This is a genomic window from Mycobacterium sp. NGS51 (assembly GCF_059812525.1).
This window is the reverse complement of sequence record NZ_JCALCV010000001.1, coordinates 279,539-334,776: the sequence shown is the minus strand read 5'-3', so window position 1 is coordinate 334,776 and position 55,238 is coordinate 279,539. Positions and strand designations below refer to the sequence as shown.

Sequence of the window (55,238 nt, the reverse complement as noted above, 5' to 3'; positions counted from 1 at the left end):
CACAAGGCGGCGCGAGCGCTGCCGGCGGGCGTGGAGACCCGGTGGGCAGACCTGACCGACCCTGCCGCGGTGGACCGACTGGTCGCTGAGACCGCGCCCGCGGCAATCGTGCATCTGGCCGCCGTCATCCCGCCGCAGATCTACTCCAACGCCAAGCTGGCCCGCAAGGTCAACGTCGACGCCACTGAGACGTTGGTGCGTGCCGCCGAAGCACAACGGATCCCGCCGCGTTTCGTGGAGGCCTCCAGCAATGCGGTGTATGGCGCGCGTAACCCACACCGGGTGACGGCTCCCGTTCGGGCGGACACCCCACCCAAGCCATCCGATGTGTATGGGCAACACAAGCTCGAGGCCGAAGAACTCGTGCGCTCGTCGAAGCTCGACTGGGTGGTGCTGCGGCTCGGCGGTGTGTTCAGCGCCGACCCCACCGCGATGCCGTTCAGTTCCGACGCGCTGTACTTTGAAAGCTTGCTGCCGACCGACGGACGGCTGCACGGCGTCGATGTCCGCGACGTCGCGGCCGCGTTCGCGGCGGCAACCACCGCAGACGTCGTGGGTGAGATCCTGCTGATCGCCGGCGACGACTCCCACCGGTTACGGCAAGGCGAGGTCGGGCCGACCCTGGCCGCCGCCCGCGGCATGGCCGGAGTGCTACCCGCCGGCAGGCCCGGCGATCCGGACAGCGACACCGACTGGTTCGTCACCGACTGGATGGACAGCACCCGGGCGCAGCAGGCCTTGAATTTCCAACATCATTCGTGGCCCGACATGGTCGCCGAGATGCGGGCACAGGCCGGCTGGACGCGCTACCCGATGCGACTCTTGACGCCGGTGGCGCGGCAGATTTTGACCCGGCGCGCGGCCTACCGGCGTGCCCCCGGTCGCTACGCCGATCCCTGGGGAGCGATCCGCGCCAGGCTCGGAGACCCGCGGCCCGACACGCCGTTCACTCGGCGGACGTCTCCATGAATCGGCGGGTCAGCCGAAGCAGCTGCGAGCGCAGGGCCTCGTCGTCGACGTCCGCCACGAGTGGATGCATGACGCCGACGGCGATGGCGCCGGACAGCATCGCCGCCGTCACTCGTGCGTCGTCGCCGGCATCGCCGACAAGGACGCCGTAGAGCCGCTGGATGAATTGCTGGAACGGCTGATGTTGGGCGAGCAGCCGGACGATGACGGGATCGAATTGCAGCGTGCTCGCCACGCCGCGGCGCTTGACGGCAAGTTCGATCACGCCATCGAGCAGCAACTCGCGCGCCCGCAGCTGGGACTGCTCGGCTTCGGCGGCCTCCAGAGCTTCCTCCAGCCCGCCCAGCTCACGTTCGGTGAGCGCGATGACGATCTCGTCCTTGGTTTTGAACTGGTGGTAGACAGCGGCTTTCGTCACGCCGATGGCGTCGGCGATCATCTGCAACGACGTTCCGCCGACCCCGTTTTCGGCGATCAGGCCCAGCGCGGCATCCAGAATGCGGGTCTGGGCGGCGCTGCGCCGGATGGATCGCAGTCGCGTGTCGGCCTCGGTGGACACCACCCGGCCAGCGTAGCCGATCGGCTATTGACCGTGGCCTAGCCGATCGGCTAGGTTCGGCGAGCAGACCCAAACTCCCTTCGGATACCGGAAGGTGTGATGTCGACTCTCGCCGAGGAGCAGGATGTCCGACCGACGGTGAGCGTGCGCGGACAGTTGATCTGTTTGTGGATGACGCCGGTCGTCGCCGTGGTTTTGTTGATCGCGTTTCTCGCGTTCCCGGGCTTCTTTCCGCCGATGTCGCCTCGAATGACCGCCGACCAGGTGGCCGACTTCTACGCGCACAACACCACGATGATCCGCTTCAGCATGATCACCTACAACTTGTTCGGCATCATGTTGATCCCGATGTTCGCGCTGATCGTCGTGCAGATGAAACGGATGGCGACACCCAACCAAGTGCTCGCCTACTGCTACTTGACCGCGGCCGTCAGCGGCGCAACGTTATTCGCGCTCGCCGACATCTTCTGGCTGGTGGCCGCCTACCGGCCCGAGCGGAATCCGCAGTTGATCCAACTACTCAACGATTTGGCCTGGATCACGTTCATTGCACCGGTCGGCATGCTGGTGGTCCAGAATCTCTGCCTTGCGGTGGCCGTCTACCTCGACGCGCGGCCCCGGCCGATTTTCCCGCGCTGGGTCGGCGCATTCAGCCTGGCGACGGCAGCGGCGATGACACCGGCCGCGTGTGCAGCCGTAGTTCGAAGCGGACCGTTGGCCTGGGACGGGGTGGTGTCGTTCTGGCTGCGCATCGGTGCCTTCGCGTTGAATGTCGCGGTGATGTTCGTCGTGCTGCGTACGGCGATCAAGCAACAAGCTGCCGACGGAGTCGCAGCGGAATGACCCGCAGCGCAACGGCTTCAGCGGGGGCGATTGCCGCCGGAGATGGCGAGCGCCACCGGCCGAGGACCAAAACCGATCTGCTGATCTGCTATTGGGTTGTCCCGGCCTTTTACAGCATGTTCGGCCTGATCTTCGTCGTGCTAACCCGAGTGATGCCGCCGCCGCGTCCCGACGTCAACGCCGACCAGATGGTCGCGTTCGTGCATCAGCATGCGTTGACCATCCAGATCGGCTTTGCGCTGTTGATGGTCATCATCGGCTTCGCCGGCGTGACCAATGGCATTGTCGTGTACGAGATCAAGCGGATGTCGGTCAGCCCGGTATTCGCTTATGCGTATCTGGGCGCACTGGCAGTCGGCGCGATACCGGGATGCCTGATGGCCGCAATATCGTTCCTCACGGCTGCGTTTCGACCCGACCGCGACCCGGAGATCGTCGCGCTGATGTATGACCTGACATTCTTGTCCTTCGTCGGATCGCTGGGGTGTTTTTCCACCGGATATCTGGTGTTCGCGATCGCCATCCTGTTGGACAAGAACCAGGTCTTTCCCAAATGGCTGGGTTACATATCGATTTGGCAGATCGTCACCGAGTTGCTTGCGGCCCCGGTATTCATCTTCAGATCCGGACCACTGGCCTGGAACGGTTCGATCAGTTTCTGGATGGGCACCGCGATCTTCGGGTTCTGGCAGGTATGCGTGATCGTACTGTTGAAGGTGGCGGTCGACCGCCAGCCGCTCGGTCAGCGGGTGCAGGATTAGGGGGGCTGGGCCGATGACAGACACCCGCTCAGATGTCGGCTGCAAGCCGCAGGCACATGTACCCGGCGATGGCAGCATGTGGGTGTTCGTGCTGGGCGACCTCATCATCTTCGGCGCCTACTTCGTCATCTTCATGGTCTACCGCGCGCAGCAGCGTGCTCTTTTTCTGGAATCCCAAGAGCATCTGAGTCTCAACATCGGGGTCGTCAACACGTTGGTGCTCATCGCCAGCTCGTGGTTCGTCGCGCGTGGCGTGCAGGCGGCCCGTTCGGCGGATCACACCGGCGCGGTGCGGCTGCTGTACTGCGGCGGTGGTTGCGGTGTCCTGTTCATGGTGATCAAGGCCTACGAGTGGTACTCGAAAATCAGTCAGGGACTGACCTTTCCACGCAACGACTTCTTCATGTTCTACTACCTGCTCACCGGCGTGCACCTGTTCCACGTGCTGCTCGGGCTGGTGATACTGGGGGTCGTCGTCGTCGATCAGCGCAATCCCACACTGCGGCGGGTGAGCATGGCCGAAGCGGGCGCCACCTATTGGCACATGGTGGACCTGCTGTGGATTGTCATCTTCGCGCTGCTGTACGTGATGCGATGACCACGACTGCGCGGCTCACCGGCGTGTGGCTAGTTCTGTCGGCGATTACCGTCGTCACCTGGTGGCTCGGGCCGGCGCACGCCCAGGGGACGCCGACGGCCAGCGTCCCGATCACGATCGCGGTCTTGGCCCTGGCATTGGTCAAGGCGCATCTGATCATTGCGAACTTCATGGAAGTGCGCACCGCCCCGCGGTGGTTGCGGCTAGGCAGCGATGCGTGGCTCGTGGCGCTCTGGGGCGCCATCGTGGCGATCTACCTCTGGTGAACAGCTGCCCCCTCGCCGCGAGGCGGCGCGACGTCAGAGCACACCACGTTCAGGACAGCAGTCCTTCCGCCGCGGAGTAGGGATCGCTGCGGCCGTCGGCAACCGACTCCGCGAGCCGGTCGAGATCCGGATGCATGCGCAATCGGGTTTGCGCCAGCGACAGGATCTGCGCCCGGGCGCGGGCCAACCGGCGAGCGTGGCTGTCGCTGCGGTGATGGGCGTCGATCGCCTCCATCAGTTCCGTCAGGCCTTCACCCTTCGCGGCGACGAAACTGAGGATCGGCGCCTTGGTCTCGGCGCGCAGATCGCGAATCGTCTGCTCGGCGCCCTCCCGATCGGCCTTGTTGACGACCACGATGTCGGCGACTTCCAACAGGCCGGCCTTGGCGGCCTGCACCGCGTCGCCGGCTCCCGGGTTGAGGATGACGATCGTGGGGTCGGCGACCGCAGCGATTTCGATCTCGGACTGCCCCACGCCGACGGTTTCCAGCAGCACCACGTCGTACGCCAGTGCGCCGAGCAACCGGATGGCCGCGGGAACAGCGGCGGCCAGTCCGCCCAGATGGCCGCGGGTGGCCAGCGAACGAATCAACACCTCGGAGTCGTTGATATGGCGGGTCATTCGAATGCGGTCACCGAGCAATGCACCACCGCTGAATGGAGAGGACGGGTCGACGGCCAGCACTGCCACCCGCAACCCCCGCTCGCGATAGCCCCCGACGAGAACCGCGATCGTCGTCGACTTGCCCGCCCCCGGCGGCCCGGTAATCCCGACGACGTGCACCGCCGAAGGGTCGAGGCTATCCAGCACCTCGGAACGGCGCTCACCCTCGACCAAGCTGAGTAGTCGCCCGGCCGCGCGGGGCGACCCGTTGCGCGCGGCGGCGATCAACTCGGCAATGTTCATCTCCAGGATTTTATGGCGCCGGCACCTCGATGACCGTGGCGGAACCCATCCCACCGCCCGCGCACATCGCGGCGACTCCGAAACCGCCGCCGCGCCGGCGCAATTCGTGCACCAGCGTTACGAGCATCCGGGCCCCGGTGGCCGCGACCGGATGCCCTAACGAGCAGCCGCTGCCGCTGACGTTGACCCGGTCGGGGTCCAGATCGAGCAGTTTGATGGTGGCCACGCACATCGACGCGAATGCCTCGTTGATTTCGAACAGGTCCACGTCGGATAACGAAAGATGTGCGCGGGCAAGAGCCTTGGGGATGGCCTCGACCGGCGCCAGGCCGGTGGCAGCGGGATCGACACCGACCGATGCCCAGGCGCGGACGGTCGCGAGCGCAGGTAGACCCAGCCGGTCGCTTGCGATGGTCAGCACAGCCGCGCCGTCGTTGGCACCGCAGGCATTGCCGGCCGTGATCGAGAAGCCCTCGATCTCGGGGTGCAGCGGCTTGAGCGCGGCCAGCTTCTCCATCGTCGTGTCCCGGCGGGGATGCTCGTCGACGTCGAACAGCCCGTGCGGTGTCTCGATCGGGACGATTTCGTCTTTGAACCGTCCCTCGTCGATCGCGGCGATCGCATTGCGGTGCGACCGCAGCGCCCAGGCGTCCATCTCCTCGCGGCTCACGCCCGCCGTCACCGCGGCATTCCAGCCGACGGTGATCGACATGTCCATGTTCGGCGCGTCCGGCCGGTTCGGGTGCGTCGGTGGGAACCAGTCGACCCATTCCCCGTCAACCTGCAGGCGCGATCGCGGCGACGTCGAGGCGGAGTTCACCCCGCCGGCGATGATCAGCTGGTCCATTCCGGCTCGCACGCTGGCCGCCGCGCTTTGCACCGCGGCCTGGCCGGCCGCGCAATGGCGGTTCTGGGCCAGCCCGGGCACGGACGGCAACCCCGCGGTCACCGCGGCGTGGCGGGCCAATACCCCTCCGCCGTAGAGACCTTCGCCCAGGATCACGTCGTCGAGCTGGGCCGTATCCACGTCCGCCGCGGCTTCGGCAACCACGTGGTGTGCCAGCTCGTATGCGGTGGTGTCGCGCAGGGTGCCCTTGCGGGCGGTACCGATGGGTGTCCGCAGCGCGGACACGATGACAGCTTCAGGCACAGCTTTTCTCCAATTCGACAAGCGGGGTCAGTTTTTGCCGGCGGTCAGTTTGGTGACGATCGAGCGGAAATCCTCGGTTTGGAAGGACTCCTTTTCGGCGGACAGCGCGAAGTCCAGGGTGGCCAGCACCGCACGTTCGAGGTGCACGTTGAGCACCCGTTTGGTGCTCTCGACCGCTTGCTGCGGCAGCTCCATGATCTTCTTGGCGGCTGCCATCGCCTCGGCGACCGGATCGTCGGCAATGTGGTTGGCCAGCCCGAGTTCGACGGCACGCGCCGCGGAGATGCGCGCACCGGTCAGCGCGTACTCCTTGGCCAACAGCAGGCTGATATGCAGTGGCCAGGTCAGCGGTCCCCCGTCGGCGGCCACCAGCCCGACCTGTACGTGTGGGTCGGCCAGGTAGGCGTCTTCGGCGATGTAGACGATGTCACTCAGTGCGACCAAGCTGCAGCCGAGGCCGACGGCCGGTCCATTGACGGCCGCTACCACCGGAATTCGGCAGCGCGCCATCCCCAAGACGATGTCACGTCCGTCGGCGATGGTTTTGGCGCGCAAGTCGGCGTCGCCGGCCAATTCAGCTAGGTAGTGGAAGTCCCCGCCGGCCGAAAACGCCCTTCCGGCGCCGGTTATCACCGCGGCCCGCGCCGTCACATCTTCGCTCATCCGCTGCCACAACTTAGCCAGCCCGTGGTGCAGGTCGTCGTTGACCGAGTTGAGCGAATCGGGCCGATTCAGCGTGATGATCCGCAGCGGGCCCTCGGCGCGGACGTCGATTTCGGTTGGCATGTCGTACACGTCAAACTCCTTCGATGGTCGTGACCCGCTTCACCCGGGCTTCGCCCGCGTTCGCGATCACTCCTACTTCGATGGTCGTGACCCGCTTCACCCGGGCTTCGCCCGCGTTCGCGATCACTCCTACAATCCCAAGATTCGTGAGGCGATGATGTTCTTCTGTATCTGTGAGGTGCCGCCCATCACGCTTTGTGCCCGGCTGTACAGATAGGCGCTGAGCAGGTCGGCGTCCTCGGTCCCGCCGGCCGCCAGCGCGGCGTGGCCGACCGACTGCTCCACCCAGGTCATCAGCAGCTTGTCCAGCGACCCGTCCGAACCGTGCGACACTCCGTCGAGCTGCTCAGACAGCCGCCGTCGAACGTGATGGGTCAGCATCTCGGTTTGCACTGCCGCCCAAGCGAGTTCGTCGCTGGGTGGACCGCCGCTGCGCGCGGCCAGCTGGCGCACCAGCTTGCCGTAGCGGGCCGCATAGCCCAGCGTGGACGGTTCACGTTCGTGTCCGACCACTGTCATGGCGATTGCCCATCCGTCGCCAGGGGCGCCGACCATCTGGTCGGCGGACACCGTCGCACCGTCGAAGAACACTTGGCCGAACTCGGTGGTGACGCCGTTCATCATCTGTAGCGGACGTTGTTGCACGCCGGGCTGTTTCATCGAGATCACGAACGCCGACAAGCCGCGGTGGCGTTTGGCGCCGGGGTCGGTGCGGGCCAGCAGCAGGCACCAGTCGGCGACGTCGGAGTAGCTGGTCCAAATCTTGTGTCCGTGTATCACGTAGTTGTCGCCGTCGCGGGTCGCGGTGGTGCTCAGCGATGCGAGGTCCGAGCCGGCGCCGGGTTCGCTGAATCCCTGGCACCAGCGCTCGGTGCCGTTGATCATGCCGGGCAGGAAGCGCCGCTGTAGTTCTTCGCTGCCGTGATGTCCAAGTCCGACCACCAGGTAGCCCAGGCTGGGCCGTGGCGGAGCCCCGGCGCGGGCCAGCTCCTCGTCGACGATGACGTCGTACACCGGCGGCAGCTCCTGACCGCCGTGTTGCCGCGGCCACGACAACCCGAAAAAGCCGCCTTCGTAGAGCGCACGATGCCATTCACCCTGCCGGCTCCAATACTCGTCGCCGGAGCTCGCAAATTGCTTGGCATGTACCGCAAGCCACGCTCGCAGCCGATCCCGGAAGACGGCTTCGTCCGGCGAATCACGAAAGTCCAATGTCGACCTCCTCGAGCTTCACGGGCCACAGCCCGGCAGATGTCAGTGCGCGCCGCAAGTAGACGTGCGCCAGGCATTCCCAGGTATTGCCGATGCCGCCGTGCACTTGTACCGAAGTCTCACATACCGTTCGCGCGGCGCGCGCGCAGTAGATCTTCGCCACCCGGGCGGCCCGAATCGCCTCGGCAGGCGGAAGTTCGTCGACCGCCCACGCAGCGTGGCGCAGCACGCTCACCGAACCTTCGATCAGCGCCAGGCTTTCGGCTAACAGATGAGCGACCGCCTGATAGGAGCCGATCGGTTTGCCGTACTGCTCACGGATTTTCGCGTAGTCACAGGCCAGCGTGTGCGCGCCGCGCGCTGTTCCGACCAGATCCGCCGACGTGGCGGCCAGCGCCAGCGCGAACCAGCGCGCCGCAACGTCGTCGGGCACCTCGCCGACGACGGCCAATGTTCCGGAGAATTCGGCGTTGGCTCTGGTCAGGTCCGCGCCCGCCCGGGCGCCACCCAGGTCGACGGCCGACACCGTCGTATCACGCAGACTCAACGCGTGCCGGTACCCGCGTGCGTCGATTGCGTAATCTCCGAAGGCAATTGTCGAGCCACGGCTGTCTGCATCAACATGCCGCGCAAGCTCGTCGGCCAGCACCGGCCCCAGAAACGGCGCATCGACCAGCCCGCGGCCGAATTCCTCTGCGACGATGGCGACTTCGACCCCGGCGGCCCCGTCCGACCGCAGCGCACGCCAACCCGTCGCCTCGATCTGTTTGTCCAGCCGCGCGATCCGGTCTTGGTCGGCCAGGCTCTGAACCGATCCGGAACCCAGGTCATCGGCCAGTTTGGCGGCGGCGTCACGCAGTTGTTGTTGTTCAGCTGTCAGACGTACATCCATACCGCTCCTTCAGCGTTCGACGCAGCACCTTGCCCGACGGCAGCCGCGGGATATCGTTCACGAACACCACTTTGCTCAGCCGTTTGTAGGATGCCAGCCGCTCATCGACTCGCGCGCTGAGCTCCGTTGCATCAACGGGGATGTGCGTTGCCACGGCTGCGATCACCGCTTCCCCGCCGCGCCCGTCGGGAACGCCGAAGACCGCACAGTCTTTGACCGCGGGATGACCGTGTAGCACGGCTTCGATTTCGGCGGGTGCGACCTGGAAGCCACGCACCTTGATCATCTCCTTGGATCGGTCGGTGATCCGCAGCCAGCCCGCGCTGTCGAGACATCCGACGTCTCCGGTGCGATACCAGCCGTCGCAGCACGCCTCTGAGGTAGCGGCGTGCGGCAAGTAGCCGGCCATCAGCGACGCTGAGCGCGCCTGGATCTCCCCGACCTCGCCCGGGCCGAGTGGTTCCCCGGTCTGCATCGAAACCACCCGAACGTCGACGCCTGGCACCGGCTTGCCGACCGAATCGAGTCGCGCACCCTCAACCGGATTGCAGGCGATGACCGGCAATTCGGTGGTGCCATAGGCAGGAACCCAACCGATGCCGGTGCGCCGCGTGAGGGTTTCGGCGACACTCTCGCTGACTGGCGTGGCGCCCCACATGATGAACCGCAGCGACGAGAGGTCATAGGTCTCCAAGCGCGGATGCGTGGCCAGCGACAGCGCGATGGGCGCGACCGCCATCTCGATAGTGATGCGGTCGGCCTCGATGTGGGCCAGCATCGCGTCGATGTCAAACCGGCGATGCAACCGCAGCCAGACGCCGGTCTGCAACGCGGTAACGATGTTGAGCAGACCCAGAATGTGCGACGGCGGTGTGGTGACCTGGACTCGATCACGCGCGGTCATCCCGAGCGCATCGCGCCAGTGCCCGACTGCGGCGCGCAGGGACCCGTGGGTATGTCGCACAGCTTTGGGCAAACCGGTGGTGCCCGAGCTGAACACCAGTAATGCATCGCTCTCGACGCGCGGTGACGCCCGCACCGGCGAGCCCGGGGTGATCGGTTCGTCGAGGTGCAACATCGGCATCAGTTCCGACAGCACCGGCTGATCACCCACAGCGTGCCCAGGGTTCGTCAGGGCTAACGCGTGCTCGACCTCGTCGCGCTTCCAGGCCGGGCTGATCAGCACCGGCGTCGCAGCCAGCCGCCAGATGGCATGCACCGCGCCGACGAATTCGGGTCGGTTGGACGACATCAGCGCGACCCGGCCGCCGGCGGTGACCCCTTGCTTGCTCAGCGTCGCCGCCAGGCCGTCGGCCAGCGCATCCAGTTGCGGCAAGGTGTACTGCCGCTCCTCGAACGCGAGCGCGGTCGGTCCGGTCACCCTTGCCCCTCGACGGATTGAGAAGAAGCTATCGCTTTGAGAGAATAGTATTCTCTATACTGAAGAACGCAAGTACGGAAGGGGGTGGCTATGGCGGAGATGCACGCGTTTCATCGGGCGACGGTGACCCGGATCGTGAAGGAGACCGCCGATGCCCGCACCTTCGTGCTGGCGCCGCATGACCAGCCCTTTCGTTACCGCGCGGGGCAATTCTGCACGTTTCGGGTGGCTGTCGACGGCCAGGAGCTGTATCGGTCCTACTCGATGTCCAGCGCCCCCGAGACCGACGCGGAATTGATGACCACGGTCAAACGGGTGCCGGGCGGCAAGGTGTCCAACTGGCTGGTGGACAACGTCTCCGAGGGCGACGAGCTCACCATGACCCGAGCCGCCGGAATCTTCTGTCTGGGCAACAGCGCCGTGCCATTGCTGGCTTTCGCCGGCGGTAGCGGCGTCACTCCAATCCTGTCGCTGGCTAAGAGCGCGCTGGCGACCACGGACCGCCCGGTGCGGGTGCTGTGCGCGGACCGGGACCGGGCGTCGGTGATTTTCGACGCGGTGATGGACGAGCTTGTCGAGCGTTACCCAGGTCGGCTGTCGGTGGTGCGGCATCTCGATAACGAGCAAGGGCTGCTCGACGCGACCGCGGTCCGGGATTTTGTTGCCGACGACGTCGACGCCGACAACTACGTCTGCGGTCCCGAGGGCTTCATGACCGTGGTGCGCTCCGCCCTGCCCGGGTCGGGACAGCTATTCGTCGAGGACTTTGACGCGGCACCGACGGTAAAGCCGCCTGCTGCAGAACCAGTCGACGGCGCGGCGGCGGACGGCACGATCACGATTCACCTCGAACGCAAGAAAGTGACGGTGCCGCGAGTCGCCGGCGAAACCCTGCTGGAAAGCGCCCGCCGGGCCGGCCTGGCACCGCCATTCAGCTGCGAAGCCGGCAACTGCGGCACCTGCATGGCGCGACTCAGCGAAGGCAGGGCGACCATGCTGGTCAACGATGCGCTCGAGCCGGACGAGGTGGCCGACGGCTACGTTCTGACCTGCCAGGGCATACCCGACACCCCGTCAGTGACGGTGCACTACGAGTAGCGTCGCAAGCTCATGGCCGAGCTTTCGAATTTTGCGAATCACCTGTCACGTGATCACGGGCTGTGCGTGTTCAGCACCTTGCGCCGGGACGGCAGTATCCAGTCCTCGGTGGTGAATGCCGGTGTGTTGCAACACCCGCTGACCGATGTGCCGGTCGTCGGGCTGGTGGCCATCGGCGGCTCCCGCAAGCTCGCCAACCTCCGCGCCGATCCGCGCGCTACGGTCGTGGCCAAGTCCGGCTGGCAGTGGGCCGCCGTCGAAGGGTCGGCAGAGCTGATCGGCCCGGACGACCCCCACTCGGACCTCGACGAGGAACGGCTGCGACTATTGCTCCGCGAAATATTCACCGCGGCTGGCGGAACCCACGACGACTGGGACACCTACGACCGGGTGATGCGCGAGGAGCGTCGCACCGCTGTTCTCATCGCACCGACCCGGGCCTACTCGAACCCTTAGCCGTCCAACTTGGGCGGCGGCCGATAGTCCGGCTGATAGCCGCCGATGTGAATCGGGTTGCCGACGAGACGGAAATCGCCTGCGGTGACGATGATCTCGGGTGTCGCCTTCAGCGCATCGGGCAACGTCCGCACGGCTGCAGCCGGCACCCCGAGTGGTCGCAGCCGCGTTTCCCAACTGGCGGCGGTGTCGGTCGCCAAAGCTTCAGTGACGACGGCGCGCACCTCGTCGGCGCGCGCCACCCGCTCGGCCATCGCCTCGAAGCCCTCGATCTTCGCCTCACCGGCGAACGCCTTCCAAAAGCCGTCGTGGGTGACGAACAGTGCAAGATAGCCGTCGGCGGTCGGAAACATCTGGGCCGGAACGTAATAGGAGTGCGCGCCGAAGGCTCGCCGCTGCGGCTCGACACCGTCATTCAGATAGGCGGACGCGTGGTAGTTGAGCTGAGAGAGCATCACGTCGCGCAATGACACGTCGACCTGGCCGCCGCGGCCGGAGATGATGTGCGCGAGCAGCCCCAGCGCAGCGCTCATTCCCGTGGAGTTGTCCGCCGAAGAGTAGCCGGGCAGCGTGGGCGGGCCATCCGGGTCGCCGGTCAGCGCCGCGATTCCGGTGGCTGCTTGGACGACGTAGTCGAACGCCGGGTCGTCCCCGCCGTGCAGCCCGAAGCCGGTGATCGCCACGCAGACGATCTGTTCGTTGAAGCGCTGCAACGACTCATAGGTCAGGCCCAGTCGGCGGATCGCGGATGGCTTCAGATTGACCAGCAGCGCGTGGGATTCGGCCGCGAGCTCGCCCAGCTTGGCTTGGCCTTCTTGCGAGTTCAGGTCCAGACAGATGCTGGCCTTGTTGCGGTTGAGGCTGGCGAAATAGCTGTCACTGACCTGCCGTGAGATCTCTCCGCCCGGCGGCTCGACCTTGGTGACCTGCGCACCGAGATCGGCCAGCAGCATGGTGGCGTACGGGCCGGCCAGCATGGTGCCGACCTCGAGGATTCGGATACCGGCCAGTGGTCCCGTCATCGCAGTTCGGCACCCAGTGCCGCGATGACTTCGCGGGTCCGCCGTTTGGACGCGACGAGCTCGTCACGGTTGTCACCGATTGGCAGCAACCGCACCGAAAGATCCGTCACGCCGGCGTCGGCGAACCGACGGAATCGCGCAAGGATGGCCTCCTCGTCGCCGGCGGCGCAGATGTCACCGACGTCTTTGGCATCGCCGTAATCCAGCAGCCGCTGATAGTTCGGCGAAACTTCGGCCTCTCCGAGGATCCGATTGGCGCGCTCCCGTGCTGCGTCGACTTCGTTTGGCGCACACAGGCACACCGGTATACCCGCAACGATCCGCGGCGCGGGCCGCCCGGCGTTGTCGGCAGCCTTGGTGATACGCGGCACGACATGCTCGGCGACGGCTCGCTCGTCGGCCATCCACAGCACGGTGCCATCGGTCCGCTCCCCGGCAAGGGTCAACATCACCGGGCCGAGGGCGGCGACCAGCACCGGCAGCGGCGACACCGCGGCCAGATCCAGCGGATTGTGCACAGAGAAACTCTGGTTGTCGACATCGACCGGGCCGGGTCCTCCGAATGCGGCCGCAAGCACCTCCAAGTAGTCGCGGGTGAAGCCGGCCGGCCGCTCGTAGGGCAGGCCGAGCATGTCGCGGATGATCCAGTGATGCGAGGGCCCGACGCCGAGGGCCAACCTGCCGCCGGTGGCGGCATGCACCGATAACGCTTGGCGCGCCAAGGCGATCGGATGCTGAGCCTGCAGCGGCACGACGGCGGTGCCGAGTTCGATGCGGGTGGTGCGGGTGGCCATCAGCGCCACCGCGGTAAGCGCGTCGAAATCGTTGGGCACCTGGGGGATCCACGCGGTATCCATGCCGACGTTCTCGGCCCACTCGATATCGGCGAGCAACTTGGTGACCTTACGGGCCGAGTCGCCACGCTCGGCGCCGATCATTACTCCGAGACGCACGGTTCCTCCACGGTCGGTTCGGGGGCGCCGGTGAGCTGGCGGACCTCTCGCACCAGCACGTCCAGCGCTGTTCCGGTCGGAAAGACCGCCGCGGCACCGGCGGCCAGCAATTTGGGCACGTCGGCCTCCGGGATCGTCCCGCCGACAACGACGGCAATGTCGGCGGCGTCGGAGGCACGCAACGCTTCGATAGTTCGGGTGGTCAGCGCGACATGCGCACCGGACAGGATGCTCAGCCCAACCACGGCCACGTCTTCCTGCACGGCGATCGACGCGATGTCCTCGATGCGCTGCCGGATCCCGGTATAGATCACCTCGAACCCGGCATCGCGCAGGGTGCGGGCGACGATCTTGGCGCCGCGATCGTGTCCATCCAGGCCGGGTTTGGCCACCAGGATTCGTGCTGTCATTCAGAACACCACCGGTTGCTCGAATTCGCCCCATACCGCTTTGAGTGCAGAAACCATCTCGCCGACCGTGCAGTAGGCGTTGGCGCAGTCAATCAGATTGTGCATGAGATTATCGGTTCCTTCGGCGGCACGAGACAATGCGGCGAGACTGGATTCTACTGTGGCCGAATCTCTTTCGGCTCGGACCTTGGACAGCCGCTTGAGCTGAAGATCGCGTCCCTCGGCGTCGAGCTCGTACGTGACGATCTCGGGCGCCGGCTCTTCGGAGACGAACCGGTTGACGCCGACAACCGGGCGAGTGCCCGCCTCGATGTCCTGGTGCATCTGGTAGGCCTCGTCGGCGATCAGGCCTTGCAGATAGCCGTCTTCGATGGCGCGCACCATTCCGCCGTGCTGTTCGAGGTCGTGCATGATTTCGATGATGCGGGCCTCGGTGGCGTCGGTGAGCGCTTCGACGAAGTAGGAGCCGCCCAGCGGATCAGCGACCCGGGCGACACCGGTTTCGTGGGCCAGGATCTGCTGGGTGCGCAGCGCCAGCGTGGTGGATTCCTCGCTGGGTAGCGCAAACGGCTCGTCCCAGGCCGCAGTGAACATCGACTGCACGCCGCCGAGCACGGCGGCCATCGCCTCGTAGGCCACCCGCACCAGGTTGTTCTGCGCCTGCGGTGCATACAGCGACGCGCCACCACACACGCAGCCGAACCGGAACATCGACGCCTTGTCGGTGGTGGCGCCGTAGCGTTCTCGCACGAGGGTCGCCCAACGACGCCGTCCGGCACGGTATTTGGCGATCTCTTCGAAGAAGTCGCCATGGGTGTAGAAGAAGAATGAGATCTGCGGGGCGAACTGGTCGATGGTCATCCGGCCGCGTTCCACCACCGTGTCGCAATAGGTGACGCCGTCAGCCAGCGTGAACGCCATCTCCTGCACCGCGTTGGCCCCGGCGTCGCGGAAATGCGCGCCGGCCACCGAGATCGCGTTGAACTTCGGTACCTCGGACGCGCAGAACTCGATGGTGTCGGCGATCAGTCGCAGCGACGGCTCCGGCGGCCAGATCCACGTCCCGCGCGATGCGTATTCCTTGAGGATGTCGTTCTGGATGGTCCCGGTGAGTTTGGCCCGCGGCACACCCTTGCGTTCGGCGGCCGCCACGTAAAACGCCAGCAGGATCGCGGCGGTGCCGTTGATGGTGAAGCTGGTACTGATCTTGTCCAGCGGAATGCCGTCGAACAGGATCTCGGCGTCGGCGAGGGTGTCGATCGCCACGCCGACCCGGCCGACCTCCTCGCCCACTTCGGGGTCATCGGAGTCGAAGCCGCATTGAGTGGGCAGATCAAGCGCTACCGACAGGCCGGTCCCACCTTGGTCCAGCAGGTAGCGGTAGCGGCGGTTGGACGCCTCGACGGTGCCGAACCCGGAGTACTGACGGAAAGTCCACAGCTTGCCGCGGTAACCGCTCGCGAAATTGCCCCGGGTGAATGGATAGGTGCCCGGTGGCGGCGGCTCGACAGGACGGTCCCCCGGCCCGTACACGGGTTCCAGCGGGATGCCGGACGAGGTCTCAGTGTGGTTATCCATCGACTGATAACGTACTTGCCAAAAAAGAGAATGCCAATACCGCATGGCTGACCAGGCCAAAGGAGAGTGATGGGTACTTTTGACGACCGCACGGTGGTGATCTCCGGCGCCAGCCGTGGGATCGGTCTGGCGATCGGTATCGCCGCGGCCAAGCATGGGGCCAATGTGGTGCTGTTGGCCAAGACCGACCAACCGCATCCCCGTCTGCCCGGCACCGTGCACACCGCGGCCGCCGAAATCGAGGCGGCCGGCGGCAAGGCTTTGGCCGTGGTCGGCGACGTGCGCCGGGAAGAAGACGTGCAGCGCGCGGTCGACGCCGCGGTCGCTCGGTTCGGCGGGCTGGACGTCTGCGTGAACAACGCCAGCGCCATCGCTACCGAACCGACCGAGAATCTGTCGGCCAAGAAGTTCGACCTGATGCAGGAGGTCAATACTCGCGGCACCTTCCTGCTGACCCGCGCCTGCCTGCCACATCTGCGTACCGCCACCAACCCGCATGTGCTGACGATCTCGCCGCCGGTGAACATGAACCCCCGCTGGCTGGGCGCACACCCCGCCTACACGCTGTCGAAGTACGGGATGACGTTGTTGTCGCTGGGCTGGGCGGCCGAGTTCGCCGAGGCCGGGATTGCGGTCAATTGCCTGTGGCCGCAGACCTACATCGCGACCGCGGCAGTGGCGAACATGGCTGACGGCGAGCGGCTTGCGGCCTCGTCGCGCAGTCCGGAGATCATGGCCGACGCGGCCGTCGAGATCCTCTCCCGCCCCGCTCGGCAGACCACCGGCAACTGCTACATCGACGCCGAAGTCTTGCGCGGGCAGGACTTGTCGCGCTATGGCGGCGGCGACCAGCCGATTCCCGACCTGTTCCTGGACTGAATGTGGACGGACCATCGCTATGCACGACAAAGGATCTCGCCGTGCGGAATCGCCAACCAACCATCAGGCGCGGCTGCCCAGGCCCGCCACGCGGAGGCGATCTCGGCGAGCTCGTCGCTCGTGGCCAGCGCCGAGTCCACCAGCTGGTCGGCCAGCGCCGACTGCACAATCCGGTCCGCCCACATGCCGCCCCACCACTCGCGGTCTTCGGGCGTGGCAAAGCACCAGATCCCGCCGCCGGGTGTGATGTCGTCGAAACCGGCTTGCCTGGCCCAGGACAGCAGCCGGCGCCCGGCGTCGGGCTCGCCGCCGTTGGCGCGGGCAGCCCGGTCGTAGAGATCCAGCCACCGATCCAGCGCCGGAAGCTGTGGATACCAGATGAAGCCGGCGTAGTCGGCGTCGCGCGCGGCGACATAGCCGCCCGGCACGCACACCCTGCGCATCTCTCGCAGTGCCTGAACCGGATCGGCGACGTGCTGCAGTACCTGGTGTGCGTGCACGACGTCGAAGGTGGCATTAGCGAATTCGAGTGCGTGCACGTCGGCGGTGGTGAATCCGACGTTGGACAGGTTGCGGGCCCGCGCCACTGCCCGGGCGGCATCCAACGCGTCATCAGTGATGTCGACGGCGGTGACCTGGCCCGGTGCGACACATGCGGCCAGGTCGACGGTGATCGTTCCCGGTCCGCAGCCAATGTCCAGCAGCGCCATCCCCTGTTGCAGATGCGGTAAGAGGTACCCCGCGGAATTCTCGGCGGTGCGCTGTCGATGCGAACGCAGCACCGACTCATGGTGGCCGTGGGTGTAGCGAGTCACCGTGCAGCTCCTAGCTTTCAGTTGACGGGGACATCAAGGATCGGGTGGTCAACGGTCGACCCGGGACCGTCGAAATGCCACCACTCGCCCGAATACACCGTCAGCCCACCGATGTTCATGGCATCACGAAGATGGGCCCGGTTTGTCTGCGCGGTGGTGCTGACACCGTCGGTGGCGAATGCGTGGGCACGGGGAGTGAAGTCGTCGAAATCGGTTCCCATGTCGACCAGGCAGGCTTGTCGGCATTGCGCGCCGGCAAGCGTCACATCGACCGAGCGCCCCGCCTCATGGCTGTGTGCGTACTGGCCGGGTCGCGCCACCCATGCTGGATTGGGCACCACCTGAAACATCCTGACCTGTACCTGGTGCGGCCGGTAGCAGTCCCAAAAAGCCAGAACTGCTCCTTTCGGGCGCAGCGCGTTGGCCGCGGCCGCAAGACCCGGCGCCATGGATTCATGCACGAGGCAGCGCGCGTTGGCCGGATACAACGGTATCCGCGTGAAATTGTTGGGCGTCGCATACCGCAGGTCGATGACCGCGTCGGGAACGAAACTTCGAACGTCGACCAATCCCGCCGCTTGCGCCTTCGCGCTCACAGGCGGCACGTCGGCGTGGGCCGATGCCGGCCAGCAGATGCTGCATGCCGTGACGAGCAGTCCCACCAGGAACCGTCGAATGACCCACATGGTCGGAATTGTCCTCGATCGTCGAGAAATCAGCGATCTCGGTGTTACCTGCTGCCTGCACGAACGTGCGCTCGGTGGAAGCTCTCTCATTTGAGTTTTTGGCGCATCGGGACGTGTTCGGGCGGCGGTAAACTTTTCCCAAACCGGTCGGATGTGGCTGTGTGAAAGATCGGGTGAGCGTGGTGGCCGAGAATTTGCGGGTAGACCCGGTAGATGTGCGTTTCGCGGGTGAGCAGGTTGATGCAAATGCCGGGGATTTCTTGACGGGACATGCGGCGGCGCATGAGCGCATCGCGGCTGCCCAGGCCGGGTTTATCGGAGACAGCGCGGCGGCACTGGCAGAGTTGGCCGCGCACTGGCAAGAGGAAAGCACCGGCCAGCACCGTGAACTGTGCGAGCACGCCGAGAATTTGCGGATGGCAGGCGCCGAATATGAAACCACCGACACCGACGGGGCCGCAAACATTGACGCTGCCGCCTGGAGGGTAGCCAAACGAATGGGTATCTGACGGGTGGGTTTGACGCTCGCCGATCTGCAGGAGTGGGACCCCGAACAGATCCACGAGTTGGGCGACGCTGCGGCGGCACGGGCACGGCACAGCCGGGAAGCCGCGCAAAACGTCGCTAATCTGCCGGTCTTTGCTACCTGGCATGGTGACGCCGGCGCGACCGCCCAGGATGCGATAACCAAGAGCAGCACCAAAATGGAGCTGTCAGCGCAAAACGCGTTTCGGGTGTGGGCTGGCGCCGGGCAGGCCTATCAGGAAGCCACAGGGGTCAAAAAAGAACTCGCCGACATCTTCGCCGAGGCGGCGGCCGCGCCGGCGGTGCACATCGACACCACAAGCAACGCGGTGATCCCACCGGATACCAGCGGGTGGGCCGACGCCGATATCCAGAAGGTCAAAGCCAAAGTCGACGAGCTGCAACGCAAGATCACGGCGCTGCTGGCCACCGCTGAGAAAACCAATTCCGATTTGGCGGCTGTATTGAGGGCAGCCACCGGTGCCCAGGCAGCGGATGGCCAAGCGAGCGACCCGCGTTCAGATCCCAATGCACCTGATGCCAAATCCACGCTGGACGGCCTCGCTCAAGCGAACAACCAAGCGGTCGTCGACGCCATGGCCCGCGTCAAGGCGGCCCAGAAAGCCGTCGACGATGCCGCGAAGGACGCCTACACGCATGGGGCGGGCAGCCCGGAAGCCCAAGCCGCCCTGGCCAAGCTGCCTCAGCTGAAAAAGAACCTCGCCAACGCGCTGGATGAGCTGGGCAAGATTCCCGACTATTCGGGTATTGATCCGAAGTCGGTAAGTATCGGCCCGGACGGGAAGCTGCTGTTCAGCTACACCATCGACGGGCAGACGATGCAGGTGACGGGGTCTTTGAAGAACGGCACCGGCGAGATCTTCGATCAAGGCACCCATGCCTACTACACCTACAAAGACGGCAAACTGGTCGGCACCCGCATCTTGGATGAAGGCCGCGCCATCCCGAATGACGAGTTGCTGCAGAACGCCGTCTTTACCGCCGTGGGCGCCGGCCCCACCTTCACGGCCGGCAAAGTCGGGGTTGAAGCCGCCTGGCAGGGCATGAAAACGCTATTCACTCGCGAAGCTCTCGAAACCGGCGCAGGCGCCGCCACTGGCGTCACGGCGGACAACGTCCTGCCGCGCGCGGTTGTCCAGGCCGAGAACCGCGCGGAAATTGCAGCCCAGGACCTTGCCGGTCACGCCCCCGTGTCTCACGTGCCCCCCGCTGCTGCCGAGCACCCGGCTCCCTTACCCGGCGGCGAACACCCCGCACCACCTGTAACCCACGACCCGCCCTTGGCTGGCAGCGGCCCGCATGCCCCACCGCCGGCCGTTGAGACGCCGCCCCCGCCCCCGCTGTCGCACGATTCGCCGCTATTCGAGGGTTATCATCCCGTTGAGCCAGGACCGCAATTCACTGCCGCTGACGGCAGGCTCATCTACCCCGAAGACAGCCTAGCCAGCAAGCCCTACGCAATACCTGGCACCGTTGTCCCCGACGCCCACTTAGCCCCTGGCACCGAGCTTGGGCGGTTCGGCTATCCCGGTGGTGGCTACGTGGCCCCCGAAGGAACACCTTTCGCTGAGCTTTCGCTGCCACCAGGCAGTGCTTCCAACCCTTATTTCAAATACGTCGTAGACGACCCTTCGGGGCTCCCGCCTGGCTGGCATATCGAACAATCCCAAGCCGCACCCTGGTTCCACCAACCCGGCGGCGGCATACAATATCGGATTATCAGGCCGGACGGAAAGACTGGTTCAGTGGACGATCTGATTGGCTTTGGCGTCGTAAGAAGGGTTAATTGAGTAATGGTCGATTTCTCCCGCTTATCGGTAAACTGGGTTGAGTGGTCATCTCGGTCGGGCCTTCCGGACGTATCCGTTTCGACTGACTGTGATGACTGCCAAATCCTCTTCAACTCCAGAGATTACTCGATCCATCTTCGCAATGACGGCGCGTGGTGGGTGGTCGATACGATTGACGATCGAGGGCAACGCTCGACGGATGCAAAGCTATCGACGTTTAATTTGGCGGAGAAATACCTAATCTGGAGATGGGTTACGCTTGCAAATTCAAACCTCGCATCCGGGCAGCTAGGAGCCTTTCTATACAGACAGGGGTACGCACCCGGTATTGAAGTATCGGAAGTGGATGATGCGCATATCAAACTATGCCTGCGTGGCGACTGCGCTATTTTGATAGTGGGTACTGCTACTATCTTTAGTCATATCATGTTGAAATCGGTGGATGAGATCGAGCAGATCGCTAGGAGCCCATCATCTAGTTGATTTAGTCATAGTAAGCGATGCGTTTTGGTAGTCCGTCAACGGTTATTGAGCTGCCGTTTGTATCGGCGAAGAAACTGAAAAGCCCTGGAGCGAGGTGCTGAAGATCTGCGCTACGTGCACAAGACCATGGGCCGCTCGGCACGAAAGTCACCGCCAGCATCTCCAGCGATCTCTACGCAGACAAACTTGATCAAGTCGCAAGCAACCTCGATCGCTCCCCACGACTGAAACCGGCGATTCAATAAGCAATACCGAACAAGAACCGGGCAAACCCACACAAACACCGAGGGCAAGCGCCACGTCTACGCAGACCATCAGAGAGGTGGCCAGGGCCGGGATCGAACCGGCGACCTTCCGCTTTTCAGGTGGATGGAACGGCCGCTGGCCTGCGGTTTAATGACTCCCATACGTCAAATACGCCGCGCTGAGCGCGTCTGACGCAGGCTGCTCGTCCGGCGATCGGACACAGACCGGACACGGTGACAGCACTCCCGACAAGGGACCCTTCATCGCCCGTCACTCAGTGATGCGCGCTGGGGGCTCCCGGGGAGCAGGTACCCGATGCCCGGCATCACGAGGTCGAGCGCGCATTCAACGAGCTCGATTGCGGAGCGACTCACCCTTCGGCCGGACACAACCCGAACGGCCAGCCGGAACACGGACGGAGCGGCGGACGCCGGTAGACCGCGAGTGCCCGAGGCCGGCAAGGCCGCAGGGCGCGAGAGCGGTAGCGGTCGGTCGGACGGCGGGAGCGGCGTAGACCGTGTTCCGGCTGGGACCAACGGGCTTGTTATATGCGCCAAAAGTGTCCGCGACACCGTCGACGGCATTGTTGATGCGGAACTGTCGGCCTCGGATGCCTTGGGGCTGCGGTTCCCGAGGCCCAACATGGTGGCCTCGGCAGCGGCGCTGTTCGAACCGGCCGAACCATGGGCGCATGGACGGGACCGGCTGGATGTCGAACCTGAGTGCGGGCGATTCCGGATCACGATCGGCCCGGGCGTCGTCCGTCTCGGCTGGACCAATCCCGTTCGCGCGGAGAAGGCATCTGAGCGGACCGTGGGCCAGCACATGCAGGACGTAGCGGGCGAGGTAGACCGCATAAAGGCCGGTCGTGATGTGCCTGACCCGTCGGGCCGTGCGATCACCGAATGGTCCCGCAAGTCGCGTGCGGCGATGTGCCGCACCTTCGCCGAGCTGGACTACACGCCGATGGTGGAAAGCGGACGGGTACCCGCGATGGTCACGCTGACCTACCCCGGCGACTGGGAATCGGTCGCACCCGATGGAGCCAGCGTAAAGCGACATATGATGCTGTGGCGCAAACGATTTCAGCGCGAATGGGGTGAACCAGCGCGCTACATCTGGAAGATGGAATTTCAACGCCGCGGCGCACCACACATTCACCTATGGATGGCTCCCCCGTATACCGTCGGTCGATCAGGCCGTAGGTTCAGCGAATGGTTGTCGCAGGAATGGGCGGAAGTCGTCGCCCATCCCGACCCTGAACAACGCACACGCCACTTGCGCGCCGGTACGGCTATCGACAGCCTCAACGGATTGCGTGCTTGCGACCCCAAACGCTTGGCGATCTACTTCACGAAGCACTCATCACCGAATAGATTGGGCGACAAGGAATACCAGCACATCGTTCCGGAGGCCTGGCGGCGGCCGGGCCGCGGACCGGGTCGCTTTTGGGGGGTCCACGGGTTGGAACGAGCAACCGCAGTCGTTGAGATCGCCCAGGACGCATACCTGACGGCCCGAAGGATCATCCGTCGGTGGTCTCGCTCACAGGCCATTCATAGCGATTGCACCCACTGCTTCCCCACCGCACTCGTTCCGCGAATGACCCGCGTCGCAGTTCAACGAACAAACTCCAAGACTGGCAAAGTACGCCACCGCAACGTCTGTCGGAGGCGACTTCTCTGCCGCCAAGGCGGCTTCGCGGGTGGCTACGCCCTTGTGAACGACGGACCAGCGTTCGCATCCCAGCTCGCGGCAGCGTTATCGGCGGATCGGGCGAAGGCGGTGCGCGACGAACAACTCGCGGGCCGTAAGTGATCTAACGCAATTCACCTCTGACCGTCGCATTGCAGCAACCGGCTACATACGCTTAGCACGTGACCATCGAACTGTCGCCGCGCCTGCCGGATGGTGAGCGGCCGAGGAATCATCAGGAATTGGCCGCTGAGCAGATGGACCTGGACAACGTGATCAACGAGCTACTCCTGCGGCTGGAGGATCATAAATATCGTTGGGAGCTTTATGAATTCGGACTTTCCGACACTGAAGAGCGACGTCAGGTGCACACAGTCATTGAGCAGCTGCGGCTGGCGGTGCATACGGGTGGGCCAGCCGTACTTCATCCGCTGCGTCACGCGCTGTCTGTAGCTCACTCCGACGACCCCGCGTCGCCTGGATGCTCCGGATAGTCCGAGTCGCGGGCCATGCTCAGCTGCGCACTACCGTCCACGCGGTGCGGGGGACGGCTAGCGCGGTCGTAAACCGACAAAAACGAGGTCGTGAATTGTTCTGGCAATTCGATCTTCGTCGAGCGCATCGTCAAGCACTAGGTAGGTCAGTGCGCTGGTCGTGACGGCACCGAATAGCGCGATCGCGGCAACTGCTGGGTTGTCGAGGGTCACGAGTGAGCCGTCGCCGGCGCCAGCGCGAAGTAACGTCTCGACGGGTGCGAAGTATGCGGCGCTGATCATGTCGGCGATGACGGGCATGCGGGCGGCGCGGCCCAGTTCCCCGATGAGAGCGCGGCAGACGGCGGGTCTCTGTGCCATCACGCGCAGCTGGGCACTGATGACTGCGTGCAGGCGCTGAGCGGCGGAGCCTTCTGCCTCCACGACTGCGGCGACCTCGTGCGCGACTTGCTGTAGGACGTCTTCGAGGAGGAAGGCGAGTATTTCCTCTTTGCCGGCGAAGTAGTAGTAAAGGGTGGCCTTGGCGATGCCGGTGGTGGCGGCGACGTCTTCGATCTTGGTGTCGTTGAGCCCGCGGTCTGCGAAAAGTGCCGCCGCCGGCGGCAGGCGGTCGGCAATTTTTCGCGGAACCTCGCGCATTGACGCTCCTCTCGGTTGGACTTACAGTCTAAACTACTGGATTAGACAGCCGTATAATTAGATTCACAGCGGTAGGAGCTCAGATGACGACGGTGCAACTTCGCTACGACCCGTTCGATGCGACGATTCAGGACGATCTCTACCCCATCTACCGGCAGCTGCGCGACAAAGCCCCGCTGTATCGCGCAGCCGATTCCAACACGTGGGTTTTCAGTCGCCACGAAGATGTCGTCAGCGCGCTGCTTGACCATCACACCTACTCATCCGTGGACGGCATATTTCCAACTCCACCGGGCTCAGATTTCCACGCATCGTTCTTGCCCATGATGATTTTGATGGATCCCCCGCGACACGATCAGCTGCGCGCGTTGGTAAGCAAGGCGTTCACCCCGCGGCGCATCGCGGCGTTAAGTAGTGGGATTGAGGACCTGGCGGAGGATTTATCAGATTGCCTTGACCGGGGCGCAGGGTCGGTTGACTTTGCCGCCGACTTTGCCGCCGTCCTGCCGGCCATGGTGATCGCTGATTTGCTCGGCATTCCTCGCGAGGACCGCGCACAGTTTCGGCAGTGGTCAACCACGATGGTCCAGTCCAATCCGGCGCGCGGTGAGATGGGCGAGGGGCTGGCCGCGGCTGCGGCCGTCTATGCCTACTTCACCGACTTCCTCGCCGAGCGTCGACGCGAACCGCGCGGCGACTTGATGTCGGCCTTGGTGTCCGCCGAGATCGACGGAAAGCGTCTTACTGACGAGGACCTCCTTGGCTTTTGCCTGTTGCTGCTCATCGCAGGCCATGAGACCACCTCGAACCTGCTCAGCAACGCCGCAGTAGTGCTTGCGAGCGATCCCGACATTCGCCGACGACTAGTCGCCGATGACAACTTGCTTGGTCCCGCAGTTGAGGAGCTCCTCCGGTATGACTCACCGGTGCAAGGACTTTCACGAACTCTGACCCGCGACGTCACGCTGCATGGCGTCACGATGTCCGTCGGTGATTCAGTGCTGCTGTTGTTCGGCTCGGCTAACCGTGACGAACGAGTGTTTGCTGATCCCGACGTGTTCGATATCGGGCGCAAACCCGAACATCAAGTGGCGTTCGGCCGAGGTATCCACTTCTGTCTCGGTGCGTCATTAGCGCGGATGGAGGCCCGGATAGCGTTGCGCGCCCTGCTGGCCCGAGTGCCCAACTGGGAAGTCGACCTAGAGAACGCGCAGCGCCTGCGGTCGGGCCTCATCCGGGGCTATATGTCTTTGCCTATCTCGTGGTCGGCAAATTAGCCGAACTGCGCGTCAGGCAGAGCGGCTGGGGCGGCGCCATTCCCGCGGAGCGGGATCACTACGATGCGGGCTCGTCGACCTTGCGGCGGTGCGCGGCGAGGAAGTCATCGACGATGCGCTCACAGTCTTGACGATCGATGGCACGCAGCCCGGTGAGGCGCGCGAAGGCGACCGGCCCCACGAGTTGGCACAGGATCAGCTCGGGGTCGAATTCATCGAGGTCGGCGCAGGCTTCGGGGCTTTGCAAAAGTAGATCGAACGGCTGGCGATACTGCTCGATGATCCGGGTCCGCAGCGCGTGCCGATCGTAGGTCTCCTGAGTGCTGTTTGATGTTGGGCCAAGCGCGACCCAAGCCAGTGTGGTGACGTGCAGCGGCGCCTCCTGGAACAGCGTGGCCTGTCGGCTCAACAGTTCGATGAGTTGGTCGCGCAACGATCCCGTCGCCGGCGGAAGGTGAACCTGCGGCAGCAGCCGTTCAAATGTGGCGGCCAGTAGTTGAGTGGAGCTGCTGAAGTGGCGATAGAGGGTCGTGCGCGCAACTTTAGAGGCCTTGGTGACCGCGTCTATGGTGACGGCTTCAATCCCGCCGGCGCTGAGGAGTTTGGTGGCTGCATCTAATAGCCGGGTCCGGGAGCGCACCAGGCGCGGATCGACATCGTCGTCGACCGGCATGTCAAAACCGTCGCGCTCCATATGGTCACCGTAAACCCTACGCATACCTGGCCCGCACCGAATCGCATCTGCATTGGCGATTGATCCAGCCACTACCCAACTAACGCTACTGTTGGTAGCATAGCGCTACCAATAGTACAGTTATTCGTAGGGGTTTGTGCGTAGTAGGGGGATTCGTGATCAGGCAACGGCTCGAACAACCCGTGGTCCAAAAGGCCACCAATGCACGGCTGGCATGTCGGTTCATGAGGCCATCCCACGAACCCTCCCAACTTGTGCGGCAGGGACTCGCACACGCCGAGGATGGCGTTCTGCGATGAATGCGCTGCTTGCGCTAACCAGGACCCAAGTGTGGATGAGTGCGGCTCGCGGTTTCAGGCTCAGCGGCCGCACCATTACCAGTGACATCCACCGAACGCCGCCGGACCAAGACCGCGTTCGTCCTCGGCATTACCCGCCTCGCTACTGCTCATACCTGGACGACAATTTGATGAACCGGGAAATGTACAACCACGTGCACGACGATCCCACCAGGCTAACTTCCCGGCTGGCTTTTCGTCTGCGGCGTTCATGAACCTTTCAGAATTTCGGCGACGGTGCGTCGTCACGGTCAATCAACCTGCGCGCCGAGGGGCACGTCGCGCCAGGCGCGAAATGCTGGTCCGTCGCCTGCGGGGTGCTCTCGGGCCAATCCAGGTGAGTAGTGCGGTAGCGGTCGACGGGTGCACGCCTGTCGCGGTTTCGGCGACGAAGCGAAAGGGTACTAGCGGTACTGTTCCGACACCGTTAGTTTCTTTTGGGATAACGGAGGTGGGGGATGGCGGACAACGGGTGGGTTTCCTCGGGGGTGGCGACGCTGAGTCGCCCAGTTCGGGAGCAACTTCGCAAGGTCGCGGCGGGCGAGGGCGCATACAGTGATCGACTAGCTCGCCTGGCGGGGTTCAGCATCCGACATAAGGTGCTGGTCATCGGGGCGTGGGTGGTGACCGCCGGCGTCCTGGCGATGCTGTTCCCCCAGCTGGAAACCGTTGTGAAACAGCAGTCGGTGAATCTGGTCCCCCCTGATGCTCCATCGCTGCAGACGGTTGACCGGATGGGCACGGCATTCGGCGAGCAGGGGTCCAAGACCACCGTCTTTGTTGCATTCGAGGACCCGACGGGCCTGACTGCGCCGGTGCGTCAGCGCTACAAAACGATGGTTTCGCGGTTGCGTGCCGACTCCCAGCACGTGCGACTGGTTCAGGATCTGTTAGCCGACCCCGTTACTGCGGGTCAGGCGATGAGCCAGGATGGCAAGGCGTGGTATGTGCCGGTCGGGGTAGCTGGCACGCTCGGCGATCCTAGAGCGGCGGAATCCGTTCGGGCGGTGCGCGCTATTGTCGCCGAGTCGTTTAGCGGTACGTCCACGATCGTTCGTGTAACCGGACCTCCCGCGACATTCAGCGATCTAATCGATTCGGCTGAGCAGGATTTGATTGGCATCTCCATCGTGACAGCCGGTCTGATCGCGGTGATTTTGCTGGTCATCTATCGGTCACTAGTTACCGCGTTGCTGCCATTGCTCGTGATCGGTGTGAGCCTGGCGGTCGGGCGCGGGGTGCTCTCGGCGCTGGGCGAATCAGGAATGCCGGTGTCGCAATTCACGATTGCGTTCATGACTGCCATCTTGTTGGGTGCCGGCACCGATTATTCCGTGTTTCTGATCAGCCGGTATCACGAGCAGCGCCGCCAGATGATTTCGGCTGACCTGGCTGTGATTAACGCAACCGCCACCATCGGGCGGGTGATCATGGCTTCCGCCGCGACTGTGGCGTTTGCGTTTCTATCCTTGGTCTTTGCGAAGCTGAGCGTATTTAGCGCATTAGGCCCGGCGTGCGCGATCGCTGTCTTTGTCGGAGTCGCAGCTACAGTAACGTTGTTTCCTCCGGTATTGGCGCTTGCCGCGAAACATGGCATTGGCGAACCCAAAGCTGACCGCACGCGCCGATACTGGAACTGGATCGCCGTGGCCGTGGTCCGCCGACCCGCCCCACTGCTGGCCGCCAGCCTGGCACTTGTATTAGGCCTCGCGGCTGTCGCGCTGACTATGCACATCAGCTACGACGATCGGCAAGGACAGCCGGCGACGACCACCAGCAATGAGGGCTATCGCTTGCTGGATAGGCATTTCCGCAAAGATATCGTCATCACACAGTTCATGGTCGTCGAATCACCCACAGATATGCGCACCAGTAAAGGCCTAGCCGACCTAGATGAAATGGCGTCTCGAGTGTCGCAATTGCCGGGCGTCACCAAGGTTTCCGGTGTCACTCGGCCCACCGGTGCACGCCTCGATCAGGCACAGCTCTCGTGGCAAAACGGCCAGATCGGCAACAAGATGGCCGGCGCGGTCGCCAAGGGAGACGCCCATAAGGACGACCTGGCCAAACTCACCAGTGGCGCCGACCAACTCGCCGGCGGCCTGGCGCAACTTGACACCACCCTGCGCACGGCATTGACACCGCTGACCGCGGTCCTTACCCAAGCCCAGTCCAGCGGATCGCAATTTCAACACTTTCGCCCTCTGCTGCAGCAACTTTCGGCTACCACACCAACCATCGATCAAGCGATCCGAACCGGGCCGGGACTGCGTCAAGAAGCTCAACAAGCCCAAAACGCGATCGCCACGATCGATCCGCTGGTTGGTGCGCTCAACACCTCCCCGTGGTGTGCCACCACACCCGAGTGTGCCCAGATCCGCGATCAGGTGCAGATTCTGGTGACCTTGCGCGATGGCGGCTTTTTCAGCCAGCTCGCCAACCTGGGCGACATGTACCAGCCGGGCAGCGACAATGCGGCGGGCACCGTAGCAGATCTGCAGAGCACGGTCACCTCGCTGAACAAGGCTTTCGGAGCACTCGGCGATCCCGCCGACATGGCCGGCAATATCCGCCGCCTCCAAAACGGCATCAGCCAGCTCGCGTCGGGTGCACAAGCCCTGGCCACCGGCGTGCACACCCTTGCCGACAGCAACATCGAAATGTTGTCCGGCATGAGTCAGGTCGCCACCCAATTACAAAATTCCGCGCGGTCCAGCGCCGGTTCGGACAACGCCAGCGGCTTTTACCTGCCCGCCAACACCTTCGAGAATCGCCAGTTCGCCGATGTGGCAAAACATTTTATGTCGGCCGATGGCAAGACCGCCCGCTTCGCGATCGAATCGAGCTACAACCCCTACAGCAGCCAAGCGATGGATCTCGCTCAGAAAATCACCGAAGTTGCCGGGGCCGCACGCCCGAACACCTCCCTGGCCAACGCCACGATATCGATGGCCGGTTTCCCCGCCGTCAACTCCGATATTCAGCGCCTGCTGTCGGCCGACTTTCATCTGCTGGCGATCGCCACGCTCGTCATCGTCGGAGTGATCCTTGTCCTTCTCCTGCGTGCCTTGCTGGCCCCGCTCTACCTCCTCGGTACGGTCGTACTCAACTATGGCGCGGCACTGGGCATTGGGACGCTCGTCTTCCAATACGGCCTGGGTAAGGAAATCGCCTGGCCCGTACCGCTTGTGGCGTTCATCATCCTGGTCGCCGTCGGCGCCGACTACAACATGCTGCTGATCTCGCGGTTACGCGAAGAATCCGCTCACAACATTCGCGTCGGCGTGCTACGCACGGTCGCAAACACCGGTTCAGTCATCACCTCAGCCGGGCTCATCTTCGCCGCGAGTATGTTCGGCCTGATGGTCGGCTCTGTCGGAATCATGATCCAAGTCGGATTCATCGTCGGCTGCGGCCTACTACTCGACACCTTCGTCGTTCGCACCCTCACGGTGCCCGCGATCGCTACGCTCCTGCGCGAGGCCAGCTGGTGGCCGCAACGGAAATCCTCGACTCACAACGGCCGACCACACCGGACCACATGACAATTGGCCGAGAGCGCATCCGCACCAGCGACGGGATCACTCTCGTGGCCGATTGCTACCGGCACGCCGCGACTCACCCCGTCGTGTTGCTGCTCCATGGCGGCGGCCAGAACCGTCACGCGTGGGCCACCACCGCCCGTCGACTCTATTCCCACGGCTACACCGTCGTCGCCTACGACACACGAGGTCACGGCGACAGCGACTGGGACCCGAGCGGACAATATGACATCGAACGGTTTGTGTCCGATCTGATCTCGGTACGAGGACACGTCAGCGCCGACAGTCCCCCCGCCGTCGTCGGCGCGTCGCTGGGTGGGCTGATCATCCTCGCTACCCATCTGCTGGCCCCACCCGACCTCTGGGCAGCCGTTGTCCTGGTCGACATCACCCCGCGAATGGAATTTCATGGGGCCCGTCGCATCCTGTCATTCATGGCCGGACACCCCGACGGATTCGGCACGCTCAATGATGCCGCCGATGTCATCGCCGAATACAACCCACGCCGCGCGCGACCCGAAAATCTCGACGGCCTGCACAAGGTTCTGCGCCAACGTAGCGATGGCCGATGGATCTGGCGCTGGGACCCGGCCTTCATCAGCTCCAACTTCGATGTCCTCCAAGGCAATCTCATGACGGGCAGCGAGGAGTTCGACGCCATCAGCGGATTCCTCGCCGAAGGAGCACGTCGAATCACGGCCCCAACGCTGTTGGTACGCGGGGCACTTTCAGACGTAGTCTCCCAGGAAACCGTCAGCGAATTCCGCCAGCTCGTCAGGCACGCCGAAACGACGGACGTCACCGGCACCGGTCACATGGTTGCCGGCGACAACAACGACGCGTTCACCGCCGCGGTTACCGACTTCCTCGACCGCGCCATGAGGACCCTGACATAAGCATCCAGCGAGTCTTCAGCCACCCGGGCTACTGATGTGCCATGGCTTTGGGTTGTGTTGCGTCTGAGTCATTCTCGTCGACAGGAAGGTCGTGCCGAATCGCTCGGACGCGACCTCGCGGCAGACACGCCACGTATCCGTGACACTTGCCATAGAGTTCCCACGAGGTCGCCGCTACATCCGGGTCGACGTCGATGCGGTGGCCGGGGGAGAAACAGAGATGTAAGGCCCCGTCGTCGTCGCACCAGGCGCGCGTGCAGATCGCTCCGGCAAGGTCCAACAGTGGCCGCTCCTCGGGCGAAAGGTTGATGGGGTCGATCAACACTTCATCCGACGGCCAGGCTCCTGCCGGCGGGAGGGTCAGTCGCAGCGGTCGGGAAATCACCAATTCGTTGTAACCGTCGAGGTCGAGTATGAGCCCTTCGTGCAGCGAGACTCGCTGAACGGTGCATTGCTCAATCCATTGCGTGTGCATAACCGCCCCCTTCGACGCGTCGGTGAGTCCCATCTATGCTACCGATAGTAGCGCAACGATACTATTAGTATTCCTATGCGCTATCGCGGGCGTTCCATGCATCAAGAATGCGCTGCAAACCTCGATCAATGCGCTCGCGCGCCTCCCCTGCCGTGCGGCTCTGGTGTGGCTGCGGTCGGTTGACCTGCCGTATGCATGCAGTCGTCGGAATGCGAACACTACGGACCGATCTGAGTTGTCATCCCCAAGTGCGACCATCCCAATATGGCGATCACCATCCCATCCGGCCGGCCCAACTGGCGCTTCATGCGCTACGTTCGGCCGCCGACGAGAGACTCGAAGTTGGAGCCTCTGTACCCATTGAGGCCGGCAACGCGCCCGGTGCGGCTGGGCATTGATGTCGGGACCATCGCGGAGCCGCCGGAGGAGGGCTACATCACCGGGTTCCTGACGCGCGACGAGATCGAGGTGCACCTATTGATCCCGGCGGCAACGGAAGCTCCGAGCGGGTGGACCGAGTTGCTCGATGAACCGCCTTGCCACACCGTCAATTTCACGAACGTAGCTGACGCAGGCAAGTTCTGCGACGCGGCCGAGTTCTCCGTCAGCACCGCTCGTGGCGAGAGCTACCGTGCCTGGTCCAAGGCTCGGTTCTTCGCCGCGTACCAGCAGCTCGATGAGCACGATGCGCCGGACGGCCTCCCCCCGTTGACGCTCGATCAGCGACATCGTGCAGCTGCCTATGCTGCCGCCGCCGGGGCTGTTGGCATCGATGCCATCGTCACCACCGCCCCCACTGCGGGACGAACAGATGTCGCCGACAACGATGTGGTCGTCAGCGTGACACCCGACGCGGCTGTACCACTCATCGGTCACTACTTGCGGGTGACTAGCAATCCGGTTGTGACGGTCGAGCGCGGCATGTTGGTGGGTGGCGGAAGCTGGGAGACGACGGAGTCGACTGCGACCATCGTCAATCTTTACGACTGGGGCACGGTCAGCGGATTGCCATACTTCGATGCCGCTTCAATGTTTGCGGCTGCCGCTAAAGGTGGACCTGAGGCCGCAGAGGCATTCACGTCGGTTCGCATCCGCCTGAGACGTGCAGCGCGCGCGTTCGACGATCTGCTGGCCGCGCTGTCGAACCCGCTGGACGGGAAGCGGAACGAAGATGTTGCCGAGGCTACCGCTGAAGCTTTTGACCGTGAATTACTCTATCTTGCAGCAGTTTTCGATATTTTCGGGCGTGCTTACCAAGCGATGGTCGACCCGTCAGTTGATCGGAAAAAGGCTCGGGGATCACTCGACTCGCGGACCTTCATCGACAAGGAAGTGCGAACGCAGTACGACCAGTCACTTTTGGGTGACGTGACGCGCCTGCGGGTGTATGCGTGGCTCTGCAAGCAGTTGAGGAATCACATCCACGATGGCGTTCTTGCCGTCGACACCCACCCTGGCCGCAGCTACGGCAACACGATGAACGTGGCGCTGAATCTCAGTGTGATTCCCGAGTTAGCCCTCGGTGCCGACAATGAGATGACTCAGCACCACTACGACGCGCTGGGAGTGTGGCAGACCGAACCTGTTTCGCCCTTTACCGGTTCGTCAATGGTGGCCGACCTTGCGACAACCGGTTTCACCCTCATCCGAGCGGCGCTCGAGTACATCGAAGCGTTCACGAAACTTATCGTCCGGAACAAACCGGCGAATGCGCCGTCGTCTAGTGCGTTCCTGGGATGCGTGCAGGCTCGTCCGGGCGAGGTCGAGCCAGCGCCCCCAAAGCGAGCAGTGTTCTATCAAGCACTGTTCGGATTACATCCGGACAGCGTGTAGTGGACCCCTAGCAGCCCGACACGAGGTTGACGCCGTCATGGACCCGCGAATGAGTTTCTTCGTCGAACGCGTCCAGTACACGCACCGCGAATGCAGGATTCATCGCTGACTGAACTTCCTCCCTTGTCATCCAACGAACCTCGCGGGCTTCCGCAGTGGGGTGAGTGTCCCCATCGGCCGGATGGCAGCGGTAGACCAGAGCGACAATCCCATGGGTCAGGTTCTTGTAAACGCCGGTGAGACGTTCTACCTTCACCGTCAATCCGGTTTCCTCAAGGACTTCGCGCCGAACACCGTCCTCAAAAGATTCGCCTAGTTCGAGTACACCACCAGGGGCTTCCCAGTGGCCGTTGTCGTCCCGCCTGATCACGAGAACGCGATCATCGTCACGCACTACGATGCCGGCGACACTGACCGAGTGCTTAGGCGAGGTTGCCATTTCTGGGGTCCTCCTTGTTCGATGCCGGCAGAAGAGACACGGGTTGACTGGCTTCCTAGACTAGTCGTCTAGACATGTGATGGAAGGCCAGCGGGTGCTGCAACTTGGACAAATCGACAGAGCCGATGACAAGCCGCCATATCGGCAGATCGCGGGCATGTTGCGAGAAGCGATCCGTTCCAACCGGCTAGCTCCCGGGGAACGACTGCCGTCTGAGACGGAACTTATCGAGCATTTCGGTGTGGCACGCATGACGGTAAGACAAGCTGTGCAGGAGCTTCGTTCCGAGGGACTGGTCGTCTCGCAGCATGGCCGCGGGGTGTTTATTCGCCCGACGCCCCCCATCCGCCGGCTCGCGTCGGATCGATTCGCGCGACAGCATCGCGCGGCAGGCAAGGCGGCGTTTACCGTCGAGGCCGAGAAATCGGGTTACTCGCCGCAAGTCGACAATATTGCGGTGAGCCGCGAGAAGCCGAATTCGTTTGTAGCGGAACGACTTCGATTATCACCGGACGATGACATCGTCGTGCGATCGCGCCGCTACCTGGCGAATGGCCGACCGGTTGAAACGGCGGTCTCCTTCATCCCGGCTGCTTTCGCCGAAGGCACGAGGATCGAGCAGGTGGACACTGGGCCCGGGGGCATCTACGCCCGACTGGAAGAGAATGGCCACGTACTCGGTCACTTCACCGAGGAGGTCGCAGCCCGAATGCCCACTCCCGAAGAACGGCGGCAACTGGAACTCGAACCAGGCGTTCCCGTATTGACAGTGCTGCGAACCGCATATGACGCGAATGACGTGGCGGTTGAGGTCTGCGACACGGTGAAAGTTGCTTCCGCCTACCTGCTCGAATACGAGTTCCCGGCCCGCTGAGCCCAAAGTCTTCGATCAACTGGGCGTCGACCGTTGCACTCCTCTAGACGACTATGTAACCTCAACTTGTCTAGAGCAGTTCTCATGAAAGGTCGACAAATGTCTGTGCCGAAATGGCTCAAGGTGTCACACCAGCAGGTTTTCCCACGCAAAGCGTTTGTGGTGTCCGACGTGACGGCGGTGATCGATTACGAGCGGTCGACGAAGGACAACAAGGTCCAGGCGACTGATCGAGAATCAGGCGCTCCGTTGTGGCAGGTCGAAGTCCTCGACGGCGACCCGACAGCTAGTAAGCGAGCGCGCACTCTCACCGTCAAGTTCGCAACGCCCAAGCAGCCTGTGTGCCCACCGAACACTGCCGGAATGCCCTTCACACCAGTGATTTTCGAGGAACTATACATATTGCCGTACGTAGACCGTTCGAGCGAATCCGGCCGCATCGCGTGGTCGTTTCGGGCCTCGGGTATGACTGCGGACACCGGCAAGGCGGGGTCCTCAGCGGGAGACCGGGTGTCAGCATGAGTCCGTACGACCCCGTAGTACCTAGCGATCCGTATTCGATTCCAGATCCCGACGCCGGCATCGACTTCTTTGACCTCACGCACCTGCTGGCGGTCGGCGCCATGTGGCTCATTGCGGTGATCGGCGTGGTCGCCGTTTCGCTCGTCGTTTGGAGAGTGCGTTCCCCCGCCACATTTGGGCGTTATGTTGCAACACCAGCATGTCGGGCCCGATGGCTGATCTGGGCATCGATCTCCTGGCCACGGGTTGCCAAGGCCTGCGGGTTGTCGACTCCCGAGCACGTCACACGCACGGACGCACAGGGCAAGAGCAGGACGAGGACAGTTTGGACTCATCCTCGCCTTCTCGGGGTGAGCATGTTCGGCGACTGCCTACGGATGACAGTCCGAACACGGACCGGCCAGACGGTGGACGACCTCGAAAACGCGGTCCCCGCAATTCGTGACGCTGTCGGGGCGCATTCCGCCCGCTCGACACTGATCGGCCCCGGCACGGTTCGCGTGGAATTCGTTATGAAACAATGCCTTTCAGAGGCAGAGACCGCTGCATTCCCAACCAGCGTCGAGCCGACGGGCGTCGAGGTCGGCCGGCGTGAGAATGGGTCGGCATGGACTCTGCGCGTCGCCGGCCTGCACACCCTCACTGTTGGGTGCTCGGGTGCGGGCAAGGGCTCCGTTTTTTGGGGCATTGCAGGCGGATTAGGCCCAGCCATCAAGGCGGGAACCGTGCGGCTGTTCGCCGTGGATCTCAAGTACGGGATCGAAGTGTCAGTCGGGTCTGCACTATTCAGCGGCATTGCGACGACCGAGGCCAACGCCGCGAGACTGCTGACCAACTTGGAGGAGCTACTAGACAGCCGCGGTCGCAGGATGGCCGGCCGAGCGCGTTCGCACACACCGAGCACCGCCGAACCGCTCGTCGTGCTGCTCATCGATGAATTCGCGGGCTTGACCGCATACATGACGGACGCGGCACTGAGGAAGCAAGTTGCGGGCTCACTCTCACGCATCCTGACAAAGGGTAGGGCTGTAGGCATCGTGGTCGCCGCATTCATGCAGGACCCTCGCAAGGAGATTCTGCCCATGCGCGGGTTGTTCACCCAAACCGTCGCACTGCGGCTGCGCTCACGCGACGAAGTCGCCATGGTCTTGGGTGACGGCCTCGCCGACGCCGCCCCCGCGCATCGGATCAACCCAAATGAGCCTGGTACCGGATACGTCATCGCCGAAGACGGGTCAACGATGCGAGTACGCGCCGACTTCTGGCCCGATTCGCTAATCCGTTCTGTCGCACAAGAATACGGGCCTACAAGCTCAAGTCGCGCTGGTTCAGCAGAGAACTGAGGACATCGGCATGACAACCCTCGGCATCAAAACCAGCGCCACCGCGACAGCGACCTTTCCAGAGCTTCTAACAGCGGAGCAGGTGGCCGAGCTGCTTGGCGTGTCCGCTGCGACGGTGAGTCGATGGGGCGCATTGCGCGAACACGGCGCAGACGTGGGACCGCCCTGCTACACGCTATCTGATCGCGTAAGACGTTGGGACGCAGCTGAAGTCCGCGCATGGCTTCGTAAGGTGCGTCGCTAAGTGGCCGGATCGGTCCCGCGCGGTATCCGAAAGCGGATCAATTCGGCCGGTCTGCCGCGCTATCAAGTGCGCTACCTGGTGCGTGATTCAGACTCCCCGTCGGGATGGGCTGAGACGTCGTCGACGTTCGCCACCTTGCGAGAAGCGCGGGCATTCAAGGCCGACCGGGATGGCGAAGCGGCGATCGGCGCCAGACGCTTCGACCCCCGACTTGGCCGGGCCAAACTCGCCGCTGTCTGGACGCAATACAGCGCGTTGAAACGCCCCGCAGTGTCGCCCAAGACCTGGAGCGGCTACACCCAGCATTGGGAACTACGCATCAGTCCGCGTTTCGGCCACGTCCCGGTTGATGAAATCAGCCGAAAGGATATACAGCAATTCATCGATTCCATGACCGTCGGTCCCTGGGCCAAACTCGCCACGCTGCGGCTGCTGCGGTCGATTCTCGACATGGCGCGCGAGGACGGTCGAATCCACAGCAACCCGGCTGACGGGGTGTCATCCGGGCGGATACCCACCCGAGAACGCCACCGCTATCTGACCGCCACCGAAGTCGCCGCCCTGGCAGCCGCATGCGGCGACCACGGCGACGTGGTGATCATCCTCGCCTTCACCGGCCTGCGCTGGTCCGAACTCGTCGGCCTGCGGGTCGGCGACATCGACCTAACTGCGCGTCGGCTCTATGTCCGCCAGGCCGCGCCAGAAGTGGAAGGCCGGATCATCGTCGGGCCGCCAAAAACTCGCGCCGCCGCCCGAACCGTCCCACTCCCCCAAATCGTCATCGACGCGCTCAAACCAAGGATCGATAATCGCGCGCCCACAGAACATGCAATCACCTCGCCAAATGGCGGGTTCCTCAGATCAAACAACTGGCGCCGGCATACCGACTGGAACGAAGCCCTAAAGAAAACCGGACTGGTGCCGCTGACGATTCACGACCTGCGCCACACCTACGCCAGCCTGGCCCGGGCCTCCGGCGCCGACCTCCGCTACGTCCAGAAGACGATGGGGCACTCGACGCCGACCGTCACCGCGAACATCTACAGCGACCTCTATTCAGACGAACTCGACCACGTAGCCACGAATCTCGACCGGCTTCAGGACGTCGCCAAAAACCGGGCGAACGGACAGGAACCGGACACACCGAACCATCCATAGAGTGCCATCACCGCGTCCGTGCAGCTCAAGACTGGTGGCCAGGGGCGGGATCGAACCGCCGACCTTCCGCTTTTCAGGCGGACGCTCGTACCGACTGAGCTACCTGGCCGGAAGGCACCATGTGCCTCGCCGTGAATGGCGACCCTGACGGGACTCGAACCCGCGACCTCCGCCGTGACAGGGCGGCGCGCTAACCAACTGCGCCACAGGGCCTTGTTGCACTGCCTGCTCCGCGTCGCCGCGTCGCGGTACCCCCTACGGGATTCGAACCCGCGCTACCGCCTTGAAAGGGCGGCGTCCTAGGCCGCTAGACGAAGGGGGCCAGAACCGAATCTCTCCGGGGTACTCGCAACATGGTTCCGTTGTGAGCCAAGCCAGCTTAGGCCACCGCAGACCCAATCCTCAAACGAGCCCCGCCGACGGACGCAGTATCCTGTCCGTCGCAGCCCCTATAGCTCAGTTGGTAGAGCTACGGACTTTTAATCCGCAGGTCCTAGGTTCGAGTCCTAGTGGGGGCACCACGGTCTCGTATGACCTCGGCTGATGCCGCAGGGTGTTTCGGCTGATCCTTGACACTGGTTCCGGTTGATCCTTGACATACGCACTGCGGCCTCGCGCATTCGGGTACTCCCCGCCCATGAGAGGAATGTCACGGCGCACCTTCGGACTGCTCGCGGCTGGCATCGGTGCCACCGGTATGTCGGCGGCCTGCGGCTCCAAGCCCGCCAGCACGCCGGCCAGCCCACCCCCGCAGGCGCCCGGACCGGGCGTGGGCTTCGTGTTGTCACACGAGCAGTTCACCACCGCCCAGCTTGTCGACCAGGCCCAGGCCGCCGAGCAGGCCGGGTTCAGGTATCTGTGGGCCAGCGACCACATCCAGCCGTGGCAGGACAACGAGGGCCACGCCATGTTCCCGTGGATCACGCTGGCGCTGGTAGGCCAGCAGACGCAGCATGTGCCGTTCGGCACCGGCGTGACATGTCCGATCTATCGCTTTCACCCGACGACGGTGGCGCACGCCTTCGCGTCGCTGGCGGTGCTCTACCCCGGCCGGGTCTTTCTCGGCGTCGGCACTGGTGAACGCCTCAACGAGCAAGCCGCCACCACACAGTTTGGCTCCTATCGTGAGCGCCACGACCGACTGATCGAGGCCATCCAGCTCATCCGCCAGCTATGGAGCGGGCAACGAATCTCATTCCAGGGCGGCTACTTTCAGACCAATCAGCTCAAAATCTACGACCTGCCGCCGTCGCCGCCACCCATATTTGTCGCTGCAGGCGGCCCCAAAAGCGCGCGGCTGGCCGGGCAGTACGGCGACGGCTGGATCGCGCAAGCCGACAGCATGACAGAACCGAAGCTGGTGGCCGCGTTCAACCAGGGGGCCAAGGACTCCGGCCGCGATCCCGCCACCCTGACCAAGCGCGGTGAGATGTTCGCCGTGGTCGGTGATCAGGACGAAGTCAACCGCGCCGCCCAACTCTGGCGGTTCACCGGCGGCGCCGTCGACCAGCCCAACCCCGTCGACATCCAACAAGCGGCCCAAGCCAATCCACTGGACAAGGTGATCGACGGCTGGACCACCGGCACCGATCCGGGCACCCACATCAAAGCGGTGCAGGCGGTTCTCGACGCCGGTACGACACCGTTCATGCACTTTCCCCAGCAGGACCCGACAATGGCGATCGACTTCTACCGCACTCAGGTCCTGCCTCGGCTGCACTAATTCAGCGCCGCGCGGATGTAGCCGACATCGCCGAATGGCATCTCGCCGTCGCCCAGCGGCCGCAGCCCGTACTCGACGAAGAGATCGGCATTGCTGCTGCCGATCGTCTGCCAGCCGCGGTGAGTCAAGTAGGCGGCTGTCTCGTTACGGTCGCCGAAGTACAGGAGATCGGTCATCTCCAGGTCGTAGCCGTACTGGCGCCACTGTTCAGCCAGTTCGTTGGTGCGTTCGCGTTGTGCCTCGGTGATGTTGTCGACGGTCTCAGTACCCAGCCGGCTGCCGCGAGCACTGAGCCGGGTGATGTTGTCCAACAGCCGATCCTGGGCCTCCGGCGGCAGGTAGCCCAGCAGCCCCTCGGTGAGCCATGCAGTGGGCCGGTCCGGGCGAAAGCCTGCGCCCTGCAACTCGGTTGGCCAGTCGTCGCGCAAGTCGATGGCCACCGGACGACGATCCGACGACGGACGTACTCCCAACTCGGCAAGCGTCCGCGTCTTGAACTCGATCACTTGTGGCTGGTCGACCTCGAACACCGTTGTGCCGTCAGGCCAGGGCAACCGGTAGGCGCGCGCGTCAAGTCCCGACGCCAAGATCACCACCTGCCGGATGCCCGTGGCCATCGCGTCGGCGAAGAAGTCGTCGAAGTACTTGGTGCGCACTGCCAAGTTCTCGGACATACGATCCAAGTCCAAGGCCGGGTCCTCGATTTCGGTGCCGGCGAGCTCTCCACGCGCGAATTTGGTAAAGAACTCCACGCCCACCGCCGCGACCAACGACTCGGCGAACGGGTCATTGATCAGGGGATCAGGTCGTTTGCTGGCCACGGCCCGCTGAGCAGCGACGGCCGTGGCCGTCGCCCCCACACTGGACGCCAGATCCCAAGAGTCACCATCGGTACGTGCCATATCACCCTCCGCACTATCAGAATACTTAGTTAGTATAACAAGTATTCTGGCGAGTGATTCCGGCCGTTAGCGCATAGCGCTGAGGTAAGTCACGTCGGCGAATGCCGCAGCGACCTCGTCGTCGGGATAGACGAAGCCGTTGTCCGCGTGCAGCTGCGCGACGCTGCGGTGAGTCACCTGCCAATCGTGTCGCGTCAAGTGGTCGATGATGTGGCTGCGCTCGAAGTGGTAGACCAAGTCGTTGAAGTCGATGTCAAACCCGAGCTCACTCATCCGCTCGTGATGAGTACGCCACCGTTCGTCGGTGAAAATGCGGGTGTCCGGGACGAATTCGCAGGCCAGCCGGCTGCCGCCAGAACTCAGCGTGGTGATGTTGTCGAACAGCGCGTCCTGAGCGTCGGGCGGCAGGTACACCACGAGACCCTCGGCGCTCCACGCCGAGGGGGCATCGGCGTCGAACCCGGCGGCACGCAGCGCTGCCGGCCAGTCGTCGCGCAGGTCGACGGCAACAGTGCGCCGCTCGGCGGTCGGCTCGGCGCCAAGGCCGCTCAGCGTCGTGGTCTTGAACTCGATGACCTCGGGCAGATCGACTTCGTAGACAACCGTGCCGGCCGGCCAGGGCAAGCGATAGGCCCGAGCATCCAAACCGGCCGCCAGAATGACCGCTTGGCGGACCCCACTTTTCGTCGCGTCGAGGAAGAACTTGTCGTAGAACCGGGTCCGGACCCCCATCCCCCGGGCCATGCGGTCCGGATCGAATTCGGAGTCCGCCTCAACGGGAATCTCGTTGTTGACCAGCCGCGTGTAGACATCGATGCCGACTGCCCGCACCAGCGGCGCGGCGAACGGGTCATCGATCAGCGGCGCCGGCCCCGCAGCGGCCAGCGCGCGCTGCGCGGCGACCATCGTCGCTGTCGCCCCGACGCTCGACGCCAGATCCCAGCTGTCGCTATCGGAACGCATCGGCATGCTCCTATCTCGCTTTTCATTAATATAGATCAGCTAGTTATTTGCGGAGCTGCCGGAGCTAGGCTGGGCCATGGACTTCGCCCAACGGACCATCGACCTGGCTCGCCAGAACGTCGCCGAAGGTGGCCGCCCATTCGCGACGGTCATCGTCAAAGACGGCGAGATCCTCGCCGAGAGCGCCAACCAGGTGGCCCAGACTCACGACCCGACCACCCACGCGGAGGTCCTCGCCATCCGGCGGGCATGTATGCAGCTGGGCACCGAGAACCTCGCCGGTACCACCATCTACGTGCTCGCCCACCCGTGCCCGATGTGCCTCGGCGCGTTGTATTACTGCTCACCCGATCGGGTGGTCTTCCTGACGTCGCGCGACGACTACGAGCCTTACTACGTCGACGACCGCAAGTACTTCGAGCTCGCGACCTTCTACGACGAGTTCGCAAAGCCCTGGGAGCAACGCCGTCTGCCCATGCGCCATGAGCCCAGCGAGGCAGCGATGGACGTCTATCGGTTCTGGCGCGAACGCAACGGGGACAAGCACGCTTCTTGACATCACCACCGGCAGCTGCACTATTATCTACGTATGCATGCAGATAACAAGGCACCCCGATTGCCGGACGATCAGGCCAGTCTGGTGGTCGAAGTGTTTCGGATGTTGGCCGACGCCACCCGGGTCCAGGTGCTGTGGGCACTTACCGAACGCGAGATGTCGGTCAACGAGCTCGCCGAGCATGTCGGCAAACCGGCGCCGTCGGTCTCCCAGCACCTCGCAAAGTTGCGGATGGCACGACTGGTGCGCACCCGCCGCGAGGGGACCACGATTTTCTACAGCATGGAAAACGAGCACATCTGCCAGCTGGTCACTGACGCCGTCTTCAACGCCGAGCACGCCGGCCCAGGGGTCCCACCGCACCACCGCTCCGATGCGGAGTTGCAGGTGGTTACCAAAGCGACAGCACAACAAAGGAGATGAGGATCATGTCGCACCACACCCATCCACACGAAACGCCGCACGCCCACGAGCACGAACACGACGGCGTCGCCCACACGCACGAACACACCAGCCACGAGCATGAGCATGTCGAGCACGACCACGCTCATACCCACGATGACGGCACCGAGCACGCTCACCAGCACGTGCATCAGTCCGGCCTCGAGGAAGCACACAGCCACGCCCACTAAGGGGCACGCGTTACATGTTGGGGCAGTAGTGCTTTGGGTTGCCGCGCTCGTCCAGCGGGGGCAGGTTACGCGCGGGCGTGTGCACCAGCGGTGTCTCGGCCGGGATGCGACCGGTGGCGCGGTCCCACCCGGCGCGAGCCCGTGGATGCTTGCGGTAACGCGGGGGCACCACGGCGAAGACCAATCGCACGACGTCGCCGAGCCGGCGATGTAGCCATTCGTCGCGGCGCGACCAGCTGTAGCCCATCAGCTCGCGCACCGGCGGATCGTAGAGGCCGACCGTCAACCAGACGAAGAACGGCGCCATCAGTTGTCGTTGTAACCGCCATAACCAAGCCGGAATCCACTGCGCAAAGGGCGGTTTGGGCAGAACGGTGAGATCGAGAACTTGGCGTGCCGCCCAATTGTTCTCCAGCACCTCGCGGCACATGTGGTCCCAGTAGACCTGAAACTCCTCCCAGCTCTTCGGCACCGGGCGCATGCTCATGCCGTACATCCGGTACCACTCGACATGCTCGTCGAACAGCTGGCGCTTCTGCGCCTCGGTGATACCGCCGCAGAACCGCTCGGCCACATGCAATGTGCCGACAAAGAAGGTCGAATGCGCCCAGTAGAAGACGTCGGGGTTCAGCGCGTGATAGCGGCGGCCCTGCGCGTCGGTGCCCTTGATGTCGGTGTGGTAGTCGCGCACCTCGGCGCCGGTCGTCGGGGCGCGGTCGCCGTCAAACACGACGCCACCGATCGGATAGAGCGACCGCAGCAGCCGGGGCCAGCGCTCCCGGAAGAACGTCGAGTGGTCTTCGACGGCGGCGCCCAGCTGCGGGTGCATGTTCTGCATGGAACCGGCCCACGGGCCCTGCAGCATGCCGCGCCAATCGCCGAAGTATTTCCACGTCAGCGAGTCGGGCCCGAGCGGCATCGGCGGCGCGTCGTATCCCAATGGCGACACCGGGCAGCCGCTGGCCACTTCATCGGACCCGCCTTCGCTGGTCAGCGGGTGCGCCTCAGAAGTATCTTGAGTCACTGGTGAGGTTCCTGTCGGTCGTCAGTCAACCTGACTACATGCGTTGTCACTATCCAGTTTAGGAGGGCTGTGTCGTCGGGTCAACGACGGGGCCGCTGGTCCGGTGTCCCCTTGGAGGATCGGCAGGCGCTGCGCCGCGACAAACTCGTCGGCGCCGGCGTGCAGCTGCTCGGCGAAGAAGGCGGTCCCGCACTGACCGTGCGGGCGGTATGCCGGGAAGCCGGGCTCACCGAACGCTATTTCTACGAAAGTTTCGCCGACCGTGACGAATTCGTCCGCGGGGTTTACGACGATGTCTGCACGCGCGCGATGTCGACACTGATGTCAGCGGGCACACCGCGGGAGGCGGTTGAGAGATTTGTCGCACTGATGGTCGACGACCCGGTGCGCGGACGGGTCCTGCTGCTGGCGCCCGGAGTCGAGCCCGTGCTGACCCGCTCCGGCGCGGAATGGATGCCCAGCTTCATCGACTTGCTGCAGCGCAAGCTGACCCAAATCGGCGATCCCATCCGCCAGCACATGGTGGCCACCAGCTTGATCGGCGGCCTGACCGCGCTATTCACCGCCTACCTGGACGGGCGCCTGGCGGCCAGCCGCGAGCAGTTCATCGATTACTGCGTCGACATGCTGCTCAGCCGGGCCGCGACGTACTAGCGACGCGCCGGGACAAACTTGATGCTACCGGCGTACACAGATATATTGACTGCAACCAACAGACACAGATAACTGGAGGACCCATGTCGGCAGACTTGACCGACTTACAGCTGTTGCAGGAACTCGAGCCTGTCGTCGAGAAGAACATCAACCGGCATCTGTCCATGCACAAGAACTGGAACCCGCACGACTACATCCCGTGGTCGGACGGAAAGAACTTCTATGCGCTCGGCGGGCAGGATTGGGAGCCCGAGCAGTCCCAGCTTTCCGATGTCGCCCAGGTGGCGATGGTGCAGAACCTGATGACCGAGGACAACCTGCCGTCGTATCACCGCGAGATCGCGATGAACTTCGGCATGGACGGCGCGTGGGGGCAGTGGGTCAACCGCTGGACTGCCGAGGAGAACCGCCACGGCATCGCGCTGCGCGACTATTTGGTGGTGACCCGCGCGGTCGACCCGGTCGAGTTGGAGAAGCTGCGCCTTGAGGTGGTGAACCGGGGCTTCAGCCCGGGCCAGAACCACCAGGTTCGAGAAGACCTGTTCGCCGAGAGCCTGTTCGACTCGGTCATCTACGTCACCTTCCAGGAGCTGGCCACCCGGATTTCGCACCGCAACACCGGCAAGGCGTGCAACGAGACGATCGCTGACAAGCTGTTGGCCAAGATCTCCGCCGACGAGAACCTGCACATGATCTTCTACCGCGACGTCACCGAGGCCGGCTTCGAGATCGCGCCCAATCAGGCGATGAAGTCGCTGCACAAGGTGTTGCGCAACTTCCAGATGCCCGGCTACCAGGTGCCGGAGTTCCGGCGCAAGGCCGTGATGATCGCCGTTGGCGGGGTGTACGACCCGCGTATCCATCTCGACGACGTCGTGATGCCAGTGCTGAAGAAGTGGCGCATCTTCGAGCGTGAGGATTTCAGCGGCGAGGCCGCGGCGATGCGTGACGATCTGGCGCTGCTGATCAAAGAGCTTGAGCAGACCTGCGACAAGTTCGAGGTGTCCAAGCAGCGCCAACTCGACCGGGAAGCCCGCACGGGCAAGAAGACCACCGCATACGAGCTGCATCAGACTGCAGGCACGCTGACGATGAGCCGGCGGTAGCCCGCCGTTGCGCATCGGCCCCATCACGCTCGCCAGCCCGGTGGTGCTGGCACCCATGGCGGGCGTGACCAACGTCGCGTTCCGCACGCTGTGCCGTGAGCTGGAACAAGCCAAGGTCGGCACGGTCAGCGGTCTCTACGTCTGCGAGATGGTGACGGCGCGCGCGCTCGTCGAGCGGCATCCGGCCACCATGCACATGACGACGTTCTCCGCCGACGAGTCCCCGCGATCGCTGCAGCTGTACACCGTCGATCCGGCCACCACATATGAGGCCGTCAAGATGGTCGCCGACGAGGGCCTGGCCGATCACATCGACATGAACTTCGGTTGTCCGGTGCCCAAGGTGACCCGGCGCGGTGGCGGCGCCGCGCTGCCGTTCAAACGGCGGCTGTTCGGCCAGATCGTCGCGGCGGCGGTGAGAGGAACCGCCAGCTCCGGTATTCCAGTGACGGTCAAGTTCCGCGTCGGCATCGACGATGCCCACCACACCCACTTGGACGCCGGTCACATCGCGGAAACCGAAGGCGCGGCCGCCGTCGCATTGCACGCCCGTACCGCGGCGCAGCGCTACTCCGGCGCCGCGGACTGGGATCAGATCGCCGCGCTCAAGCAACACGTGCGAACGATCCCGGTGCTGGGCAACGGGGACATCTTCGACGCCAGCGACGCGCTGACGATGATGGCCGCCACCGGATGCGACGGCGTCGTCATCGGCCGCGGCTGCCTGGGCCGCCCCTGGTTGTTCGCCGAACTGTCAGCCGCCTTCACCGGCAGTCCACCGCCGACCCCGCCAACCCTGGGTGAGGTGGCCGACATCGTCCGCCGCCACGGTGTGCTGTTGGCCGCGCACTTCGGCGAAGACAAGGGCATGCGTGATATCCGCAAACACATCGCCTGGTATCTGCATGGGTTCCCGGCCGGATCCGAGCTGCGACGAGCATTGGCGCTGGTCAAGACATTGGCCGAGCTCGACGTTTTGCTCGACCAGCTGGACGCGGATGTTCGGTTTCCGGATGCGGCCACCGGCCCGCGGGGCCGGCAGGGGTCACCGGCTCGGGTGGCTCTGCCCGACGGCTGGCTGACCGACCGCGACGATTGCACAGTGCCGGCGGGCGCCGACATCATGCATTCGGGTGGCTGAATCGAGCGTCCGGCGACGATGCGGGCCGGAACGGCCTGAGGAGAAGCCGGACAATTGAGACCGCCTCGACATCGCGTTTCTGCCGAGGGCTGGCTACGATGTGGAACTTGTTGCAATGTGGCCCATGGCGGGACCCGCCGCGGCGCCGCTGTACGAGAGCGAGAACAACGGGCGCGACCACGCCGGTCGCGTGGAAACGCAGTGCTGCCACCGCCAGCACTGCCCTGACGTATGCGCACGAACACCCAGATGTTTACGGGCATCTCATCGGAGCTTCGGAGGCCGGTAGGACATGAGTGACGGCGACTTTGGCGCCGATGAAGCCACTCCCGGCCGTCCGCACGCCCCGGGCGCCCCGCCGTGGGAACGATTCGGTTCACCGGCCCACCACGCCGACCCCGTTAGTCGATGGTCGCCACCGCCAACCGAGCCCGCTGACCCCGACGACAGCGAGCCGACCGGATGCCACACCGGAGGCGGGCTCAGCGTCGCCGAACTGATCGCCAAGGTCGGCGGTCAGACGACAGTCCGGCCCAGCCATCGGCGCGCGGCCAAGGAAACCGAGCCGCCCGAACCGGTCCCCTCTACGCTCGACGCCCAGCCGGAGTACCGATACGACGCCTACGCCGTGTCGACGTCATCGGCCTACGCATCTGAGCTGCCGGACCTCGAGGTAGCGCACCGCCCACGGCGCAGCGCCCAGTCCCAAGAGACCACCGTGCTGCCGACGGTGTCAGAAAAGGTGCCGCCGGCGCGGATCACCGGGACGGCTACAGCTGCCGATGCCTCGGCGCCCGAACCGAAACGCAAGCGTCGCCCGTTGTTGGCGGCCGGGCGCTCGATAGCGGCCCTGATCGCCGTGTTGTCGCTGGCGCTGACCGGCGGGGCGTGGCAGTGGAGCGCCTCGAAAAACAACAGGTTCAACACCATCAGCGCGCTGGACCCGCATTCGCGCGACATCGTCGACCCCAATGGGCAATACGGCGACGAGAACTTCTTGATCGTCGGGGTCGACTCGCGTGCCGGGGAGAACAGCGAAATGGGCGCCGGCGACACCCAAGACGCCGGCGGCGCCCGATCGGACACCATCATGCTGGTCAACATCCCGGCCAACCGCAAACGCGTGGTCGCGGTGTCGTTTCCGCGCGACCTGGCAATTACGCCGATGAAATGCGAGGCGTGGAATCCCGACACCGGCGCCTACGGCCCGCTCTACGACGAGGACACCGGGACCTACGGGTCGCGATACGTCTATACCGAGACGAAACTGAACTCCGCGTTCGCATTCGGCGGCCCCAAATGCCTGGTGAAGGTCATCCAGAAGTTGTCCGGCCTGAGTATCAACCGGTTCATGGCCATCGACTTCTCCGGTTTCGCCAAGATGGTCGACGCGCTCGGCGGCGTCGAGGTTTGCAGCACTACCGCACTGAAGGACTATGAGTTAGGCACGGTGCTCAGCCACGCCGGCCGCCAGGTCATCGACGGCACGACAGCGCTCAACTATGTGCGGGCACGGAACGTCACCACCGAGAACAACGGCGACTACGGGCGCATCAAACGTCAGCAGCTGTTTTTGTCGTCGCTGCTGCGTTCGCTGATTTCCAGGGACACGTTCTTTTCGCTGAGCAAGCTCAACAACGTCGTCAACATGTTCATCGGCGACAGCTACGTCGACAACGTCAAAACCAAAGACCTCGTCGACCTCGGCCAATCGGTACAGGGCGTCTCGGCCGGGCACATCACCTTCGTGACGGTACCGACCGGCGAAACCGACGAGAACGGCGACGAGCCGCCCCGCAGTTCCGACATGCGGGCGCTCTTCGACGCCATCATCAACGACGACCCGCTGCCCGGTGAAAACGACAAGAACGCGACGGCGAGCCTGTCCACCCAGTCGACTACCAGCACAACGCCACAGCCCAGCCTTGCCGCTGAGGGGCATGCCGAGCATGTCCAAGCCGTCACGACGGCCCCCGAGGACGTCACGGTTCAGGTCTTGAACTCGACCGGCAAGACCGGTCTGGCCGCCACCGCCACCGACGAACTGCAACAACAGGGTTTCAACGTCATGGAGCCGTCCGACTACCCGAGCTCGCTGAAATCCACCACGGTTTTCTTCTCACCGGGCAACGAGCAGGCCGCCGCCACAGTGGCATCGACGCTGGCCAATTCAAAGGTTGAGCGGGTCAGCGGAATTCACGGGGTACAGGTGGTACTCGGGTCCGACTTTTCCAAAGTGAGTGCGCCCCCACCCAGCGGCTCGTCGGTGAGCGTGCAAATCGACCGCAACGCGCACAGCACACCCACCAAACTTCCCGAAGACCTGACGGTCACCAACGCCGCCGATACCACCTGCGAGTAGCCGCAGGAGTTTTCGCGTGCATGAGTGGCGCTTCATGCCATTTCCGCGGCTGAGAACGTAGTCTTGGCGATATGCGGACCGCCTACCATGAACAACTTTCGGGGCTCTCCGAACGACTCGGCGAGATGTGTGGCTTGGCCGGAGTCGCCATGGAACGTGCAACACAGGCGCTGCTGCAGGCAGATTTGGTGCTGGCCGAGCAGGTTATCTCCGACCACGAAAACATAGCCCGGCTGAGCGCCCGTGCGGAGGAAAGCGCGTTCGTGTTGTTGGCCTTGCAGGCTCCTGTCGCCGGTGATCTGCGCGCGATTGTCAGCGCAATCCAGATGGTCGCAGATATCGACCGGATGGGCGCGCTGGCCCTGCATGTCGCCAAGATCGCGCGCCGGCGCCATCCCCAGCACGCACTACCCGAAGAGGTCAACGGTTATTTTGCCGAAATGGGCAGGGTAGCAGTCGAATTAGGCAACAGCGCACAGGAGGTGCTGTTGTCACGCGACCCGGAGAAGGCGGCGCGGATCCGGGAAGAAGACGATGCCATGGACGACTTGCATCGGCACTTGTTCACCGTGCTGATGGACCGGGAATGGAAGCACGGAGTGGCCGCCGCCGTCGACGTCACGTTGCTGGGCCGATTTTACGAGCGCTTCGCCGATCACGCCGTCGAGGTGGCGCGGCGGGTCATCTTCCAGGCGACCGGCAAGTTCCCCGAAGACGACGCGGTGCCCACGTCCGGCTAGCCGAAACGGCCGGATATGTAATCTTCGGTGGCCTTCTGGGTCGGGTTGGAAAAGATCTTCTCGGTGTCGTCGATCTCGACCAGCCGACCGGGCTTGCCGACGGCCTCCAGGTTGAAAAATGCGGTTTGGTTGCTGACCCGCGCGGCCTGCTGCATGTTGTGAGTGACAATGACGATGGTGTAGTCCTGCTTCAGCTCGGCGATCAAATCTTCGATCGCCATCGTCGAGATCGGGTCCAACGCCGAACACGGCTCGTCCATCAGCAACACATCGGGCTGCACCGCGATGGCTCGCGCGATGCACAATCGCTGCTGCTGGCCGCCGGACAACCCACCGCCGGGCCTGTCCAACCGGTCCTTGACCTCGTCCCACAGGTTGGCGCCGCGTAGTGAGTATTCAGCGGTGTCGTCGAGTGTTTTGCGGTTGCGCACACCCTGAAGCTTCAATCCGGCCAGCACGTTGTCGCGTATCGACATGGTGGGAAATGGGTTTGGCCGCTGAAACACCATCCCGATCGCCCTGCGCACACCGACCGGATCGATGCCTGAGCCGTAGATGTCGTCGTCGTCGAGCAGCACCGTGCCCTCGACGCGGGCTCCCGGGAGAACTTCGTGCATGCGGTTGAGCGTGCGCAGCACCGTCGTCTTGCCGCAGCCGGACGGGCCGATGAACGCGGTTACACTGCGAGGAAGAACCGACAGCGATACATCGGCAACCGCGTGGAACGCCCCGTAATAGATGTTGAGGTCTTTGAGGTCCAACCTCTTAGCCAACGCACGCTCCTGCCTAGAATTTCTTAGGCTCAACGACTTTCGCGACCACCCTGGCCCCGACACCGACGCACGCACACCGGCCGGCGGTCTGGTGACACATCATACCGGCCAGTGTGTCGGAGATGCCGAAGTGCTGGTCCCATAGCTCCCTGTTCTGCCGTCTATCTTTCGCCGCGGCAGCCGCCGGATCAATCAATCGATCGCGTTGATCGCGGCGACCAGGCGCGTCTTGAACTTGTCGGGCAGTGGAACGTAGCCGGCCGAGGAGAGACCGCTTTGACCGTCGTGGGTGGCCACGTTCAAAAATGACTTCACTGCCCCGGAGGTAGCCACGTCGTACCCCCTGGAACACACGATTTCGTATACCGCCAACAGCAACGGGTAGGCACCAGGCTCTCTGGTGCTGTAGAGCGACTGCAGATCCAACTTGAGGTCGTTGCCGCTGCCGATGAACTTGGCGTCGTCGATAGCGGCGGCGGCGGTGTGGTCGGTGAGGGCGACGGCTCCGCTGCCGGTGTCGATCTGGGCATACGCGATCCGGGCCTGATCTGCGAAGCTTTTCTCGACGTAGCCGATGGCGCCCGGAGTGGATTGCACGGCCTGCGCCACGCCGCCCGACGTTTGGGCGCCGTCGCCCACGCCACCCTGAAAATCGGTGCCGGTGCCCTTGGTCCAGGTTTGCGGGGCGGCGGCGACCAGGTACTTCTGGAAATTGTCAGTGGTGCCCGACGGGTCCGAGCGGTAAATCGGTGTGATCTCGATGTCGGGTAGCGCAACGCCGGGGTTCAGCGCGGCGATCATCGGATCACGCCAGTTGGTGATGCCGCCGCTGAAGATTCGGGCCAGCACATCGGCGTTGACGATCAGCGGATTGACTCCATCGAGGTGATAGGCCACCGCGACCGGTCCGAACACCAACGGCAGGTGCCATACCGGATGCCCGTGACAGCGTTTGGCAGCCGGATTGATTTGGTCGGATTTCAACGGCGAGTCCGAGCCGGCGAAATCGACGTGCCCCGCGACGAACTGCTCACGTCCGGCGGCCGAGCCGGTCGCGTCGTAGGAAACGTTGTTGCCCGCGCACAACCGGCCCCAAGCCTGGTTGAACAGCGCGATCGCATTCTGTTGAGCGGTCGACCCTTCACCGGCCAGCTCGTCCTTGCCGCCACATTTAACCGATCCCTTCGATGTCCCGGTGGAGGCGCCGATGTTGTCGTCGCTGCCGCACCCGGCTAAAACCACGCTGGTGATCACCGCCGCAACCAACGCTTTACCCACCGTGTTGCGCTTCACTGATCTCGCTTTCTCACCGATGAAGTTCGCAGCTCAATCTCTACGCTAGTGAGGTCACCCGGTCATCCGAAACCGGTTCGCCGGTATTGGACGGCGCCGCCGTCACCGGCAGGCCGCGCTACCTACGTCAGGGATCGTTTGCGGCATAGGCGGTGTCGACGCTGGCGACGGTGAAGCCCAGCTGTTGGTAGGTGCGCAGCGCGGCCGTGTTGTCGGATTCCACGTAGAGCATCACCGTGGGGTCGGTGGCGTCGGCCAGCCGCCGTGCCAGGTATGCGATGCCGACGGCGGTCAGTGCACGACCGAGGCCGCGACCTTGCGCCGACGGGTCAACCCCGACGACGTAGACCTCGCCGAGGCCCGCCGCGTCGGGATGCACTTTGGTCCAGTGGAAGCCCAGCAGCTCGTCGCTCGTCTCGTCGAACGCCAAAAACAGTCCGTCCGGATCGAACCAGGGTTCGCCGCGGCGTTCGGCCAGGTCGGCCGACGTCCAGCCACTCTGTTCCGGATGTCCGGCGAATGCGGCGTTGTTGACGCGAAGCAACTCCGCATCGTCGCTGCTTCCGGCGTAGGTTCGCATTCGCACCCTGTCCGGCGTTGCGGGCGCGGCGGCGGTGCTCAACGAACGGCGCATCTGGATGAGCTCGCGCACCGGTGCCAGATTCAGCGCCGCCGCCGTCGCCCGAGCCGCATCCAATGTGCCGTGTGCCCAGAAACGATTGCGCGCATCGGTTTTCGTCAACGCAGCCTTGATCATGGCTGCACCGACACCGCGCCGACGGGCTTGCGGATGAACCACAAGCTCGGCCATGCCGAAGAAATCGTCGTGCGGTGGGCTGAGGTTGAGGTAGCCGACCACCGTGTCCCGGTCTTGGCCGGTGGCCACGAGGTGCTCGGTGCGAGCGTGGCCCAACTCCCGCAGAACTTGATCGCCGACGGGTGCTACGCCATCGAATTCGCTTGCCACCGTGACAAGTTCACGCACCTGCTGCTGCTCGGCCGCAGTCAGCTCCGAGCGCCAGTCCGGCGGAGTCACTGGCTGTGCAGCGGGTCGACCAGCGGGTCCTGGCTTGTGTCCAGTTCTGGCTCGTTGTCCGCGGGGGCGTCCGAGTCCTCCCCCGATGATCGGCCGCGGGCGGGTCGGACCGCCTTGTAGCCCACGTTGCGTACCGTTCCGATCAACGATTCATATTCTGGCCCGAGCTTGGCCCGCAGCCGTCGCACGTGCACGTCGACAGTCCGGGTGCCGCCGAAGAAGTCGTAGCCCCACACTTCATGCAATAGCTGTGCCCGGGTAAACACCCGACCGGCGTGCTGCGCAAGGTACTTCAGCAGTTCGAATTCTTTATAGGTGAGATCCAGTGGGCGGCCGCGCAGTCGAGCGGTGTACGTGCCTTCGTCGATGACCAATTCCCCGAGGCTGATTTTGCCGGCGGACTCCTGGTCGGCCAGGCCACCGCGTCTGCCGACCAGCAGACGCAGCCGAGCATCGATCTCACCGGGTCCGGTACCGGGCAGCAGAATCTCGTCAAGGCCCCAATCGGCGTTGATCGCTACCAGCCCGCCTTCGCTGACCACCGCCACCACCGGGATCGACCGGCCCGTGGTGCCCAGCAGGCGGCACAGGCCGCGCGCCGCCGGCAGGTCATTACGCGCGTCGACGAGCACGATGTCGGCGCTACCCGCTTCCAGCAGCGAGGAGACGTCCGCAGCGGCCGCACGCACAGTGTGGGCGAGCAGAGACAACGACGGCAGGACCGAGTCGGGGTGCGGCTCCGCGGTCAGCAGCAGTAGATCCAACAAGCCCCTCCAGCGTCGTGGGAAAGGCGTCTCCCCAGGTTCAGCGGCCAGGTGTACTAACGATAGCGTGCTACCTGCTGATTCGCCCGGTGACGATGCACGCCACAATAAGCGGATGCGTAGGGTGCTGGTCGGTGCGGTAGGCGTATTACTGGCCGTCGTACTCGTGCTCATCGGAGCTGTCGGGATCGATTTCGGAATCACCGTCTACGCCGAGTACCGGTTGTCCCGGACGCTGCGCGACACCGCGCACCTTGGGTCAGACCCATTCGTCGCGATCCTCGGGTTTCCGGTCATCCCGCAGGCGATGCGCCGCCATTACGACGAACTAGAGGTTAAAGCCAATGCCGTCGACCAGCCTCGGGTTGGCAAGGCCACGCTGGAGGCGACCATGCACTCCATCGGTCTGACCGACGCGTCGTGGCTGATCCGGCCTGACGCCAAGATTCCGGTCGGCAAGCTGGAAAGCCGCATCATCATCGACTCGACCCATCTCGGGCGATACCTGGGCATCACCGACCTGATGGTCGAGGCGCCACCGCAGGAGACCAACGACGCTACCGGCGGCACCACCGAATCCGGAATCTCCGGCAGCCGCGGGCTGGTGTTCACCGGCACCCCGAAATCGGCACAATTCGACAAGCGGGTCAGTGTTTCGGTGGACCTGTCGATCACTGGCAAGGACCGGACCACCTTGGCGTTCACCCCAACCGGCGTGCTGACCGGCCCGGATACTGCCAACCAGAAGGTGCCTGACGATAAACGGGATGCGGTGCTGGCCGCCTTCCGCCAGCAGTTGCCCGACCAGAAGCTCCCGTTCGGGGTGGCACCGACGAGTCAGGGGGCGCGCGGCTCCGATGTGATCATTGAAGGCATCACCGAGGGAGTAACGATCACCCTCGACGGGTTCAACCAATCATGACTGCACTCGTCGCGATCGTGGCCGCGCTGGTGCTGGCCACCGTGACCGGGTGGCTGCTGACCCGCCGGGCCGGCCAGGTCCGGTCGATCGATCCCCGCAGCACGCTGGACACCAGCGATCTCGGCCTGTCCGGCGACGGGCCGACCGTCGTGCATTTCAGCGCTCCCTGGTGCGGGCCGTGCGACCGGGTGCGACGGGTGGTCGACCAGGTGTGCGCCGACCTTGGCGACGTGGCGCACGTGGAAATCGACATGGACGCTAACCCTGCTGCGGCACGCAGGCTTTCGGTCCTGTCGCTACCCACCACGTTCATCTTCGATGCCGACGGTCAGCAGCGCTATCGCACCGCCGGCGTCCCCAGGGCCGAGGAGCTGCGCTCGGCGTTGACCCCGCTATTGGCTTGATTGTCGGGCCATTGGGTAAGCTGTGCGTCGTGTCCGCCCGCCTCGAGCTTGTGCTCACCAAGCGCCGCGCAGTCGATCTGTGCCGCACCGCGGGTTGTTGCTGTTGTTGTAGCTGCTGAGTAGCGCAGTTCGCGCCGCTCTCGGAGCAGCCATTCTGGCGTGCCTCCAGCCCTTCCGTTGTCAACAGGAGCAGCTCTTTGTCGTCGAAATCCCACACCACCGCCCAGGTAGACATTCGTGGCCCCCGGTTCGTCGCCTGGGTCACCACTGCAGTGCTGGTGGCCACGCTGATTGTCGCCGGATCCAGCGCGCCGGCGGCCGCCGTCATATTGGCCGGACAGGCCGTCGTCTTCGCGATCGGCGCTTGGGCCGGGCCGCGCAGGCACCCCTACGGCTTGGTGTTCGCCAACGTGGTGGCGCCGCGGCTGGGTCCGGTCCGCGAGCGTGAACCGGTGGCCCCGCTGAAATTCGCTCAGTTGGTCGGCTTTGTTTTC

59 protein-coding genes and 4 tRNA genes (2 of these 63 running past the window's edge) are annotated in these 55,238 nt (G+C 64.1%); 36 read left to right on the top strand and 27 right to left on the bottom strand.

Annotated elements, in window-relative coordinates; genetic code table 11:
• A protein-coding gene (locus tag AC5Y5W_RS01755; protein WP_500008764.1) for an NAD-dependent epimerase/dehydratase family protein crosses the window boundary here: on the top strand, positions 1–969 show its 3' portion. It extends 117 nt beyond the left edge of the window; 969 of the gene's 1,086 nt are visible here — the last part of the coding sequence; its start codon lies off the left edge, out of view; it ends in the stop codon at positions 967–969.
• Here the strand turns inward: AC5Y5W_RS01755 and AC5Y5W_RS01750 are convergent.
• On the bottom strand, positions 947–1,465 hold the full coding sequence (locus AC5Y5W_RS01750; RefSeq protein ID WP_500008854.1) for a TetR/AcrR family transcriptional regulator: 519 nt from the start codon (positions 1,463–1,465) through the stop codon (positions 947–949). The two genes, AC5Y5W_RS01755 and AC5Y5W_RS01750, sit on opposite strands and share 23 nt — an antisense overlap.
• Positions 1,466–1,627: 162 nt before the next feature.
• Between AC5Y5W_RS01750 and AC5Y5W_RS01745 the strand changes: the two genes are divergently transcribed.
• From AC5Y5W_RS01745 to AC5Y5W_RS01730, 4 genes are read left to right on the top strand one after another with little or no spacing between them, the layout of a single operon-like run.
• Positions 1,628–2,371, top strand: a complete 744-nt coding sequence (locus AC5Y5W_RS01745) for a hypothetical protein (protein ID WP_500008763.1) — start codon at positions 1,628–1,630, stop codon at positions 2,369–2,371.
• Positions 2,368–3,132, top strand: coding sequence for a hypothetical protein (locus AC5Y5W_RS01740; protein WP_500008762.1), 765 nt, complete (start codon positions 2,368–2,370; stop codon positions 3,130–3,132). Before AC5Y5W_RS01745 ends, AC5Y5W_RS01740 begins: the two co-directional genes overlap by 4 nt.
• A gap of 13 nt (positions 3,133–3,145) precedes the next feature.
• Positions 3,146–3,730 carry a cytochrome c oxidase subunit 3 gene (locus AC5Y5W_RS01735; RefSeq protein WP_500008761.1) on the top strand — a complete coding sequence of 195 codons (585 nt, stop codon included), beginning with the start codon at positions 3,146–3,148 and terminating at the stop codon, positions 3,728–3,730.
• On the top strand, positions 3,727–3,996 hold the full coding sequence (locus tag AC5Y5W_RS01730; protein ID WP_500008760.1) for a cytochrome C oxidase subunit IV family protein: 270 nt from the start codon (positions 3,727–3,729) through the stop codon (positions 3,994–3,996). Before AC5Y5W_RS01735 ends, AC5Y5W_RS01730 begins: the two co-directional genes overlap by 4 nt.
• A 49-nt stretch (positions 3,997–4,045) precedes the next feature.
• Here AC5Y5W_RS01730 and meaB read toward each other — a convergent pair whose 3' ends face one another.
• The 6 genes from meaB to AC5Y5W_RS01700 form a co-directional block, all read right to left on the bottom strand.
• Positions 4,046–4,903, bottom strand: coding sequence for a methylmalonyl Co-A mutase-associated GTPase MeaB (gene meaB, locus AC5Y5W_RS01725; RefSeq protein ID WP_500008759.1), 858 nt, complete (start codon positions 4,901–4,903; stop codon positions 4,046–4,048).
• A 10-nt stretch (positions 4,904–4,913) separates the two neighbouring features.
• Entirely contained in the window at positions 4,914–6,053 is a 1,140-nt protein-coding gene (locus AC5Y5W_RS01720) for a thiolase family protein (RefSeq protein ID WP_500008758.1), read from the bottom strand.
• Between the two features lie 27 nt (positions 6,054–6,080).
• Entirely contained in the window at positions 6,081–6,848 is a 768-nt protein-coding gene (locus AC5Y5W_RS01715) for an enoyl-CoA hydratase/isomerase family protein (RefSeq protein WP_500008757.1), read from the bottom strand.
• Positions 6,849–6,968: 120 nt separating this feature from the next.
• Positions 6,969–8,051 carry an acyl-CoA dehydrogenase family protein gene (locus tag AC5Y5W_RS01710; protein WP_500008756.1) on the bottom strand — a complete coding sequence of 361 codons (1,083 nt, stop codon included), beginning with the start codon at positions 8,049–8,051 and terminating at the stop codon, positions 6,969–6,971.
• The gene (locus AC5Y5W_RS01705; RefSeq protein WP_500008755.1) at positions 8,038–8,943 is read right to left on the bottom strand and encodes an acyl-CoA dehydrogenase family protein; all 906 of its coding nucleotides are present in this window, start codon (positions 8,941–8,943) and stop codon (positions 8,038–8,040) included. The genes AC5Y5W_RS01710 and AC5Y5W_RS01705 overlap by 14 nt, the downstream gene beginning before the upstream one ends.
• A complete protein-coding gene (locus tag AC5Y5W_RS01700; protein ID WP_500008754.1) occupies positions 8,921–10,324 on the bottom strand; it encodes a class I adenylate-forming enzyme family protein in 1,404 nt (467 codons plus the stop codon). Before AC5Y5W_RS01700 ends, AC5Y5W_RS01705 begins: the two co-directional genes overlap by 23 nt.
• 90 nt (positions 10,325–10,414) lie before the next feature.
• On the opposite strand from AC5Y5W_RS01700, the gene AC5Y5W_RS01695 reads away from it, so the two are divergent.
• On the top strand, positions 10,415–11,422 hold the full coding sequence (locus AC5Y5W_RS01695; protein WP_500008753.1) for a 2Fe-2S iron-sulfur cluster-binding protein: 1,008 nt from the start codon (positions 10,415–10,417) through the stop codon (positions 11,420–11,422).
• A gap of 12 nt (positions 11,423–11,434) precedes the next feature.
• Positions 11,435–11,878, top strand: coding sequence for a TIGR03618 family F420-dependent PPOX class oxidoreductase (locus AC5Y5W_RS01690; RefSeq protein WP_500008752.1), 444 nt, complete (start codon positions 11,435–11,437; stop codon positions 11,876–11,878).
• On the opposite strand, the gene AC5Y5W_RS01685 is transcribed toward AC5Y5W_RS01690, so the two are convergent.
• Genes AC5Y5W_RS01685 through AC5Y5W_RS01670 form a run of 4 tightly spaced genes read right to left on the bottom strand, consistent with a single transcriptional unit; the run spans position 11,875 to position 15,841 of the window.
• Entirely contained in the window at positions 11,875–12,900 is a 1,026-nt protein-coding gene (locus AC5Y5W_RS01685) for a CaiB/BaiF CoA transferase family protein (RefSeq protein ID WP_500008751.1), read from the bottom strand. The genes AC5Y5W_RS01690 and AC5Y5W_RS01685 overlap by 4 nt on opposite strands.
• Positions 12,897–13,853, bottom strand: a complete 957-nt coding sequence (locus AC5Y5W_RS01680) for an LLM class F420-dependent oxidoreductase (RefSeq protein ID WP_500008750.1) — start codon at positions 13,851–13,853, stop codon at positions 12,897–12,899. Before AC5Y5W_RS01680 ends, AC5Y5W_RS01685 begins: the two co-directional genes overlap by 4 nt.
• On the bottom strand, positions 13,838–14,263 hold the full coding sequence (locus tag AC5Y5W_RS01675) for a cobalamin B12-binding domain-containing protein (RefSeq protein ID WP_500008749.1): 426 nt from the start codon (positions 14,261–14,263) through the stop codon (positions 13,838–13,840). Before AC5Y5W_RS01675 ends, AC5Y5W_RS01680 begins: the two co-directional genes overlap by 16 nt.
• The gene (locus AC5Y5W_RS01670; protein WP_500008748.1) at positions 14,264–15,841 is read right to left on the bottom strand and encodes a methylmalonyl-CoA mutase family protein; all 1,578 of its coding nucleotides are present in this window, start codon (positions 15,839–15,841) and stop codon (positions 14,264–14,266) included.
• Between the two features lie 69 nt (positions 15,842–15,910).
• Between AC5Y5W_RS01670 and AC5Y5W_RS01665 the strand changes: the two genes are divergently transcribed.
• Positions 15,911–16,720 carry an SDR family oxidoreductase gene (locus AC5Y5W_RS01665; protein ID WP_500008747.1) on the top strand — a complete coding sequence of 270 codons (810 nt, stop codon included), beginning with the start codon at positions 15,911–15,913 and terminating at the stop codon, positions 16,718–16,720.
• A gap of 17 nt (positions 16,721–16,737) precedes the next feature.
• On the opposite strand, the gene AC5Y5W_RS01660 is transcribed toward AC5Y5W_RS01665, so the two are convergent.
• Together AC5Y5W_RS01660 and AC5Y5W_RS01655 are read right to left on the bottom strand one after the other, a co-directional pair.
• Entirely contained in the window at positions 16,738–17,535 is a 798-nt protein-coding gene (locus AC5Y5W_RS01660; RefSeq protein ID WP_500008746.1) for a methyltransferase domain-containing protein, read from the bottom strand.
• Positions 17,536–17,552: 17 nt separating this feature from the next.
• Complete coding sequence (locus AC5Y5W_RS01655) at positions 17,553–18,230, bottom strand: M15 family metallopeptidase (protein WP_500008853.1); 678 nt, start codon at positions 18,228–18,230, stop codon at positions 17,553–17,555.
• Between the two features lie 152 nt (positions 18,231–18,382).
• On the opposite strand from AC5Y5W_RS01655, the gene AC5Y5W_RS01650 reads away from it, so the two are divergent.
• The 5 genes from AC5Y5W_RS01650 to AC5Y5W_RS01630 all read left to right on the top strand — a co-directional run bounded on the left by AC5Y5W_RS01650 (position 18,383) and on the right by AC5Y5W_RS01630 (position 23,475).
• A complete protein-coding gene (locus AC5Y5W_RS01650) occupies positions 18,383–18,730 on the top strand; it encodes a WXG100 family type VII secretion target (RefSeq protein WP_500008745.1) in 348 nt (115 codons plus the stop codon).
• Between the two features lie 3 nt (positions 18,731–18,733).
• Positions 18,734–20,557, top strand: a complete 1,824-nt coding sequence (locus AC5Y5W_RS01645; RefSeq protein WP_500008744.1) for a glycohydrolase toxin TNT-related protein — start codon at positions 18,734–18,736, stop codon at positions 20,555–20,557.
• A 3-nt stretch (positions 20,558–20,560) separates the two neighbouring features.
• On the top strand, positions 20,561–21,040 hold the full coding sequence (locus AC5Y5W_RS01640) for an Imm61 family immunity protein (protein WP_500008743.1): 480 nt from the start codon (positions 20,561–20,563) through the stop codon (positions 21,038–21,040).
• Between the two features lie 690 nt (positions 21,041–21,730).
• The gene (locus AC5Y5W_RS01635; protein ID WP_224097131.1) at positions 21,731–23,104 is read left to right on the top strand and encodes a rolling circle replication-associated protein; all 1,374 of its coding nucleotides are present in this window, start codon (positions 21,731–21,733) and stop codon (positions 23,102–23,104) included.
• Between the two features lie 59 nt (positions 23,105–23,163).
• A complete protein-coding gene (locus AC5Y5W_RS01630; RefSeq protein WP_131806047.1) occupies positions 23,164–23,475 on the top strand; it encodes a hypothetical protein in 312 nt (103 codons plus the stop codon).
• Between the two features lie 57 nt (positions 23,476–23,532).
• Here the strand turns inward: AC5Y5W_RS01630 and AC5Y5W_RS01625 are convergent, their stop codons facing one another.
• On the bottom strand, positions 23,533–24,114 hold the full coding sequence (locus AC5Y5W_RS01625; RefSeq protein ID WP_014710943.1) for a TetR/AcrR family transcriptional regulator: 582 nt from the start codon (positions 24,112–24,114) through the stop codon (positions 23,533–23,535).
• An 83-nt stretch (positions 24,115–24,197) separates the two neighbouring features.
• Between AC5Y5W_RS01625 and AC5Y5W_RS01620 the strand changes: the two genes are divergently transcribed.
• Positions 24,198–25,391 (top strand): cytochrome P450, encoded by a 1,194-nt coding sequence (locus AC5Y5W_RS01620; RefSeq protein ID WP_014710942.1) that lies wholly within the window; start codon positions 24,198–24,200, stop codon positions 25,389–25,391.
• 58 nt (positions 25,392–25,449) lie between these two features.
• Here AC5Y5W_RS01620 and AC5Y5W_RS01615 read toward each other — a convergent pair whose 3' ends face one another.
• Entirely contained in the window at positions 25,450–26,085 is a 636-nt protein-coding gene (locus tag AC5Y5W_RS01615) for a TetR/AcrR family transcriptional regulator (RefSeq protein ID WP_014710941.1), read from the bottom strand.
• A 796-nt stretch (positions 26,086–26,881) separates the two neighbouring features.
• On the opposite strand from AC5Y5W_RS01615, the gene AC5Y5W_RS01610 reads away from it, so the two are divergent.
• Both AC5Y5W_RS01610 and AC5Y5W_RS01605 read left to right on the top strand, forming a co-directional pair.
• Positions 26,882–29,968, top strand: coding sequence for an MMPL/RND family transporter (locus AC5Y5W_RS01610; protein ID WP_024636820.1), 3,087 nt, complete (start codon positions 26,882–26,884; stop codon positions 29,966–29,968).
• A complete protein-coding gene (locus tag AC5Y5W_RS01605) occupies positions 29,965–30,861 on the top strand; it encodes an alpha/beta fold hydrolase (protein ID WP_014710939.1) in 897 nt (298 codons plus the stop codon). Before AC5Y5W_RS01610 ends, AC5Y5W_RS01605 begins: the two co-directional genes overlap by 4 nt.
• Positions 30,862–30,889: 28 nt before the next feature.
• On the opposite strand, the gene AC5Y5W_RS01600 is transcribed toward AC5Y5W_RS01605, so the two are convergent.
• Positions 30,890–31,336: a DUF6188 family protein gene (locus tag AC5Y5W_RS01600; RefSeq protein ID WP_014710938.1), complete on the bottom strand. Its 447-nt coding sequence runs from the start codon at positions 31,334–31,336 to the stop codon at positions 30,890–30,892.
• Between the two features lie 264 nt (positions 31,337–31,600).
• On the opposite strand from AC5Y5W_RS01600, the gene AC5Y5W_RS01595 reads away from it, so the two are divergent.
• Positions 31,601–33,169: a hypothetical protein gene (locus tag AC5Y5W_RS01595; protein WP_224097130.1), complete on the top strand. Its 1,569-nt coding sequence runs from the start codon at positions 31,601–31,603 to the stop codon at positions 33,167–33,169.
• Between the two features lie 7 nt (positions 33,170–33,176).
• Here AC5Y5W_RS01595 and AC5Y5W_RS01590 read toward each other — a convergent pair whose 3' ends face one another.
• Positions 33,177–33,608, bottom strand: coding sequence for an NUDIX hydrolase (locus AC5Y5W_RS01590; RefSeq protein ID WP_008263949.1), 432 nt, complete (start codon positions 33,606–33,608; stop codon positions 33,177–33,179).
• Between the two features lie 79 nt (positions 33,609–33,687).
• On the opposite strand from AC5Y5W_RS01590, the gene AC5Y5W_RS01585 reads away from it, so the two are divergent.
• The 5 genes from AC5Y5W_RS01585 to AC5Y5W_RS01565 all read left to right on the top strand — a co-directional run bounded on the left by AC5Y5W_RS01585 (position 33,688) and on the right by AC5Y5W_RS01565 (position 37,749).
• Complete coding sequence (locus AC5Y5W_RS01585; protein WP_020821582.1) at positions 33,688–34,482, top strand: GntR family transcriptional regulator; 795 nt, start codon at positions 33,688–33,690, stop codon at positions 34,480–34,482.
• Positions 34,483–34,581: 99 nt separating this feature from the next.
• Positions 34,582–35,004 (top strand): hypothetical protein, encoded by a 423-nt coding sequence (locus AC5Y5W_RS01580; RefSeq protein ID WP_008263947.1) that lies wholly within the window; start codon positions 34,582–34,584, stop codon positions 35,002–35,004.
• Positions 35,001–36,347, top strand: a complete 1,347-nt coding sequence (locus AC5Y5W_RS01575) for a hypothetical protein (protein ID WP_020821580.1) — start codon at positions 35,001–35,003, stop codon at positions 36,345–36,347. The genes AC5Y5W_RS01580 and AC5Y5W_RS01575 overlap by 4 nt, the downstream gene beginning before the upstream one ends.
• 10 nt (positions 36,348–36,357) lie before the next feature.
• On the top strand, positions 36,358–36,591 hold the full coding sequence (locus AC5Y5W_RS01570; RefSeq protein ID WP_008263943.1) for a helix-turn-helix transcriptional regulator: 234 nt from the start codon (positions 36,358–36,360) through the stop codon (positions 36,589–36,591).
• Positions 36,592–37,749 (top strand): tyrosine-type recombinase/integrase, encoded by a 1,158-nt coding sequence (locus tag AC5Y5W_RS01565; protein WP_008263933.1) that lies wholly within the window; start codon positions 36,592–36,594, stop codon positions 37,747–37,749.
• 32 nt (positions 37,750–37,781) lie between these two features.
• Here the strand turns inward: AC5Y5W_RS01565 and AC5Y5W_RS01560 are convergent.
• The 3 genes from AC5Y5W_RS01560 to AC5Y5W_RS01550 form a co-directional block, all read right to left on the bottom strand.
• Positions 37,782–37,858: transfer RNA gene (locus AC5Y5W_RS01560), tRNA-Phe, on the bottom strand.
• A 27-nt stretch (positions 37,859–37,885) separates the two neighbouring features.
• Positions 37,886–37,962, bottom strand: a tRNA-Asp gene (locus tag AC5Y5W_RS01555).
• A 36-nt stretch (positions 37,963–37,998) separates the two neighbouring features.
• Positions 37,999–38,071 (bottom strand) — tRNA-Glu (locus tag AC5Y5W_RS01550).
• 123 nt (positions 38,072–38,194) lie between these two features.
• On the opposite strand from AC5Y5W_RS01550, the gene AC5Y5W_RS01545 reads away from it, so the two are divergent.
• Together AC5Y5W_RS01545 and AC5Y5W_RS01540 are read left to right on the top strand one after the other, a co-directional pair.
• A tRNA-Lys gene (locus AC5Y5W_RS01545) sits at positions 38,195–38,270 on the top strand.
• Positions 38,271–38,386: 116 nt separating this feature from the next.
• Positions 38,387–39,472: a F420-dependent hydroxymycolic acid dehydrogenase gene (locus AC5Y5W_RS01540; RefSeq protein ID WP_500008742.1), complete on the top strand. Its 1,086-nt coding sequence runs from the start codon at positions 38,387–38,389 to the stop codon at positions 39,470–39,472.
• Here AC5Y5W_RS01540 and AC5Y5W_RS01535 read toward each other — a convergent pair.
• On the bottom strand, positions 39,469–40,374 hold the full coding sequence (locus AC5Y5W_RS01535; RefSeq protein ID WP_500008741.1) for a class I SAM-dependent methyltransferase: 906 nt from the start codon (positions 40,372–40,374) through the stop codon (positions 39,469–39,471). The two genes, AC5Y5W_RS01540 and AC5Y5W_RS01535, sit on opposite strands and share 4 nt — an antisense overlap.
• A 66-nt stretch (positions 40,375–40,440) precedes the next feature.
• Positions 40,441–41,337: a class I SAM-dependent methyltransferase gene (locus tag AC5Y5W_RS01530; protein WP_500008740.1), complete on the bottom strand. Its 897-nt coding sequence runs from the start codon at positions 41,335–41,337 to the stop codon at positions 40,441–40,443.
• A 76-nt stretch (positions 41,338–41,413) separates the two neighbouring features.
• Between AC5Y5W_RS01530 and AC5Y5W_RS01525 the strand changes: the two genes are divergently transcribed.
• From AC5Y5W_RS01525 to AC5Y5W_RS01515, 3 genes are read left to right on the top strand one after another with little or no spacing between them, the layout of a single operon-like run.
• Positions 41,414–41,893, top strand: coding sequence for a nucleoside deaminase (locus tag AC5Y5W_RS01525; protein WP_500008739.1), 480 nt, complete (start codon positions 41,414–41,416; stop codon positions 41,891–41,893).
• A 33-nt stretch (positions 41,894–41,926) separates the two neighbouring features.
• Positions 41,927–42,316: an ArsR/SmtB family transcription factor gene (locus AC5Y5W_RS01520; protein WP_500008738.1), complete on the top strand. Its 390-nt coding sequence runs from the start codon at positions 41,927–41,929 to the stop codon at positions 42,314–42,316.
• Between the two features lie 5 nt (positions 42,317–42,321).
• On the top strand, positions 42,322–42,525 hold the full coding sequence (locus AC5Y5W_RS01515) for a zinc transporter Slc39a7 (protein ID WP_500008737.1): 204 nt from the start codon (positions 42,322–42,324) through the stop codon (positions 42,523–42,525).
• Between the two features lie 10 nt (positions 42,526–42,535).
• Here the strand turns inward: AC5Y5W_RS01515 and AC5Y5W_RS01510 are convergent, their stop codons facing one another.
• A complete protein-coding gene (locus tag AC5Y5W_RS01510) occupies positions 42,536–43,549 on the bottom strand; it encodes an oxygenase MpaB family protein (RefSeq protein WP_500008736.1) in 1,014 nt (337 codons plus the stop codon).
• A 69-nt stretch (positions 43,550–43,618) separates the two neighbouring features.
• On the opposite strand from AC5Y5W_RS01510, the gene AC5Y5W_RS01505 reads away from it, so the two are divergent.
• The 5 genes from AC5Y5W_RS01505 to phoU all read left to right on the top strand — a co-directional run bounded on the left by AC5Y5W_RS01505 (position 43,619) and on the right by phoU (position 49,552).
• The gene (locus tag AC5Y5W_RS01505) at positions 43,619–44,203 is read left to right on the top strand and encodes a TetR/AcrR family transcriptional regulator (protein WP_500008735.1); all 585 of its coding nucleotides are present in this window, start codon (positions 43,619–43,621) and stop codon (positions 44,201–44,203) included.
• A gap of 83 nt (positions 44,204–44,286) precedes the next feature.
• Positions 44,287–45,309 (top strand): acyl-ACP desaturase, encoded by a 1,023-nt coding sequence (locus AC5Y5W_RS01500; RefSeq protein ID WP_500008734.1) that lies wholly within the window; start codon positions 44,287–44,289, stop codon positions 45,307–45,309.
• A gap of 7 nt (positions 45,310–45,316) precedes the next feature.
• Positions 45,317–46,450, top strand: coding sequence for a tRNA dihydrouridine synthase DusB (dusB, locus tag AC5Y5W_RS01495; protein WP_500008733.1), 1,134 nt, complete (start codon positions 45,317–45,319; stop codon positions 46,448–46,450).
• A gap of 292 nt (positions 46,451–46,742) precedes the next feature.
• On the top strand, positions 46,743–48,812 hold the full coding sequence (locus tag AC5Y5W_RS01490; protein ID WP_500008732.1) for an LCP family protein: 2,070 nt from the start codon (positions 46,743–46,745) through the stop codon (positions 48,810–48,812).
• A gap of 71 nt (positions 48,813–48,883) precedes the next feature.
• Positions 48,884–49,552 carry a phosphate signaling complex protein PhoU gene (gene phoU, locus AC5Y5W_RS01485; RefSeq protein ID WP_500008731.1) on the top strand — a complete coding sequence of 223 codons (669 nt, stop codon included), beginning with the start codon at positions 48,884–48,886 and terminating at the stop codon, positions 49,550–49,552.
• Here the strand turns inward: phoU and pstB are convergent.
• The 4 genes from pstB to AC5Y5W_RS01465 all read right to left on the bottom strand — a co-directional run bounded on the left by pstB (position 49,549) and on the right by AC5Y5W_RS01465 (position 53,421).
• Positions 49,549–50,325 (bottom strand): phosphate ABC transporter ATP-binding protein PstB, encoded by a 777-nt coding sequence (pstB, locus tag AC5Y5W_RS01480; protein ID WP_500008730.1) that lies wholly within the window; start codon positions 50,323–50,325, stop codon positions 49,549–49,551. The two genes, phoU and pstB, sit on opposite strands and share 4 nt — an antisense overlap.
• A 192-nt stretch (positions 50,326–50,517) precedes the next feature.
• Complete coding sequence (pstS, locus tag AC5Y5W_RS01475; RefSeq protein WP_500008729.1) at positions 50,518–51,618, bottom strand: phosphate ABC transporter substrate-binding protein PstS; 1,101 nt, start codon at positions 51,616–51,618, stop codon at positions 50,518–50,520.
• Between the two features lie 127 nt (positions 51,619–51,745).
• Positions 51,746–52,654, bottom strand: coding sequence for a mycothiol synthase (mshD, locus tag AC5Y5W_RS01470; RefSeq protein ID WP_500008728.1), 909 nt, complete (start codon positions 52,652–52,654; stop codon positions 51,746–51,748).
• A complete protein-coding gene (locus tag AC5Y5W_RS01465; RefSeq protein ID WP_500008727.1) occupies positions 52,651–53,421 on the bottom strand; it encodes a winged helix-turn-helix transcriptional regulator in 771 nt (256 codons plus the stop codon). The genes mshD and AC5Y5W_RS01465 overlap by 4 nt, the downstream gene beginning before the upstream one ends.
• 112 nt (positions 53,422–53,533) lie before the next feature.
• On the opposite strand from AC5Y5W_RS01465, the gene lmeA reads away from it, so the two are divergent.
• From lmeA to AC5Y5W_RS01445, 4 genes are all read left to right on the top strand, one after another.
• Positions 53,534–54,340 carry a mannan chain length control protein LmeA gene (gene lmeA, locus AC5Y5W_RS01460; RefSeq protein WP_500008726.1) on the top strand — a complete coding sequence of 269 codons (807 nt, stop codon included), beginning with the start codon at positions 53,534–53,536 and terminating at the stop codon, positions 54,338–54,340.
• On the top strand, positions 54,337–54,744 hold the full coding sequence (locus AC5Y5W_RS01455; protein WP_500008725.1) for a thioredoxin family protein: 408 nt from the start codon (positions 54,337–54,339) through the stop codon (positions 54,742–54,744). Before lmeA ends, AC5Y5W_RS01455 begins: the two co-directional genes overlap by 4 nt.
• Positions 54,745–54,773: 29 nt before the next feature.
• Positions 54,774–54,863 (top strand): Ms5788A family Cys-rich leader peptide, encoded by a 90-nt coding sequence (locus AC5Y5W_RS01450; RefSeq protein ID WP_419866417.1) that lies wholly within the window; start codon positions 54,774–54,776, stop codon positions 54,861–54,863.
• A 78-nt stretch (positions 54,864–54,941) separates the two neighbouring features.
• Positions 54,942–55,238 carry the 5' portion of a DUF4395 domain-containing protein gene (locus AC5Y5W_RS01445; RefSeq protein WP_500008724.1) on the top strand. Its footprint extends 192 nt past the window's final position, so 297 of the gene's 489 nt are visible here — the first part of the coding sequence; it begins with the start codon at positions 54,942–54,944; its stop codon lies off the right edge, out of view.

Bases quoted from the DNA above. Each gene is read 5' to 3' on its own strand.
- phoU (WP_500008731.1), top strand. From the start codon at position 48,884: ATGCGGACCGCCTACCATGAACAACTTTCGGGGCTCTCCGAACGACTC.
- AC5Y5W_RS01685 (WP_500008751.1), bottom strand. From the start codon at position 12,900: ATGACGGGACCACTGGCCGGTATCCGAATCCTCGAGGTCGGCACCATG.
- AC5Y5W_RS01530 (WP_500008740.1), bottom strand. From the start codon at position 41,337: ATGCGTTCCGATAGCGACAGCTGGGATCTGGCGTCGAGCGTCGGGGCG.
- AC5Y5W_RS01740 (WP_500008762.1), top strand. From the start codon at position 2,368: ATGACCCGCAGCGCAACGGCTTCAGCGGGGGCGATTGCCGCCGGAGAT.
- AC5Y5W_RS01605 (WP_014710939.1), top strand. From the start codon at position 29,965: ATGACAATTGGCCGAGAGCGCATCCGCACCAGCGACGGGATCACTCTC.
- AC5Y5W_RS01535 (WP_500008741.1), bottom strand. From the start codon at position 40,374: ATGGCACGTACCGATGGTGACTCTTGGGATCTGGCGTCCAGTGTGGGG.
- AC5Y5W_RS01675 (WP_500008749.1), bottom strand. From the start codon at position 14,263: ATGACAGCACGAATCCTGGTGGCCAAACCCGGCCTGGATGGACACGAT.
- AC5Y5W_RS01570 (WP_008263943.1), top strand. From the start codon at position 36,358: ATGACAACCCTCGGCATCAAAACCAGCGCCACCGCGACAGCGACCTTT.
- AC5Y5W_RS01490 (WP_500008732.1), top strand. From the start codon at position 46,743: ATGAGTGACGGCGACTTTGGCGCCGATGAAGCCACTCCCGGCCGTCCG.
- AC5Y5W_RS01615 (WP_014710941.1), bottom strand. From the start codon at position 26,085: ATGGAGCGCGACGGTTTTGACATGCCGGTCGACGACGATGTCGATCCG.
- AC5Y5W_RS01670 (WP_500008748.1), bottom strand. From the start codon at position 15,841: ATGGATAACCACACTGAGACCTCGTCCGGCATCCCGCTGGAACCCGTG.
- AC5Y5W_RS01625 (WP_014710943.1), bottom strand. From the start codon at position 24,114: ATGCGCGAGGTTCCGCGAAAAATTGCCGACCGCCTGCCGCCGGCGGCG.
- AC5Y5W_RS01735 (WP_500008761.1), top strand. From the start codon at position 3,146: ATGACAGACACCCGCTCAGATGTCGGCTGCAAGCCGCAGGCACATGTA.
- AC5Y5W_RS01500 (WP_500008734.1), top strand. From the start codon at position 44,287: ATGTCGGCAGACTTGACCGACTTACAGCTGTTGCAGGAACTCGAGCCT.
- AC5Y5W_RS01590 (WP_008263949.1), bottom strand. From the start codon at position 33,608: ATGGCAACCTCGCCTAAGCACTCGGTCAGTGTCGCCGGCATCGTAGTG.
- AC5Y5W_RS01600 (WP_014710938.1), bottom strand. From the start codon at position 31,336: ATGCACACGCAATGGATTGAGCAATGCACCGTTCAGCGAGTCTCGCTG.
- AC5Y5W_RS01520 (WP_500008738.1), top strand. From the start codon at position 41,927: ATGCATGCAGATAACAAGGCACCCCGATTGCCGGACGATCAGGCCAGT.
- meaB (WP_500008759.1), bottom strand. From the start codon at position 4,903: ATGAACATTGCCGAGTTGATCGCCGCCGCGCGCAACGGGTCGCCCCGC.
- AC5Y5W_RS01595 (WP_224097130.1), top strand. From the start codon at position 31,601: ATGGCGATCACCATCCCATCCGGCCGGCCCAACTGGCGCTTCATGCGC.
- AC5Y5W_RS01610 (WP_024636820.1), top strand. From the start codon at position 26,882: ATGGCGGACAACGGGTGGGTTTCCTCGGGGGTGGCGACGCTGAGTCGC.
- AC5Y5W_RS01690 (WP_500008752.1), top strand. From the start codon at position 11,435: ATGGCCGAGCTTTCGAATTTTGCGAATCACCTGTCACGTGATCACGGG.
- AC5Y5W_RS01640 (WP_500008743.1), top strand. From the start codon at position 20,561: ATGGTCGATTTCTCCCGCTTATCGGTAAACTGGGTTGAGTGGTCATCT.
- AC5Y5W_RS01455 (WP_500008725.1), top strand. From the start codon at position 54,337: ATGACTGCACTCGTCGCGATCGTGGCCGCGCTGGTGCTGGCCACCGTG.
- AC5Y5W_RS01515 (WP_500008737.1), top strand. From the start codon at position 42,322: ATGTCGCACCACACCCATCCACACGAAACGCCGCACGCCCACGAGCAC.
- AC5Y5W_RS01665 (WP_500008747.1), top strand. From the start codon at position 15,911: ATGGGTACTTTTGACGACCGCACGGTGGTGATCTCCGGCGCCAGCCGT.
- AC5Y5W_RS01580 (WP_008263947.1), top strand. From the start codon at position 34,582: ATGTCTGTGCCGAAATGGCTCAAGGTGTCACACCAGCAGGTTTTCCCA.
- AC5Y5W_RS01730 (WP_500008760.1), top strand. From the start codon at position 3,727: ATGACCACGACTGCGCGGCTCACCGGCGTGTGGCTAGTTCTGTCGGCG.
- AC5Y5W_RS01745 (WP_500008763.1), top strand. From the start codon at position 1,628: ATGTCGACTCTCGCCGAGGAGCAGGATGTCCGACCGACGGTGAGCGTG.
- AC5Y5W_RS01540 (WP_500008742.1), top strand. From the start codon at position 38,387: ATGAGAGGAATGTCACGGCGCACCTTCGGACTGCTCGCGGCTGGCATC.
- AC5Y5W_RS01585 (WP_020821582.1), top strand. From the start codon at position 33,688: ATGGAAGGCCAGCGGGTGCTGCAACTTGGACAAATCGACAGAGCCGAT.
- lmeA (WP_500008726.1), top strand. From the start codon at position 53,534: ATGCGTAGGGTGCTGGTCGGTGCGGTAGGCGTATTACTGGCCGTCGTA.
- AC5Y5W_RS01705 (WP_500008755.1), bottom strand. From the start codon at position 8,943: ATGGATGTACGTCTGACAGCTGAACAACAACAACTGCGTGACGCCGCC.
- AC5Y5W_RS01620 (WP_014710942.1), top strand. From the start codon at position 24,198: ATGACGACGGTGCAACTTCGCTACGACCCGTTCGATGCGACGATTCAG.
- AC5Y5W_RS01695 (WP_500008753.1), top strand. From the start codon at position 10,415: ATGGCGGAGATGCACGCGTTTCATCGGGCGACGGTGACCCGGATCGTG.
- AC5Y5W_RS01525 (WP_500008739.1), top strand. From the start codon at position 41,414: ATGGACTTCGCCCAACGGACCATCGACCTGGCTCGCCAGAACGTCGCC.
- AC5Y5W_RS01575 (WP_020821580.1), top strand. From the start codon at position 35,001: ATGAGTCCGTACGACCCCGTAGTACCTAGCGATCCGTATTCGATTCCA.